The 57,671-nt window shown below is 37.2% G+C and carries 33 protein-coding genes, 3 pseudogenes and 1 riboswitch; of the genes and pseudogenes, 8 read left to right on the top strand and 28 right to left on the bottom strand.

Features of this window, described 5'->3' with window-relative positions; all coding sequences use genetic code 11:
* The first annotated feature begins 587 nt into the window (after positions 1-587).
* Both ACUN0F_RS08915 and ACUN0F_RS08910 read left to right on the top strand, forming a co-directional pair.
* Positions 588-1,622: a YdcF family protein gene (locus tag ACUN0F_RS08915; protein ID WP_445539389.1), complete on the top strand. Its 1,035-nt coding sequence runs from the start codon at positions 588-590 to the stop codon at positions 1,620-1,622.
* 188 nt (positions 1,623-1,810) lie between these two features.
* Positions 1,811-2,683, top strand: a complete 873-nt coding sequence (locus tag ACUN0F_RS08910) for a YitT family protein (protein WP_000411241.1) — start codon at positions 1,811-1,813, stop codon at positions 2,681-2,683.
* Between the two features lie 98 nt (positions 2,684-2,781).
* On the opposite strand, the gene ACUN0F_RS08905 is transcribed toward ACUN0F_RS08910, so the two are convergent.
* From ACUN0F_RS08905 to ACUN0F_RS08850, 12 genes and pseudogenes are all read right to left on the bottom strand, one after another.
* Positions 2,782-3,000: a hypothetical protein gene (locus ACUN0F_RS08905; RefSeq protein WP_080017659.1), complete on the bottom strand. Its 219-nt coding sequence runs from the start codon at positions 2,998-3,000 to the stop codon at positions 2,782-2,784.
* Positions 3,001-3,009: 9 nt separating this feature from the next.
* Positions 3,010-4,114 (bottom strand): annotated as a pseudogene (locus tag ACUN0F_RS08900) (IS4 family transposase).
* Between the two features lie 156 nt (positions 4,115-4,270).
* Complete coding sequence (locus tag ACUN0F_RS08895; protein ID WP_000335226.1) at positions 4,271-4,924, bottom strand: 4'-phosphopantetheinyl transferase family protein; 654 nt, start codon at positions 4,922-4,924, stop codon at positions 4,271-4,273.
* Positions 4,917-5,165: a phosphopantetheine-binding protein gene (locus ACUN0F_RS08890; RefSeq protein WP_434713103.1), complete on the bottom strand. Its 249-nt coding sequence runs from the start codon at positions 5,163-5,165 to the stop codon at positions 4,917-4,919. The genes ACUN0F_RS08895 and ACUN0F_RS08890 overlap by 8 nt, the downstream gene beginning before the upstream one ends.
* Before the next feature lie 102 nt (positions 5,166-5,267).
* Positions 5,268-5,453: pseudogene (locus tag ACUN0F_RS08885) on the bottom strand (transposase); the annotation flags it as partial.
* Between the two features lie 156 nt (positions 5,454-5,609).
* A complete protein-coding gene (locus ACUN0F_RS08880) occupies positions 5,610-6,383 on the bottom strand; it encodes a thioesterase II family protein (protein WP_042635520.1) in 774 nt (257 codons plus the stop codon).
* 50 nt (positions 6,384-6,433) lie between these two features.
* Positions 6,434-7,504: a DUF3810 domain-containing protein gene (locus tag ACUN0F_RS08875; protein ID WP_353938248.1), complete on the bottom strand. Its 1,071-nt coding sequence runs from the start codon at positions 7,502-7,504 to the stop codon at positions 6,434-6,436.
* A gap of 85 nt (positions 7,505-7,589) precedes the next feature.
* Positions 7,590-8,651, bottom strand: coding sequence for a saccharopine dehydrogenase NADP-binding domain-containing protein (locus ACUN0F_RS08870; RefSeq protein WP_445539388.1), 1,062 nt, complete (start codon positions 8,649-8,651; stop codon positions 7,590-7,592).
* A gap of 32 nt (positions 8,652-8,683) precedes the next feature.
* Entirely contained in the window at positions 8,684-10,426 is a 1,743-nt protein-coding gene (locus tag ACUN0F_RS08865; protein ID WP_098221768.1) for an ABC transporter ATP-binding protein, read from the bottom strand.
* Positions 10,427-10,595: 169 nt separating this feature from the next.
* Positions 10,596-21,995: an amino acid adenylation domain-containing protein gene (locus tag ACUN0F_RS08860; protein ID WP_445540813.1), complete on the bottom strand. Its 11,400-nt coding sequence runs from the start codon at positions 21,993-21,995 to the stop codon at positions 10,596-10,598.
* Between the two features lie 14 nt (positions 21,996-22,009).
* Positions 22,010-39,104: pseudogene (locus ACUN0F_RS08855) on the bottom strand (amino acid adenylation domain-containing protein); the annotation flags it as partial.
* A 504-nt stretch (positions 39,105-39,608) separates the two neighbouring features.
* Positions 39,609-40,304, bottom strand: coding sequence for an SDR family oxidoreductase (locus tag ACUN0F_RS08850; protein WP_029972812.1), 696 nt, complete (start codon positions 40,302-40,304; stop codon positions 39,609-39,611).
* A gap of 188 nt (positions 40,305-40,492) precedes the next feature.
* Between ACUN0F_RS08850 and ACUN0F_RS08845 the strand changes: the two genes are divergently transcribed.
* A complete protein-coding gene (locus tag ACUN0F_RS08845) occupies positions 40,493-41,545 on the top strand; it encodes an IS4 family transposase (RefSeq protein ID WP_445539387.1) in 1,053 nt (350 codons plus the stop codon).
* Positions 41,546-41,677: 132 nt separating this feature from the next.
* On the opposite strand, the gene ACUN0F_RS08840 is transcribed toward ACUN0F_RS08845, so the two are convergent.
* The 4 genes from ACUN0F_RS08840 to ACUN0F_RS08825 form a co-directional block, all read right to left on the bottom strand.
* Positions 41,678-42,493 (bottom strand): DUF4247 domain-containing protein, encoded by an 816-nt coding sequence (locus tag ACUN0F_RS08840; RefSeq protein WP_000071179.1) that lies wholly within the window; start codon positions 42,491-42,493, stop codon positions 41,678-41,680.
* 12 nt (positions 42,494-42,505) lie between these two features.
* Positions 42,506-43,012 (bottom strand): DUF4178 domain-containing protein, encoded by a 507-nt coding sequence (locus ACUN0F_RS08835; RefSeq protein ID WP_000051749.1) that lies wholly within the window; start codon positions 43,010-43,012, stop codon positions 42,506-42,508.
* Between the two features lie 21 nt (positions 43,013-43,033).
* Positions 43,034-43,438 (bottom strand): DUF350 domain-containing protein, encoded by a 405-nt coding sequence (locus tag ACUN0F_RS08830; RefSeq protein ID WP_000220323.1) that lies wholly within the window; start codon positions 43,436-43,438, stop codon positions 43,034-43,036.
* 79 nt (positions 43,439-43,517) lie between these two features.
* Positions 43,518-44,183 carry a PspA/IM30 family protein gene (locus tag ACUN0F_RS08825; protein ID WP_000110298.1) on the bottom strand — a complete coding sequence of 222 codons (666 nt, stop codon included), beginning with the start codon at positions 44,181-44,183 and terminating at the stop codon, positions 43,518-43,520.
* Between the two features lie 403 nt (positions 44,184-44,586).
* Here ACUN0F_RS08825 and ACUN0F_RS08820 point away from each other — a divergent pair, with 403 nt between their 5' ends.
* The gene (locus ACUN0F_RS08820) at positions 44,587-45,165 is read left to right on the top strand and encodes a lipoprotein BA_5634 family protein (protein ID WP_046956112.1); all 579 of its coding nucleotides are present in this window, start codon (positions 44,587-44,589) and stop codon (positions 45,163-45,165) included.
* A gap of 37 nt (positions 45,166-45,202) precedes the next feature.
* Here the strand turns inward: ACUN0F_RS08820 and ACUN0F_RS08815 are convergent, their stop codons facing one another.
* Genes ACUN0F_RS08815 through ACUN0F_RS08805 form a run of 3 tightly spaced genes read right to left on the bottom strand, consistent with a single transcriptional unit; the run spans position 45,203 to position 47,599 of the window.
* On the bottom strand, positions 45,203-45,370 hold the full coding sequence (locus ACUN0F_RS08815; RefSeq protein ID WP_000989597.1) for a FeoB-associated Cys-rich membrane protein: 168 nt from the start codon (positions 45,368-45,370) through the stop codon (positions 45,203-45,205).
* 16 nt (positions 45,371-45,386) lie between these two features.
* A complete protein-coding gene (feoB, locus tag ACUN0F_RS08810) occupies positions 45,387-47,375 on the bottom strand; it encodes a ferrous iron transport protein B (RefSeq protein ID WP_046956110.1) in 1,989 nt (662 codons plus the stop codon).
* Positions 47,372-47,599, bottom strand: a complete 228-nt coding sequence (locus ACUN0F_RS08805) for a FeoA family protein (protein WP_000060512.1) — start codon at positions 47,597-47,599, stop codon at positions 47,372-47,374. Before ACUN0F_RS08805 ends, feoB begins: the two co-directional genes overlap by 4 nt.
* A gap of 195 nt (positions 47,600-47,794) precedes the next feature.
* A riboswitch (TPP riboswitch) is annotated at positions 47,795-47,896 on the top strand.
* An 86-nt stretch (positions 47,897-47,982) separates the two neighbouring features.
* On the opposite strand from ACUN0F_RS08805, the gene ACUN0F_RS08800 reads away from it, so the two are divergent.
* Complete coding sequence (locus ACUN0F_RS08800; RefSeq protein ID WP_046956109.1) at positions 47,983-48,654, top strand: energy-coupled thiamine transporter ThiT; 672 nt, start codon at positions 47,983-47,985, stop codon at positions 48,652-48,654.
* Between the two features lie 220 nt (positions 48,655-48,874).
* Here the strand turns inward: ACUN0F_RS08800 and ACUN0F_RS08795 are convergent, their stop codons facing one another.
* The 6 genes from ACUN0F_RS08795 to ACUN0F_RS08770 form a co-directional block, all read right to left on the bottom strand.
* Positions 48,875-50,728, bottom strand: coding sequence for a sensor histidine kinase (locus ACUN0F_RS08795; RefSeq protein ID WP_445539386.1), 1,854 nt, complete (start codon positions 50,726-50,728; stop codon positions 48,875-48,877).
* A complete protein-coding gene (locus tag ACUN0F_RS08790) occupies positions 50,725-51,414 on the bottom strand; it encodes a response regulator transcription factor (protein ID WP_445539385.1) in 690 nt (229 codons plus the stop codon). The genes ACUN0F_RS08795 and ACUN0F_RS08790 overlap by 4 nt, the downstream gene beginning before the upstream one ends.
* A gap of 39 nt (positions 51,415-51,453) precedes the next feature.
* The gene (locus tag ACUN0F_RS08785) at positions 51,454-52,074 is read right to left on the bottom strand and encodes a class D sortase (protein WP_445539384.1); all 621 of its coding nucleotides are present in this window, start codon (positions 52,072-52,074) and stop codon (positions 51,454-51,456) included.
* 89 nt (positions 52,075-52,163) lie between these two features.
* Positions 52,164-52,652 carry an LPXTG cell wall anchor domain-containing protein gene (locus ACUN0F_RS08780; RefSeq protein ID WP_098057801.1) on the bottom strand — a complete coding sequence of 163 codons (489 nt, stop codon included), beginning with the start codon at positions 52,650-52,652 and terminating at the stop codon, positions 52,164-52,166.
* A 177-nt stretch (positions 52,653-52,829) separates the two neighbouring features.
* Positions 52,830-53,162: a hypothetical protein gene (locus tag ACUN0F_RS08775; protein WP_445539383.1), complete on the bottom strand. Its 333-nt coding sequence runs from the start codon at positions 53,160-53,162 to the stop codon at positions 52,830-52,832.
* Between the two features lie 183 nt (positions 53,163-53,345).
* A complete protein-coding gene (locus tag ACUN0F_RS08770; RefSeq protein ID WP_002096247.1) occupies positions 53,346-53,561 on the bottom strand; it encodes a hypothetical protein in 216 nt (71 codons plus the stop codon).
* A 161-nt stretch (positions 53,562-53,722) separates the two neighbouring features.
* Here ACUN0F_RS08770 and hpt point away from each other — a divergent pair, with 161 nt between their 5' ends.
* Both hpt and ACUN0F_RS08760 read left to right on the top strand, forming a co-directional pair.
* Positions 53,723-54,250, top strand: coding sequence for a hypoxanthine phosphoribosyltransferase (hpt, locus tag ACUN0F_RS08765; protein WP_264462731.1), 528 nt, complete (start codon positions 53,723-53,725; stop codon positions 54,248-54,250).
* 86 nt (positions 54,251-54,336) lie between these two features.
* A complete protein-coding gene (locus ACUN0F_RS08760) occupies positions 54,337-55,239 on the top strand; it encodes a diacylglycerol/lipid kinase family protein (protein ID WP_445539382.1) in 903 nt (300 codons plus the stop codon).
* Positions 55,240-55,308: 69 nt separating this feature from the next.
* On the opposite strand, the gene ACUN0F_RS08755 is transcribed toward ACUN0F_RS08760, so the two are convergent.
* Positions 55,309-55,989, bottom strand: a complete 681-nt coding sequence (locus tag ACUN0F_RS08755) for a DUF7003 family protein (RefSeq protein ID WP_445540812.1) — start codon at positions 55,987-55,989, stop codon at positions 55,309-55,311.
* Between the two features lie 183 nt (positions 55,990-56,172).
* Here ACUN0F_RS08755 and ACUN0F_RS08750 point away from each other — a divergent pair, with 183 nt between their 5' ends.
* Positions 56,173-57,180: an Rpn family recombination-promoting nuclease/putative transposase gene (locus ACUN0F_RS08750; RefSeq protein WP_445539381.1), complete on the top strand. Its 1,008-nt coding sequence runs from the start codon at positions 56,173-56,175 to the stop codon at positions 57,178-57,180.
* 37 nt (positions 57,181-57,217) lie between these two features.
* Here ACUN0F_RS08750 and ACUN0F_RS08745 read toward each other — a convergent pair whose 3' ends face one another.
* Together ACUN0F_RS08745 and ACUN0F_RS08740 are read right to left on the bottom strand one after the other, a co-directional pair.
* Positions 57,218-57,436: a hypothetical protein gene (locus tag ACUN0F_RS08745; RefSeq protein WP_445539380.1), complete on the bottom strand. Its 219-nt coding sequence runs from the start codon at positions 57,434-57,436 to the stop codon at positions 57,218-57,220.
* Between the two features lie 43 nt (positions 57,437-57,479).
* Positions 57,480-57,659, bottom strand: coding sequence for a hypothetical protein (locus tag ACUN0F_RS08740; protein WP_088059977.1), 180 nt, complete (start codon positions 57,657-57,659; stop codon positions 57,480-57,482).
* Between the last annotated feature and the right edge of the window lie 12 nt (positions 57,660-57,671).

The raw sequence follows: 57,671 nt of genomic DNA, 5'->3' as shown, positions 1-57,671 counted from the left end.
TGAATGGCAATTTTGGAGACAGTTAACTTCTTCAAAAATTTATTAGGGGTAATATTTTGAAAAAGAAAGCCTTTCATATGTAGGTTAACACCACTGGAATATATAGTAAATTGATAATATTTATACGGAAGATTGCTAATGTTTAGTATAGATACTTTCCACTATATTAACAGTGAAAAGTATCTACATGAAACAACAAAAAGGTGCCTTCAAAGAGGGCACCTTTCATAAACAGACGCTATAAAACAGAATTATTTATTGTTATACGATTGTTAGATACAAAAAGTAGAGGGAAATGTTTGTAAGAAATTCTGCTTTATATAGTCTGCCTACCACTTATATTTTAATCCTCTTCACTTGAAAATAAATATAATATGCATAATTACATGAAAAAAAGAAAAGACACTCCATAGAGTGCCTTTTCAACCATTTTACTTTTAATATATCGCCTTACATACATTTTAACATATGTATTCATATATTTTATTGAGAAAATTCAAAATCCTTTTTCTTTCATTTTCAATTATAAAATCATGTAATATAAAAGGTATGTCAAATTCTTATACAAATTGAGGTGTACTATATTTATGTCTTTTGGAATCATTCCTCTTATATTGTTTATTATTTTTCTTATCTCTTACTTAAAAGACCCACGAAAAATAATAAATGGCTTTTTATTTAATGCCTTTTTCTGTTCATTTCTATTATTTTGCGCTATAGCCTCATATGAGTCTGGTAGTAACTCTTTACATTTTATCGTTATTATTCCCATGTTAGCGCTAATTGTAATGATACCTTTTGCTATAGTCGCTTTAATGTTTGGACTATTTCTTAATGCAAAAATTTTAATGCAACGTGAAGGAAGACGCTTCACAAACTCTTTAACTTTAATTGCTGCTTTAGGGATTTTATTGTCTATACTATTCATCATCATAAGTCCAGCGAGTTTATTCTCAGAGCATTTTCAATTTATTTTTGCTGCTATATCTCTTATAACTATGTATTTCTTTGTGCATTTATCTAACTTCTTAAGCGCGTATTTTTTATATCAATTCAACAGACCAAGGCGTAATCAAGATTTCATCATCGTTCTTGGTAGCGGCTTAATTAATGATAAAGTACCGCCTTTACTGGCAAGTCGTATTCATAAAGCAATCGACTTTTATTGGAAACAAGCCGCTGTAAATACACCACCAACAATCATTTTCTCTGGCGGACAAGGTCCAGATGAAGGTCTTCCAGAAGCGGAAGCGATGCAAAAGTACGCTATTGAAAAAGGAATTCCGCTTGAACATACAGTGCAAGAAAATCGCTCTGTAAACACATATCAAAATATGTCGTTCTCTAAAGAAATTATGGATTCTTTAAAACCTGAAGGTAAGTATAGAAGTATTTTTACAACAAACAACTTCCATCTTTTCCGCGCTGGTATATATGCAAGACACGCGGGGCTTAATAGCCAAGGAATCGGATCAAAAACTGCATTTTATTACTGGCCTAACGCAATGATTCGTGAATATGTCGCAATTGTCGTTATGGGACGTAAGCGCCATATGAAAGTGTGCGGGACTATTTTAGGTTTCGCTTTATTCCTAACAGTAATTAGTTTTATTGTTTCTTAACATTCTCCCATCCTTTCATAAGGATGGGATTTCTTATACTCATTTCAAAAATATTTTAAAGATAATATGGTGATAATATTCCCTGCATACATCCATTAAAGGAGAAATTTTTCAAATTAAATGTTAAAATGAAATTTAAGTGTGAATTACGTAACAAATAAGAAACTAGTTTGAAACGAGGAAATTACATGGAGAAAATTATCAAAAACAAGCCCAATAAGCTAAAAATTGCTTCGAAAGCTTTGATGATTATTATTGGGGCATTTATCACAGCGTACGGATTAGAAGCAGTATTAATTCCAAATAACGTATCAGATGGTGGTGTGACTGGTTTAAGTATCGTTAGTTCAAGATTATTTGGATTGCCATTAGGAGCTCTAATCGCAGTTATTAACATTCCTTTCGTTTGGTTAGGATATAAGCAAATCGGTAAAAGCTTTGCGATTTATTCCATTATCGGGATTGCTTCATTAGCAATAGGTACCGTTGTCATGCACGGAATACCAGCTATTATTGAAGGCGATACATTATTAGTTACAGTTGTTGGTGGTATTATTATCGGTTTTGGTATGGGACTAGCATTACGTAACGGTGGGGCATTAGATGGAATCGATATGCTTGCTGTATTGCTTTCTCGTAAGTTACCATTTGGAACGAGTGACCTTATTTTATTCTTAAACATGTTCGTATTTATTTTCGTATCAACGGTATTCGGTCTTCAAGGAGCTATCCTTTCGGCAATTGCTTACTTTATTGCTTCGAAAGTGATTCATATCGTTGAAGTTGGTTTAAGTGGTTCGAAAGCATTTAAAATCATTACAAAAGAGCCTGAATTAATGGTAGAAACCATTCGCGATCGTTTAGGCCGAAGTGCAACATATAACGAAGTATACGGTGGTTATTCTAGAGAGAAATTCAAAGAAATTTCTTGCGTAATTAACCGTTTAGAAGAAAGTAAAATGAAAGAACTTATTAATGAAATCGATCCTAATGCCTTTATTACCGTTTATGATGTAGCAGAAGTAAAAGGCGGTAATTTCAAGAAACGCGATATTCATTAATCGTTATGAAAAAGAGGGTGTGCCAACAATTTGGCACACCCTCTTTTTATTATTAAGTTGCTATCGTTGTCAGTTTTTTTCAGTAAGTAGATATATTTTTACTCGCCCCACCGACTCCCACGTTTAATCCACGCTACATACTTTTGAAAAGCCGTCACTTCATGTTGAAAACGCAGCGGGATATACAACAATAAAGTGCATGTACACAGTATCCATAGAATACCTACTACAAAATGAAATTTCATTGCCGTGCTAATAAACAAACTGAGGAATAATACAAGGAACATAATTACACTAAATCTTTTATACGTAGTCACACGTGTTGATTAACCAAAATTATACAGTATTTATTTGGTTTATTTGCCGATGGAATGCTAGTATTTCTGTCAAATAAATTCTCCAATCAAACGGCAGAGTATCACAAAGAAACAGGCGTGTGAAACCTGCGAATGACAACGGTTTGATATGTTTTTTCTTACTACCTTTTACGTGAAGAAATTTTAGTAAAACGTAGGCAATCATAGCTGCGAACAACTGATTGAACACCACATTTGATGTTGTGCCAAATAGCACGGGAACGTTCAAATTCTGCTTAATCCAGCGGAAAAAGGACTCGATGGCCCAACGCGATTTGTACATGGCAGCGATTTCTTCAGCTGTCACGTTCATCAAACTGGTCACGACACGATGGCGTTTTTTCGTCTGTTTTTGTGGCGTACCGATTGTGCACGTGAAATCAGCTGTCACATTTGAATCCGTGGGACGTGTGCCTTTTAGTGATTTCTTGCGATTCAATTGAACATTGTCTTTTAATCGGATAACAAAATGTTGCTTTTCTTTTTCAGTCACGTAGCGATCCACTTTATCAATTGAAAAATACGCGCGATCACAAACGAGAATAAAGCGTTTATCCTCAAGGCTTACGCCGATGGGACCGTCATGTTTGAGCCCTGTTGTTTCAACGATTTGAAGAGGCATCACTGTTTCGTTTGTGAAGCTGACATGCAGTTTTATGCCCGAACGTTCGCCGTGATAAACGGCCCATGGTAAACGTGTTTTACCGACAGTAATAGTCGTCGAATCAATTGAAAGAAGCGTTCTCGGCATCTTTAGCGTTCGACGTGTAGCTCGATTTAACTTGCCAACAATAACTTCGAAAATACGTTTCATAATGGCGTAATCTAGCGCTTTCATGTGTTTTGACAAGGATGAATGATCGACGGAAATGAGTCCAACACTCGGACCAACATCGGCTGCGTGACGCAAGCTTTTCCATTCATTTGTCGCAGCACTAATCAAATAAGAAATAACAGTAGAAACCGTGCATTTTCGGGCTGTATCGGTGTGGTTGAACTCCATTAAAATCGCCTGGAGCTCTGCTTCTGAAAAAAAGTTTTGAATCAATGTGTGGGACGTGGTATTCTTGTTCATGAGAGATTCCTCTTGTACAATGTTGGTGTGGTAACTTACATTGTACAAGAGGAATCTCTCTTTTGCATTCATTTTTTGGTAGAATTTAGATAATCAACAGACGTGGCTTTACATAAAACTAAAGAAAAAATGATTGAGCCATTACAAACAAGCCTCTTATAATAAAACAGATAAAGACTGGTCTTCTATATCTCGCTCTGATAATTCAATTAATTCGATTTCTCGCATACCATTGCAAACAGAAATCACATATTCTGCTCGATTAACATTGTAAAAATAAGAGGGAATCTTATGATCTAATGAATTAAAAGAGTTTAAGTTCATTGATAATCCCTTTCCAATACACTTTATGTAGGCTTCCTTTTTGGTCCAAATTTCATAAAATCGCTTATCCTGATAAGAAGTGTTCTCAGTAATATATGAAATCTCATTATTGTTGAAAAATCTTTCTGCTATATTTAGCTCTGCATTTTTTATTAATTCTATATCTACTCCTATTGGATAGTCTGAAATAGCTACAGCAATAGCATTTCTCGTATGAGATATATTAAATTCAAATTTAGAAACACTTCTTAACATAGGTTTACCATAGTAAGTTATATCAAAAACAATATCTTTGTTCTCAATATCCATATTACGGCATATTATAGTTCTTGTAAGCAATTCGGCATATAGACTTAATTTTTTATCTATATCAAACCTATAACGTTTAATTTTTTCTTGTTTTTCATTAGACACAAACGTTTGCATTAATTCAAACTTTGGATTATCTATTCTATCTGTTACACTAGCAAAATATAATTTACACATTTTTAATCTGTACGTTTAAACTCTCAACTTTAGAGACTACATAATTTATTAATGACCCAATAATAGGGAATTCCGATAATAGCAACATAGCATCATCAAATTCAAAACCATATGTTTTTTCGATCGCTACAATAATTTTAATAAAAGTAATAGATTCTAAAATATCTGTTACTTCACTTTCAAATGTATTTTTTTTGTTTTTAACAATACTTTCAATTTGTCTTAATAATTGTTCTTCCATTACTATATCCTCCGTTATACTTATACTAAAAGTCAATTGTAAGCACTTCCGGCCATGAATTTCACTTGTCCCCACCCGTGTATCCCACCGGCGTTCGCGTTATGCATTACGCTGATTCACACGTTCTGTATTCTGCTCATAGCGTTCTGCCCCAATGTCTTGGACTACTTCCGCCTCCATCTGGGGTTGCACCAGCACTTGCATTGCTTCTCTTAAAAAATCGACATTGCCTTCATTTCCGCTCTTGCGTAACAGCTCCAAAAGTGAGATTCTATCTATAGAAGCCACGGTTTTGATCCTCCTTCTAAAGTTGAGTCGCGTCACTTTAGTAGAATCATACCGTGGCTTCCCTTGTCAAAAGGCACAGTTCTTTTTTACACCACTACTTGAGACTTTAACGTTTCTCTCATTTGAATTAATTCAAAATAGAATTAATGGGGGAGATTACCCCCGTATTTCCAGGCGATCCAGGTGGGTGGCCTGGTAAATATTTTGAGTCTCTGTATCTTTAACAATAGTATTTACAATATCATTAGGATACCGATTCAAAAAAAAATGTTCTCCTTTAAACTTATGAAATTTCACGTTTCCTTCAACAACTTCACTCCATTTATGCATTTCATTGATATGAGTCGAAAAATCGCTATCCGCATAAAAAACGCTTACTCCACAACTTATTTTTTCTGCTTTGGGCTGAAACTTATAATTGTCCAAAATTATAAAATCTGCTCGCAAAATCGGAAGAAACATATCCATAATCTCTTTTGTATAAAACTCCTCTGGTATTCCCCCATATTGTTCCACCTTTGTCAAGAAAGTTTCATTAGTCATATTTTCAATGTCTTCTCTCTTTTCAAAAATATGTGGAGCATCTCGCCCAGAAAAAAACAGATGCCTTGGTTCCTTAGTTCCCATTTGCTTAAGTTTATAATATATCTCATAAGTCAATAAGGCTCCCATGCTGTGTCCAAATATAACATATTCATCGTCATATTCTAATTGTTCACTTATTCTTTTGGCGATATCTTCACTTGCTTCACCAACAGACTGGTAACAAGGCTCTGTGAATCGAGTTCCTCTTCCAGCCAATTCACATATACACAATTCATATCTATCCGGCAGTAGTTTTTTCCATTCATAATATGCATTTACCGACGCTCCAGCATATGGAATAGGAAATACTTTTATTTTATTTATTTCACTCACTCCTATGTTCAACTTGGGCCCACTATCATTACTATATAAACCTATAAGTATTCAAGATACATTTAATTGTACTTCTCTATCTCTCGCTGCTCTGCCAGCAACAAATTCACCATATCACTATAGCTATTCAAACCGTCTGTCTGATTATTTGCCTTCAGATATACATCATTTACATTTCTTGAAATACTTGAAATAACACCCTCATACTTATCCCGGTACTGCTCATTTTGTTCTATATCATGCTGCACCGCCTTGGACAGACTCGACATTATATCAGACGCCTGATCTGGATCCACTTTCTTTAGCTCAGATATAGAATAATCAAATGCTAGAAAAAAACCACTGTAAAGTATCATTGGATCATCCTGCTGCTTACATGCCAGATATGCTATAAAATTTGCCTCATCCTCATGCATGAAACCACTCTGATGTGCCAATTCATGTGCCATAGTAACAGGCACCAAGAAAACGGGCACATTAACATTGATATTGGATTCATAAGTAAAAGGGACAAAGATACCATTTATCCCTGCATGCGACATTAGCTTTGACATCACAACTGGTTTTGGTGTTGAGTATAAAGAATGCTCCAAAATAGGATATTCCTTTGATAACATTTGCATCGAGAACACTGCGTGTTGTGCATAATAATCAAAAGCCTCTGGTACTTGAGCCAAAAGATCAGTGTCCGCTAACTTTTCCCTTGCCAATTCCATTTCAACGGCAAGCGACTTACTCAATTTGACCAGTTCCTCCTTGCTGTAGTTCTCTTCTTTATATTCGGTATAAGACAAAAAAGAATATCTGTGATAGTTTATTCCACCCAAAATAGTATAACAAAAATATATCACGCTACAGATCGTAACTATTCCTAGAGCACCACGATAAACTACCATCCTACGTACACCTTTACTCATGATAACCTTGCGCACATAATAAACGATATAAAATAGAAAAAGTAACACAACCAACACGACGAGCCATTCACTAACAGAAAACTTGACCCAAGAAGGTACAAATCCTACTATTTTTGACAATAACGGATATACAGACCTACTGTATTTTTCCGCCCAATCCTGATGGTTCTGCGCGTATTTTGTCAGTATGTAAGCTATAACTCCAAGTGAAATCAACGGTAATCTCTTAAGTAAAAGCTTTTTTATAATGTACTCCCCCTATCCAATAAATATCGGATGTACTCCATGTAACCTAGTCATATCATTTCTTTATTTCAACATACTTTTCCTCATAAAAATCATGCTTATTAGAAAAAACATATTGATTCATAAAATCTATAGGAAGTACTTCATAAGCCCAGTAGGTACCATTAGGTCTATTACTTGAAATAACTTGTCGGGCGATTTCAGCAGCCACTGTACCCGTTAACTCTGAACTCGTTTCCATTTGTAAATTCAATCTGCACCTAACATCCTTTCCATTTTTCACTCCTGTAGCATCAATGACTAAAGCTATCCATTCCTCTTTAGGTTGCTCCTCTAAACTAATGTCTAGTTTTTTCAGGGCTTCTTCAACCGAAGACTCAAGTTGCATTTGATAAAATTGCATTGCTAAACGAAAAATATTATCATTTGCTGCTATATTGTACCAGTGGAGTTCTTGTACCGAACTAACTTCCAGAATATCAATGATCTCTTGACTTAAATACGGTTTCTTATAGACAGGGACATCCACTTCAGGTACAAATTCTTTCTTCATCATATTTATATTTTCCGTTTTAACACAATGATCACTCCAATAAGAATCTGTTTTTCCAATTACACTATGGCCACTCATTAATATATCTGAGATAGAAGTTTTCGTATAATGTTCCGCACCACCAATATAACAATTCACATACTTCGTTTCGTCTAATAAATGATTTATTACTCGTTTTAATAGCAGACCTGTAATTCCAGGACAAAAACCAGCTCCTATGTAATTTACACCGTTAGCTTTAAGCTCTATTTGCTCCTGACTCAATAATAAAGCATTGGAAGCATCGACATATTTTGCTCCTACTTCCATAGCTGCCTGAGCAACTCTATCTTTAATTATAAATTCAGGCCCTGCACAATTAATGACAACCGTACAATCAGTACAGAACGCAATCAAGTTCTCCCAGTCAGAAACATCCAGGAATTGGTAGTCAAAATTATTAAGGTTCATTAATGCTGTAGGTTCACGCCGCTGTCCGCCCTTAACAATAAAGTCTTTACATAAGTTCTTACAGATGACTTCACCGATCATTCCGCCACACCCAACAACTGCGATTTGCTCCATCCGTACGACACCCCTTTCATCTTATACAAGATTTAAAATACAAGACTAGTTATACCTTTCTCTATTAAAAGATCATTATTATGTCTACTCAACATACTCAATGCATAAAATCTTTGTTTGGCTTCCATTAATTTATGATACGTGCCGTGTTCTTCAATTTTCCCATTATTCAATAAGACAATTTCATCATATCCACTAAGAATTGATTCATCCAGCCTATGAGTAATGGAAATTCTCGTAATGCCCTGCATTTCACTTAACATACACTCAAGGTCACTAGCTGTTTGATTGTCCAACGCTGAAGTCGCCTCGTCCATAAGTAATATAGGTGATTTTCTCAGGAGTGCTCTTGCTATAGAAATTCTCTGTTTTTCCCCACCTGAAAAATGGATTCCATTTTCTCCACATAATACATCAAAGCCGCCTCTGTCATGAATCAATTTCTGTAACATACTCTTCTTTATTACTTGCTCAAACTCATCTGTGTCACATTCACGAAACAATTTAATATTTTGTTCAATCGTATCATCAAAGATAAAACAGTCCTGATGAATAAAACTAACATTTTGGAAAATGGACTGATCACTTATTTTCTCAAGATCAACCCCGTCATACCTGATATTTCCTTCATACCCATCATAAAACCCAGTCAACATCTTTAATAAGGTTGTCTTTCCACTCCCACTTGTTCCTACAATGGCATAAGACTTTCCATATTCAAATTCAAAATTAATATCATCTAAAATTTTTTTCCCATCTACGCTTAACGAAAGCCCATTTAGAGAAATTTTATTACTGAATTTAGGGATATCAATTCTTTGAGTTTGATCCGTTTTTGCCTCTCCAATTTTATTGAAATTCATTAATAAAGCCCGACTGGCCTGCCTTTTGGTAAAACCGGTTATGAGTCTATTAATGGGAACTGTTACGCAATTTAACAATTGAATAAAAGCCATAATCTCTCCTACTGTAATTTCTCCTTTCATTAGCTGCTGAGTACCCACAATAAATATGACTACAGCAACAAGAAAAGTTGAAATATCAGTAAGTGACATAATGAGTGACAACAGATTTTCGTATACCATTTTTGCTTTTTCCTGCTTGTTCGCCTTTGCCTTTGCCCTTTCAAAAATCTCCTTTTCGATGTTAAAGCTCTTAACAACCTGATTTCCAGACAATATATCTTTAATGAAAGATACATAATTTTTATTTTGCTCAGCCACTTCACCTTGTGCTTTTTGCATACGATTATTAAATATACTCGAAACTGCAAGTGGAATGATACAAGTGAGTAATATACTCAATGCAAGGAATGAATTAATGATAAACATCGCAAGCACTCCACCTACAAGCATAGCTAGCTGAACAAATATTTCCACGGTCCCTTTTATATAATCGTTTTGAATTATCGTTATATCATTTGACAATCGTGATATGTAGGTTCCATTACTCTCCTTGTTGAAACTTCTCATATCTAACCGCAAAATATTTTCAACAAGGGTATTTTTCAGGTTTAACGTTGCCCTTTTTGTATATAAATTTTTAACAGCATACCCCACATACATTCCCACTGCACCTAAAGGCAATAAAATAACGGAAACAGTAGTCACCTTAATGATATTGTCAATATCTTTATTAATAGAATAATCAATAAACTTTTGTAGTATAATTGCCAATGCAATAAACAGAATAGATGTCATGATACCAAGTAAGCAGGACAAAATAAATAAGCCTATATTCTTTTTGTATATGCTTTTTGAAATTTTTTCATTCATACTATAAGCCCTCTTCTTGTTTCTAATTTCAATTAGAGCATGTTTAATTAACACTCCAATTGTTTATTGCTAGATCATGTGCTTATTGCTCTCGAATATATAGCGTACTTTCCCCTTTCAGATATTTTGGATGGGGTCGCCACGAGCATAAGCACATGATCCGGCATCATTAAATATTCTTCATGACATCCTTAAGGAGCTCTTCTTCAATTGTAATACCCGAAACACGGGCACTCAGAATATCGTTATGAGTGTAAAAGTGCATTCCAACTCCGAGGTCTTCACCATCTACAACCATTGTTTCTAAAGAAATCTCCTCTGATAATATGCTATCTTTACTTGCATATTTATGAAGTATTCCTTGATAGTTAATGATTGGAATTAGATTTATCATGTAATCAACACCATACTTTTGCGATATGAGCAACAGCTTCTCTGTAATTGCACGTTTATCAACACTATTTTTGCCTAATGCTAATAGAACTTGCGCTTGCGTTTTGGTATTAATATCAAATATAAAATAATCCAAATTTAAAGATAATCCCAACATTTTCTTGTTTAGATCGTTTCTGTTATGTTCCATAATGGCAAATGGTATTCTAGGTAATTTTTCAAATAAATCACTGTACATAAGCCCTGATAAGAATTCCATTGCTGTTTCATTGGGATATTCGTTAAATTTCTGGATTTGTAAATCATTTAGTTTTATATCAATTTTTGTAACTATTTTAGAATCTCTTCGAGAGTTCAACCTAGATGCCTTCTTAGCAACTTCAAGATATTTTTCAATCTCCATCTCTTGCTCCCCAGAGATTTCTAAACTCTTAACTTGATTTTGAATTATTTTGCAATAATTTATATAAGAATACTCTTTTTGCGTGTTAAATCTGTTCGTTAAAGCTTCATAAATCATAGTCTGTAACAAATCTTGCGAAAATCCGTCCCATACAAGATGATGAATCGCACTAAGTACCAAGCAATTATTCTCATCTATTTCACAAATCAAAAATCTAGATAATAGCTTGCCATCTGCCAGAAAATCTAATTCATTAACAATTTTTTGGAGATTTCCAACAGATAATAACCCTAAACTACCTTTCATAATTGGAATTTCCCAATCATCAGTATATTCGTATTCTTCTAAATAACGCATTTTCTGATTGAGCTTTGTTCTTAATGCACCATGCATGGAAATTATCTTCTTTATTGCTAAATAAACACTTCTCGCACTGCTTTCTATGCTTATTATGTTAGTGATAGCCTCAGTATCTTGACGTAAAAACACTTCCTGACCCGCTAGTAATTGGCAATTTGAAAAACAACGTGCTTTAAGATAATTGTTTCCATAATGATTCAATTCCTTCTGGATGGCGATCCTCAAATCACTGTCACGGTTATCCTCAAGCCAATTATTATCGGTATATGTTACATCCGCTGAAGTTCTTGCTACTTCCTTAATATTTTCACAGATCAGCCTTGCTGTCTGTTGATTCATTAAATCCGCAACAGAAAGTTCATAGCCTTGTTGCCGCAACTTTGAAACCACCCTAATTGCTTTGATTGAGTCTCCTCCCAGTTCAAAGAAGCTGTCTTCAATGCTGATGGGTGACACGCCCAGAATCTCTTCGTATACCTCGACTACTGCTTGCTCTTTTTTAGTTCTAGGTGCTATATATTCACGTCCCGCCAAAACATCCGGTTCAGGCAATGCTTTCCTGTTCAGCTTCCCGTTCTGGTTCAGTGGTATTGTCTCAATCTGCATCATGAATGCTGGTATCATATAATCCGGCAGTTCTTTTCTCAGCCCATCCCTGATTTTAGAAATGTCCAGTTGCTGAGTTCCGTCTGTCGCTACTAGGTATGCGCATAAGCTCTTGCCACCTCTCGCTTCCAACGCAATGACTGCCGCATTTGATATACCCGGCTGATTCCTTAGAACGCTCTCTATCTCGTACAACTCTATCCGATATCCTCGGATTTTAACCTGCTCATCTATTCTTCCCAGGTATTCTATATCCCCGTTAGGCAGCCATCTCGCCAAATCTCCGGAGCGGTATAACTTCCCCTCTCCATAGGGATTGTCGATAAACTTCTGCGCTGTTAATTCAGGCTGGTTTAGATATCCTTTGGCTACTCCGTCTCCTGCGATGCATAGCTCACCAGGAATCCCTACGCCACATAACTCCATCTCATTCAGTATATATAGCTGTATATTGGCAATGGGATGTCCGATTCCTACACTTAAACCCTTATCTTTTTCGCTGGAATAGACATAGTCACAGCATCCTACGGTAGTCTCTGTAGGGCCATATTCGTTATGAATCTTTACGCTGTCTCCCAATAGCTTCTGCGTTTTCCATGCAGTATCTGTTGTTAACTCTTCTCCACCGACAATCAGTGTTTCTAAATTCGGTACATCTACGCCGTCTGCATAGGTTTCCAGCATCTTTAAATGAGAAGGGGTAAGCTTCAGGAAGGTTACCCTGTTATCTTTTAATGCTGCACGCAGCCTTTCCTCCGCGTCTCCTCCCTTTAATAGAAGAGATCCACCACTAATCAGCGGTAAGAACAAGGACGTTACGGAAAGGTCGAAACTTAAGCTTGTAATTAATACCGTCGTACAAGCTTCCTTCTGGTATTCTTGATCTGCATACGACAAGTAATGATCCAGATTGCCTCGTGTCACCGCCACACCTTTGGGCTTTCCTGTCGTTCCTGATGTGTAAATCACATAGGCTATGTCACTTTTTTCAACAGCACACGCTGGATTTGTCTCCTTCTCACCCAGATCTTCAAGATTCATCGAGATGAATGGGACTTCCGTTTCCATAGTCTTCTCTCTTGTTAAAATGACCTTGGGTGCTGCATCGTTTAAGATATGCTCTATTCGTTCCTTCGGTGTTGCTGGATCAATCGGGACATAGGCGGCTCCACTCTTTAGCACGCCCAAAATGCCAATGATCGTTTCCGCTTCCAGGGTAGTCATGATGGCCACTCGATCATTGGGCTGAATACCTAACGAAATCAGTTCCCATGCCAATGCATTGGCCTTGCGGTTGACTTCTCCATAACGAAGTACTCCCGTTTCGTATTCGATTACCGTCTTCTCGGGTGTCTGTTCCGCATGTTTCTCGAATCGTTCCACTGCCGTATGATGCTGTGCATACTCCGTATGGGTATTATTGAAAACCGTTAGTATTCTTTGTTGTTCTTCCTCACTGACCATGTTTAAATCAGACAATTTCATTTCGGGGTTAGCTGCCATTATTTTAAGCAAAGTCGACATCCGAACAAGAAGGCATCTTACCTCGTCTAATGCATATTTCCCCGAATTATACATTACAGCAAGTTGTAAAGTTCCCTGTATAAACGCAGTCATGGATATATCATAATTGACCTCCTCCCTTTCACTCTCCAGTTCTATATTAAATCCAGATATTCCGTCATATGCCGATTTGTCAACATAATAATTCTCGAATACAAACAGCGTTTGTATCAAATTGTTTCCAATCCTACTACTGCTCTGCATTTCTGTCAGTGAACTGTACTCGTATTTCATGCTCTTGATTGCCTGTGCCTGCATCCCCTTGAGTAGTTCGCTCACTGTTTGCCCATCCTTACTCGTTATACGCGAAGGAATTGTATTAATGAACAACCCTACCGCTTGATCAATCCCTAGTAGATTAGCGTTCCTTCCCGAGACAACCTTACCAAAAACAACGTCTCTGCTTCCATTATATTTCTGTAACAACAGCCCCCATGCCGCCTCAACCACAGTACTTACCGTTACATTCAGTTGACTAGCCATTTTCTCTATCGCCTTTGTTGTTTCTCCCGACACCGCCAATTCCTCAAGTCGAGATTCAGCTTCTTGATTATTCTCGATTCCCAACGGTGGGACTGTTATCACGGAGTTGTAATCTTCCAGCAACCTGTTCCAATACATAAGAGCTTCTTTTTTGTTTTGTTTCTCAAACCATCTGATATACTCGCTGTATGGTAAAATTTGTTTCTTTTCTGCTTCCAACAGCTTTTCCATCTGTACCCTGCTGGCACCACCGTTTATCAGCTCGTAATACTTGATAAAGTCCCGAAACAGTAGTGACGTACACCATCCATCCATAATGATGTGATGTTTTGTCCACAAAAGCGTACATTGGTTTTCCCCCATACGCAAAACTGTAAGCCGCAGTAAGCTATCTTCTGTTAAATCAAACCCGCGTGCGATATCCGCCTTCTTTAACACTTCTTTTTCTTCCAGACTGTAAACATTGATTTCACGGAGTTCTATGGGCCGATCCCGTACGACTACCTGCAAAGGCCTTTCAGCCCTATCTGTCAATATTTTCGTCCGCAATACCTCATATTTTCCTGCTAGAATATCAAGACTTGTCCTCATATTTTCCATATTGAGATTTTTATGGATATTAAGTACTGTCTGCAGCACATAGCTTGTCGCACTTTTATCAACCAATTTATGGAATAAAATTCCTTCCTGTAGTGGCGTCATTCCGTATATTTTTTCAATTTCACCAGTCACCGCAAGTTCTTTCAATTCCCTATATGACATATCGGGTATTCCATAATCCGATGGTGTTTTTACCACACCTTGTTTTGATAAACTCGTCTCGACAACATCCGTAATCGCTCTTTCATAAGCCAACACAAATGCCTGAACGTCTTCTTCTGCATACAGTCCCATATCATATGTCAAATCAAATCTTAATCGCCCATTCAAAATAGCTCCATTCAGAGACAGTCCTGTTTTTTCTGAATTTTTTTCAGATATATTTCGGCCTAATGACATTTCCGACATTGATATACCTTCATAGCTATCAAGTTCGTTATCCAGTGCTCCGAGATAATTGAACATTATTTCCGCACTCATACTAAGTATTTCCTTGTTACCCAGATGTTTCAATACCCCATATCCAAGTCCGTGGTTTGGAACCTGACGCAAGGCTTCTTTTGTCTCAATGATTGTTTCTTCTACCGTTGCCCCTGTCTTCAAGACCACATAATATACACTCGTAAACCATCCAACCGTGCGGTCTATGGCTATCTCTTTATCTATTGCCTCTCTACCGTGCCCTTCCATTTCTATGGTTATCTGTTTTGTGTTTTTCCATCGATTTACCGCAACTGCCAGTGATGCCAATAGTAAGTCATTTATTTCTGTTCCGTATGTCTTCCCTGCTTCAAACAGCAACTTCCTCGTCGTTTCAGAATTAATTTCCACTACTTTGGTTTTGTATCGGCCACTCGCTGTTCCAATGCTCAGTGCCTCGGTGTTCTCCGATTTTTTTGCTATATTCCCCCAATATTCAGCCTCATCCAAGAGTGTTTCACTCTCAGCATATTGCGTCAGAGCCTCCGCCCAGTCTTTGAACGAAGCAGTTTTCTTTGGCAATGTGATTTTCCCCGTTTCCTGCATCTGCCGATATCCGGTAAACAAATCTGCCAGTATAATCCTCCATGACACTCCATCTATTACCAGATGGTGTACACAGATCAGTAAATGATCACTACTATCTGTATGGAACAACCCTATTTTCACCAGAGGGCCTTCCGCAAGATCTATGCTTGCCTGTATTTTGTTACTTGCACACTTTATCTCTTTCGCTACATCTTCTGTGTTGGTATAATCATTCTCGTACCAGTCGTACAACTTGCTTTTTTCTATCGGTAGCGTGATTTGACGCTGTCCGTGGTACACATTCCTCAGCACATCATGATGTTTAACGACCTCAGCAATTGCCTCTTTCAAGTAAGGTACATAAAACCTTTCCTTACTTTTTAACATTAACGCTTGATTGAAATGACCTGAAACCGCATGATTCTTGCTGAAAAATTCATGTTGTATCGGAATTAATGGAATTTCCCCATTGACTTCTCCTTGTTCATACACTTGACTTACTTTGCTCACCTTCATATTTTCACAGATCAGCCTTGCTGTCTGTTGATTCATTAAATCCGCAACAGAAAGTTCATAGCCTTGTTGCCGCAACTTTGAAACCACCCTAATTGCTTTGATTGAGTCTCCTCCCAGTTCAAAGAAGCTGTCTTCAATGCTGATGGGTGACACGCCCAGAATCTCTTCGTATACCTCGACTACTGCTTGCTCTTTTTTAGTTCTAGGTGCTATATATTCACGTCCCGCCAAAACATCCGGTTCAGGCAATGCTTTCCTGTCCAGCTTCCCGTTCTGGTTCAGTGGTATTGTCTCAATCTGCATCATGAATGCTGGTATCATATAATCCGGCAGTTCTTTTCTCAGCCCACCCCTGATTTTAGAAATGTCCAGTTGCTGAGTTCCGTCTGTCGCTACTAGGTATGCGCATAAGCTCTTGCCACCTCTCGTTTCCAACGCAATGACTGCCGCATTTGATATACCCGGCTGATTCCTTAGAACGCTCTCGATCTCGTACAACTCGATCCGATATCCTCGGATTTTAACCTGTTCATCTATTCTTCCCAGGTATTCCATCTCTCCGTTAGGCAGCCATCTCGCCAAATCTCCAGAGCGGTATAACTTCCCTTCGCCATATGGATTGTCGATAAACTTCTCCGCTGTTAATTCAGGCTGGTTTAGATAGCCTTTGGCTACTCCGTCTCCTGCGATGCATAGCTCACCAGGAACGCCTACACCACATAACTCCATCTCATTCAGTATATAGAGCTGCATATTGGCAATGGGATGTCCGATTCCTACACTTAAACCCTTATCTTTTTCGCTGGAATAGACATAGTCACAGCATCCTACGGTAGTCTCTGTAGGGCCATATTCGTTATGAATCTTGACCCTGTCTCCTAATAGCTTCTGCGTTTTCCACGCCGTATCTGTGGTGAACTCCTCTCCACCGACAATTAGCACTTCTAAATTTGGGACATCTACGCCGTCTGCATAGGTTTCCAGCATTTTTAGATGGGAAGGGGTAAGTTTAAGGAAGGTTACCCTGTTATCTTTTAATGCTGCACGCAGCCTTTCCTCCGCGTCTCCTCCCTTTAATAGAAGAGATCCACCACTAATCAGCGGTAAGAACAAGGACGTTACGGAAAGGTCGAAACTTAAGCTTGTAATTAATACCGTCGTACAAGCTTCCTTCTGGTATTCTTGATCTGCATACGACAAGTAATGATCCAGATTGCCTCGTGTCACCGCCACACCTTTGGGCTTTCCTGTCGTTCCTGATGTGTAAATCACATAGGCTATGTCACTTTTTTCAACAGCACACGCTGGATTTGTCTCCTTCTCACCCAGATCTTCAAGATTCATCGAGATGAATGGGACTTCCGTTTCCATAGTCTTCTCTCTTGTTAAAATGACCTTGGGTGCTGCATCGTTTAAGATATGCTCTATTCGTTCCTTCGGTGTTGCTGGATCAATCGGGACATAGGCGGCTCCACTCTTTAGCACGCCCAAAATGCCAATGATCGTTTCCGCTTCCAGGGTAGTCATGATGGCCACTCGATCATTGGGCTGAATACCTAACGAAATCAGTTCCCATGCCAATGCATTGGCCTTGCGGTTGACTTCTCCATAACGAAGTACTCCCGTTTCGTATTCGATTACCGTCTTCTCGGGTGTCTGTTCCGCATGTTTCTCGAATCGTTCCACTGCCGTATGATGCTGTGCATACTCCGTATGGGTATTATTGAAAACCGTTAGTATTCTTTGTTGCTCTACCTCACTGACCATGTGGAGTTCAGACAATTTCATTTCAGGGTTAGCAATCACCCTGTCCAGCAACACCTTAAAATGCTCCAGTATGACCTGTGCTGAAGTCTCGGTAAATAAATCACTGCAATATACCAGATCTAAAGCGTACCCCTCTTCATACGCTGTAGCTTGTAAATCCAAATCAAATTTGGCATCAATGAAAGGAATGCCCAGCATCTCTACCTGTGCTTCGCCCATCGTAAGATGGATTTCCTCGTTATTCTGCATGGTAAACATCACGTCAAACAGCGGATTGCGTGACAGATCACGGCGTACTTCTACTTCCTCTACCAATTCTTCAAACGGGTATTCTTGATTCTCATATGCATTCAATGCCAACTCTTTGATCTCGCTTAAAAATTCTAAGAACGTTTTTTCAGCCCTTGGATACCCTCTCATTGCCAGCGTATTGACAAACATGCCGGCTATTGTCTCGGTGTCCTGATGCACTCGGCCTGAGATGGGTGTTCCTACCACGATATCTTGTTGCCTGCTGTATTTATGCAGTTCTATCATAAATACAGCCAGTAAGGTCATGTAATCTGTCGTTCCCTGTTGTTTATTTATATTTTGAATGCCAGCTTTCTGCTCTTGGCTAAGCTGAACAGACACTTGGGCTCCTTTGTAACTTTGGATTTTGGGACGTGGATAGTCCGTCACCAAATCCAAAACCGGTGCCTCTTCTTTGAATACTTCTTTCCAATAGTTTCTCTGACTCTCCAGGTTTCTGCCACGCATCCATTCACTATAATCCTTGTATTGGATTTCAAGTGGTTGTAATTCTTCACCGTTATACAATCGTGAGAAATCTTCGATTAATATATTTAGCGTCTGATGATCGGAAATAATATGGTGCATATCAAATAGTAAAATATAGTTGTTCTGATTTCTTTCTTTGACTACTTTAAAACGCATGAGCGGTGCTGTTCCGATGTCAAACGGGCGTACAAATTGTTCCCTGTCAGCGTCACTGTAGCTGTCGGTCTCTTCATATTCCACTTGGTAGAATACCTCGTCTGCAATGACTTGATATGCTCCTTCTTCGGTCATTACAAAACTTGTTCGCAGCGACTCATGACGCTTAATCAGACGATCTATGGCTTGTTGTATTTTTTCTAAATCAAGGTTACCCGTTACTTCTAGCGCTGACGCCATGTTATATGCAGTACTGTTGCCTTCCATCTGATCCAGAATAAACAATCGTTTCTGTGTAGAGGATGCTGGATAAGCTTCTCTCTGTTCTGCTTGTGGTATTGGACTATATTCGCCTTCTCCCGCGGCCTCAATCTTTCTCGCCAACATGACAGGAGTTGGTGAACTAAATATATCTTTGACTGGCAAACGAATCCCTGTCTTCTTCTCGATGGCATTAATGGCTGCCGTCGCTTTTAACGAATGTCCTCCCAGTTCAAAGAAACTATCCTCTATGCCGACTGGAGATATTCCTAGAATTTCCCCAAATACATCTACGATTGCCTGCTCCGTCTTATTACTTGGTGGTACGTAGTTCAAACTTTCTAACATATCTGGCTCTGGCAGCCTAGTTTTATCCAGCTTCCCATTTATGGTTATTGGAAATTCATCGATCTGGATCATAAAGGCAGGAATCATATACTCTGTTACTTCTTCTCTTACCGCTTCTTTAATTTGGGGTATACTTAGTTCCTGCCCCTTTTCTGCAATGAGATATGCACAGAGAATGTCATCATTTCCAACTTCTTTTACAATAACGACAGCATCTGCAATATTACTCTGCTTTCTTAATACACTTTCAATTTCACCTAACTCTATCCTGTAACCACGGACTTTCACTTGTTCATCTATTCGACCTAAATACTCTATATTTCCATCTGGCTGCCAACGTGCTAAATCTCCTGTACGGTACAGTTTTCCTTCACCGAAGGGATTCTTAATAAACTTCTTATCTGTCAATTCTGGCTGATTTAAATAACCTCTTGCTAAACCATCTCCTGCAATACACAACTCACCAGGTATTCCAATCCCGCATAGCTCCATTTCATTTAGAAGATATACCTTTGTATTTGCAATCGGACGTCCAATGGAAATTGAAGTAGAGTCTGTATTCACTCTAAAACTAGTTGCATTTACAGTAGACTCCGTAGGCCCATATGTGTTAAGCACTTCTACTCTTTCCGCCCATTTTTTTAAGCTTTCTAGACTACCTGCCTCTCCACCTGACTCCAGCAAACGAAGCGTCGGTAATGCGTCAACACACAACCCGTCTATTAACTTAGGTGTCAATGAAGCTGTTGTAACATTATTTCGATCGATATATTTTTGTAGTTGCTCCATATCATAGGTTAAATGTTTTGGTACAATGCATAATGCCGCACCATTGCATAGTGCAGGGAAGATATCTCCCACCGCTTGGTCAAAAGATATATTTGCAAATTGCAGCACCGTATCCTTGTCGCTTAGTGCAAATGTCTCCTGATATGTGACCCACATATTGACCACATTTCGATGTTCAATTAAAACTCCTTTAGGATTTCCAGTTGTACCCGAGGTGTAGATACAATACACTAAATCATTAGACCTGTTAACGTGCAAAAGATTGTCCGTTTCATTAGCATAATTATTCTCATCTTCTAAATCTAATACTGGTATCTCTACCTTCCCTGGCAGCTTATTCTTATACGTCAATACAATCTTTGGACTACTGTCCTCCAGCATATAGTGAATTCTATTATCTGGATATTCAGGATTGATGGGTACATAAGCTCCCCCTGCCTTGATGATGGCTAATATCCCTACAATCATTTCCATGCTGCGTTCTGTCACTAGAGCCACTAGATCGTTTGGAGCCACTCCTAAATCCCGAAGAGTTCGCGCCAACTGATTTGCTCTTTCATTCAGCTCGGCATATGTCATCTTATTATCATCAAATTTAAGTGCAATATTTCCTGCTGTTTTCTCTACCTGATTCTCAAATAAGCTGACAGCTGTTTGTTCTCGAGAGTATTCTACATTCGTTGCATTGAAATCAACCAAGATCTTCTCTTGTTCTCTGAGATCAAGCATATGCAGATCTTTAAGTTTTTTGCCTGGATGTGTTATGGCTTCCTCAAGCAGCGTTACATAATGCCTTGCCATATATTCAATCGTTTCTTGTTTGAATAAATCTGTGCAATACTCAAAATCTATCTCATACCCTTCTGGCATACATTCAACCAGAACGGATAAGTCAAACTTTGAGACATTTCTTTTAATGAATGCACTTTTTCCGCCCAATAGGCCTTGCATTTCCGTCGGTTTTTTCTTTTCTTTTAATCCGAACATAAAATCAAAAATTGGATTTCTTGAGAGATCTCTTTTCTTCTCTACGGCTTCAACTAAATCTTCAAATTGGTATTCTTGGTTATCATAAGCCTGCAGACACTTCTCCTTCACAGCTAATATCAAATGCTCAAAGGTCTCATCCGGACTAACTTCTCCCTTGATCACCAGAGTATTGACAAACATCCCCAACATACCCTTAGTATCTGCATGAACTCGGCCTGACACGGTAGTTCCTACAATAATATCCTTTTGGCGACTATATTTAGCTAATAATAAAATGAACACAGATAGGGTAACCATAAATTCAGTAGCACCATGCTTTAGGGCTAGATTTTTAACCCCTGAGCTTAATGGCTCCTTTACCTTTGCTACAACATTGTCTCCCCTGAAAGACTGGATTTGAGGACGGAGGAAATCCGTCTTCAAATCCACCCTAGCAATTTCACCAGCGAATTCCCTCTTCCAATACTCTTCCTGTTTTGAGATGTCATAAAAATTCTGCCATACACTGAAATCTTTATATTGAACACGGTTAGAATTTTTATTCATAAGTTCTCCTCTTATTCATGATCAGTTCCATCATTTTCATAAAATTCGTTCACTTGTTGCAGTATAACTGGCAGGCTTTCTCCATCACATATAATGTGATGAATATCAACAAATAGATAGGAGGCCGTTGTTGTCTTCATTAATTTCACACGCATCAACGGTGCTTCGGATAAAACAAACGGTTGTATAAATTTATCGTATTCTGTTTGTATATCTATTTCGTCCACTTCGCTGTAGTCTATTAAAACCCTTGCGTCTGGAGAAATCGTTTGAATAGGCTCACCGTCCACAACATGGAAACTAGTTCGCAAGATTTCTTCTTGCTTTAACAGCTTATCCAAAGCCTTCTGTAATCTTTCTTTATCTAGCGGTTCTTCATAAGCATAAACGTCCGATACGTTGTAGTTAATATTAGGTCCGGTCATCTCGTCCAGAAGATAGAGTCGTTTCTGAGCTGAACTTGTAGGGTAGTATTCAGCTGCTGAAGCTTGTTCCATTGCCACAAACATCTCGCTCTCAATCGACTCGATATTTCCCGCTATCTGCTCGGGCGTACCAAAAGTAAAAACATCTCTAATTGACAATCTTACTCCTATGGCCTTCTCCAATTCATTGCACAAGAGCACTGCTTTCAGTGACGATCCCCCTAGATCAAAGAAGCTATCAGTTACACTGACTTTTTCAATATCTAGAATGTTCTCAAATGCCTGCACGATCAGAGTTTCATATTCATTTCGTGGTGCAATATATTCCTTTGACTTATACTGCGGCTGTGGTAATGAGGCTTTGTCAAGTTTCCCATTACTTGTAAGTGGAATCGCATCAACCGAAATAATATGTGCAGGCACCATGTAATCTGGTAATACTTTACTTAACTTGATCTTAACGTCCTTTTCTTCTATTTCTGTCTCAGTTATTACATAGGCACACAGGAATTTCTCATTCCTTTTGTCTTCTCGCACTATGACTACAGCTTCATTTATGCCTTCAAGCTCCAATAAACGGCTTTCTACTTCTCGTGGTTCAATACGATATCCTCTGATTTTTGCTTGGTCATCCATCCGTCCAATATATTCAATGTTTCCGTTAGGTAACCAACGTGCCAAATCACCTGTCCGATACATCTTTCCGGATCCAAATGGGTTGTGTACAAACTTCTCGTCTGTCAGGTCTTGTCGATTTAAATATCCTTGAGATACACCCTCACCTGTTATACATACCTCACCCGGAACTCCAATTCCACAAAGTTCATTTCCATTTAATATATAAATCTTTAATGTTGGAAGTGGCATTCCTATATCGCTAATTCCTCTCTCGATGGCTTCAGCATCAATATCGCGATAAGTAGCGTATACCGTGGTTTCTGTTGGCCCGTACATATTAACCAGACGACAATGTCTATTGTTCTCATGCCATTTCTTCAAATGTGCTGGATAAAGTGCCTCCCCTGCAAAAATAACATATCGTAAACTATTTATGGTTTGTCCTGTCGTTGCATCGATCAACGCATAGAATGGTGAAGGTACCTGGCATAAGATGGTTACCGCTTCTTTTTGGAGCAGCTCTCCGAAGGCATATCCATCTTTTACTGTATCCTCAGAAGGTATTACAAGCTTTGCTCCATTCAATAGACTTCCGAATATTTCCCAAACCGAAACATCAAAACAATAAGAATGGAATTGAACCCAAATATCATTTTCATATAAATCAAGCTTAAACTTGTCATTCTTGAGTAATCGCACTACATTTACATGCTGAACCATAACACCTTTTGGCCGGCCCGTCGTACCTGAGGTATAAATAACATACATCAAATCACTTGAGTGATTTACATGAACAAGGTTACTGCATTCCATTTGATAATTTGCCTCATCATGAAGATGCATGACAGGAATGTCAACTTCAGGTTCTTTTGTACTGCATAATACGACCTTTGGTTTACAGTCATTAATGATATAATTAATTCTTTCCTCTGGATAAGATGGATCAACCGGTACGTAAGCTGCTCCAGCCTTTAAAATAGCGTATATACCCACCACCATCTCCAAACACTTCTCTGTTGAGATCACCACAAAGTCATTGGGTTGAATGTTATAGTCCTCTCGAAGCTTTCTTGCCAGAGCATTCGCCCGTTCATTTAATTGTGCATAGGTCATCTGTTGTCCATTAAATGTGATGGCTATACTATTAGGTATTCTGGCGGCCTGCTCTTCAAGTAACTGCACAATCGTCATATTTTGAGGGAATTCTGCATCCGTCATATTGAACTCATCCAATATTTTTGCTTCTTCGTACAGATCTACCATGGCAATCTCCTGCAGCTTCTTTTCCGGAGACATTAAAACTCCTTCAATTAATGTTAAGAAGTGTTTTGCCATGTACTCGATCGTTTCTGGTTTGAATAAGTCTGTAGAATATTCAAAATCAATCTTATAGCCTTCTGAATCACTTATCATGGTTAAGGTAAGATCAAATTTAGAAATACTACCTTCAACGGATTCCCTTGTTCCAATATGAATACGATCCGAATAACTCTCTCTCTCATCGTCCTGCAATACAAACATCACATCAAATACTGGGTTTCTTGAGAAATCTCTCTTTACTCCCACTGCTTCAACTAAATCCTCGAACTGATAATCCTTGTTATCGTATGCCTGTAAACATTTCTCTTTTGTACGTAATAATACATCCTCAAATGTATCATCAGCGCACACATTCCCTTTGATTGCCAGAGTGTTTACAAACATGCCCAACATATTTTGGGTATCCGTATGGTTTCGGCCCGATATTGGCGTTCCTACTATAATTTCTTCCTGTCGACTGTATTTTCCTAACATAGAGAAAAAGGTGGATAACAACACCATAAACTCCGTTGCACCATACTTCTTCGCTAACTCTTTTACTTTAATACTCGTTTTTTCTTCTACCTGTGTTCGGAAATTAGCACCTCTAAAGCTTTGTTTATGAGGGCGTGGATAATCCATGATTAAATCCAGGACTGGTATATCACCGGAGAATTCTTTCTTCCAGTACGCTGCCTGTTCTGTGATATCTCTAGCATTTTGCCAAGCAGAAAAGTCTTTATACTGTACTCGTGGTGTTAACAATTCTCTTCCTTCATATAACTCTTGTATTTTGTAAAGCATAACTGGCATGCTTCCTGCATCACATAAAATATGGTGAATATCCAGGAATAAATATGAATCACTTGGAGTATTCAGTATTTTTGCACGCATTAGTGGTGATTTTGACAGGTCAAATGGTTGGACGAAAGTATTATATTCATCTTGGATATACTGTGAATCTGCTGTCTTTACTTCACTGTGCTCCAGCACAATTCTTGCATCTGAAGAAATTTTTTGAATTGGTTCACCATTCACGATATGGAAACTTGTCCTTAAAATTTCCTCATGCTCTACTAATTGATCCAATGCCCTCTGAAGTCGCTCATTGTCTGGTTTAACTTTAAGCTTGATTACTAAAGGAATATTATAAGTTATACCAGGGCCTGTTAGTTGGTCCAAAAGATAAAGTCTCTTTTGAGCTGAACTTATAGAATAGCTTTCTGCTTCTGCTATTTCTGGTATTTCTTCAAACGTATTCTCCTTTGAGTTTTTTATTTGTTCTGCAATATTTTTTGGTGTAACTAAATCAAAAATTTCTCTAAGTGGTAACCTTACCCCTGTGCTCTTCTCTAATTCATTACACAGCCGGATTACATTAAGCGAGTATCCACCCAAATCAAAGAAATTGTCATTTACACTTACTCTTTCCATACCAAGTACATGTTCAAATGCCTCTACTACCAATTTTTCCGTCTGGGTCTTTGGTGCCTCATAACCCCTTATCATCTTAGTTTCTTCAATAAACTGTTCCGGGTTCGGCAATAATTTACGATCTACTTTACCATTTGCAGATAGTGGAATCTCATCTACCTGTATGAATTGTGCCGGGATCATATAATCAGGCAGATGTTTGGCTAACTCTCTTTTTATTTCTGCCAATTCTACGGTCTCATCTGCAACAATATACCCACACAATTGCTTCTCTCCATGTGAATCACTGTAATCAGCGACGACGGACTGGTGAATATGTGGCAAATGATTGATACAGTGTTCTATTTCTCCTAGTTCGACACGATGTCCACGTATCTTAACTTGACTATCTTTTCTTCCCAGGAAGTCTACATATCCTTCCGGACGCATGACACCATAATCACCTGTTTTGTACAGATAACCTAATCTATGGTTGATAAAGGCGGCCTTCGTCTTCTCTTCTTCATTGAGATAACCTACGGCGACTCCTTTTCCACCAATATGCAGTTCTCCTGGTACGCCTACTGGGCATTCTTCCCCACATTCATCCAGTACGTAAATTTGTTGATTTTTCAGCGGATAGCCGTAAGGGATACTTTTCCACTCTGGCTTCACTTCTGTGATTGGGAAATATATGGACCATATAGAGCCTTCCGTTGCTCCACCTAACCCGATGACTTGTGCTTTTGGCATTCTTGTTTTGATTTTCGCTGGCAAACCAAGAGAAATCCAGTCTCCACTTAGCATCACCATACGTAAGCGCTCTGCTGAAGTGCTATGCACCGTGTCTTGCTTTGTGCTTTCTAGATATATATCCATAATTGCCGGAACCGAATTCCATATCGTGATTTCTTCTTCGATCATGATCTGATGAATACTGGCCATATCTAAAAGATCTGGAATTAATACTAACTGAGCTCCGCTAATGAGTGCTCCAAAAATATCATAGACGGATAAATCAAAGCTCATCGATGATAGGGCAATGATTTTATCTTCGCTATTTACTTGGAATTTCTCATTAATATCTAATAATGTATTCACTACTGCTTCATGGGTGATCACAACACCCTTAGGATGTCCAGTGCTTCCTGACGTATAGATAGCATAGGCTCTATCCTGCTGGCAGCCTTCTAACAGTTCTAAGGCGCCATCGTTATAGGTGGAAAGGTTCTCTGTTTCATATAAATCCGGATGAATCATGAGCTTGATATCACTATGTTCCACGATATATTTTATTCTTTCCTCAGGATGTTCCGGATTAACAGGAATATAAGCATGGCCGGCTTTTAAAATAGCTACCATATTTACAATGGTCTCAATTCGTCTCTCTGCCCAAACTCCAATATAAGAATTGAGCGCATAGTTTTGTTCTGCTAAATAACGAGCGACCTGATTGGATTTTCTCGCCAACTCGCCATAGGTCAATGTATCCTGTCCTAATTTGACTGCAATAGCATCGGGAGTCTTCTGGCATTGCTGGTCTATTAATCTTTGCAGTAAATCCCCTTCATAATCTCCTTGTGTACGATTGTAATCAAGCAGTAGTTGATACTGTGTTACAGGCAGCGGCATAGATGAAAGTTTATTGTCTATAACTTGCTGTAATCGAAGTTGATACGTTTCAAACATGGCACTGATCATGTCTTCATCAAACAAATCTTTTGCATAATCCCAAGTCACAATTAATTGTCCGTCGCTTTCCGCAACTTGGAAGTCCAAAAACACTTCAGGGGTCTGATTTATTCCGTATTTCAATTCTCCCCTACTACCTATATTGGCATTGAAAAAATCTACTTCGTCACGAAGCATACTCGTAAATACAATTGGCATTATAGCTTGACCTTCTTGACCACGGTGTTCAGCCAGATCACGCAGGAAATCAACCCCACTGTAAAATCTGTGGTCTAACGCTTCAAATAACCGATTCTGAATCTCAGTAGTTCTTTCCCAAAATGGTCTATGAGATGATAAATCGATATCTAACAACAATTTCGATACGAAATCCCCCATCAGAGACATTCCATCTTGATGAAAAGGCTGATTACTAAACAGATTTAAGCTAAGTGCCATATTGGATTGATTGCTCCATTTAAATAGAACTTCCGCATATATTGTGCACAATAACACAGATGGTGCAATTTTGTTATCCAAAGCCTTGTTTCTCACAATCGCCCAGTCTGTCGCAGCAATTCTCGTTTCTAAACGTTTTACTGTTGCGTTGTTTACAGCATTCCCATTTGGAAGAAGTGGTAACTGAGGTGCATGCGGGAAATTGTCTACTTTTGCCTTCCAATAAGCTTGATCTCTTTGCTGCAATGCCCGCATCAAATCTGAAACTTGCTGTGCCAGATGATTGGCACGATGATCAAGCTCTGCTTGGGTCGAATCTTTCTCCTCTTTCTTAACATCCTCTTTCTTAAGTAGCTCTTGCAAACGCTCTTCTGGATGTTTTATAACTTCTGATAGTAATAAAACATAATCATCCAGCATTTGCTTTATCGTTTCCTGTTTAAATAAATCTGTAGAATACTCTAAGTTGACCACATAACCCTCTGATGTGTGTATTACCATTAAATTCAGATCAAACTTAGCTACTTTTCCTTCCATTGGTACCCATGTTCCACTCACAATGCTCTTTGAACCAGACATAATTTCACTCTCTGGCATCATGAACATTACATCAAATAATGGATTTCTTGATAAATCTCTCTTTACATCTACTGCCTCAACCAAGTCTTCATATTGAAAGTCCTGATTATCGTACGCACGAAGACATTTTTCTTTTACTCCAAGCAATACTTGTTCAAAACTCTCCTCTTGTTTCACTTTTCCTTTGATAGCCAAGGAGTTTACAAACATCCCCAGCATTTCTTGTGTATCAACGTGGGTTCTACCTGATACAGGAGTTCCGACTACAATTTCTTCCTGTTGACTGTATTTGCTCAATAGAATCATAAAGGTTGATAACATAGTCATGAATTCCGTAGCACCATGCTTCTTCGCTAATTCTTTTATTTCCATAAAAACTGGTTCTTCAATCTTAGTTTTTACGTCGGCACCATTGAAGCTCTTTTTCTTAGGACGTTGGAAATCTGTATTCAAATTAAGTATTGGAATTTCGCCTAAGAACTCGTTTTTCCAATATGCCGCCTGCTTCGTAATATCCTGAGTCATTTGCCAAGCAGAGAAATCTTTATAATGAAGCCTTGGGATTGGTAAAGTATTTCCTTCATATAACTCGCTTATCCAGTTCATCATAATAGGCAGACTTTCTCCATCAGAAACAATATGATGAATATCCAGCATCAAGTATGAAGCTTGTGGTGTCTGTAATAACTTAACCCGCATCAAAGGTGCTTTGAATAAATTAAATGGGCAAACAAAACGATCATATTCATCTTGAATATCTAGTGTATCTGCTTCTTTGTATTCCAATACTACTCTCGCATCTGGTTGAATCACTTGAACTGGCTCTCCATTAATAAGATGGAAGCTGGTTCTTAATACTTCTTCTCTCTCTAAGAGCTTATCTAATGCTCCCTGTAACTGCTCTTTATCCAGAGTGTTTTCGTATTTTATGACATTCGAAATGTTATAGGAAGTACTAGGACCTACTATCTCATTGAGAAGATAAAGTCGCTTTTGAACAGAACTCATAGGATAGAACTCTGCTTCAGCTATTTTCGGTATTTCCGAAAAACGATCCTGTTGTAAGCTTCCAATTCTTTCTGCAATACGTTTTGGTGTAGATAAAGCAAATATTTCACTAAGCTGCAGTCTTATACCGATTGTCTTTTCTAATTCATTACACAATAATGTAACTTTCAGTGAATGACCACCCAAGTCAAAAAAGCTATCATTGACACTAATTCCTGTTATTCCAAGGACTTTCTCAAATGCTTCAACTATTAACTTCTCTTCTCTATTTATTGGTGCTACATATTCCTTAGGCTTGTATTCTGGTTCTGGTAGTGCCGCTTTGTCCAGCTTTCCATTATGACTTAATGGAATTTGGTCAATTCGAATAATATACACAGGAACCATATAGTCTGGTAACTTCTTGCGTAATTCACTCTTGATTGTATCTTCGTCTAATTCTTCTATTTCTGTATGAACGACTACATAAGCACACAGATATTTTTCTCCTTGCTTGTCTTGTCGTACTACAACGGCTGCTCCACTAACTCCTTCGAGCTCCATCAAAGTACTTTCAATTTCTCCTGGTTCGATTCTGAAACCTCTTATCTTAACTTGATCATCTATACGGCCAAGGTACTCGATATTTCCATCCGGTATCCACCGTGCCAGATCACCTGTTTTATACATCATTCCTGAACCAAAAGGATTTTTAATAAATTTCTGAGCTGTTAATTCTTCACGATTTAAGTATCCACGCGACACACTTTCTCCTGCAATACATAATTCCCCTGGTACACCTATTCCGGCTATTTTTTCATTTGATAATATATAAATTTGTGTATTACTAATAGGCTTACCAATTAATATTTTATCTACATCTAAGCATGTTGGGCAATGATATCCACTGGAATTAACTGTAGTTTCTGCTGGACCATAGAGATTCAGTAGTTCTGCTCTTACTTGTCCTTTTTCCCTTAATTGATTATAATGTCTCACACTTTCCGCATTCAGTTTCTCACCAATATTAATGATATAACGCAGAGTATTTATTTTTTCTTTGCTCATATCTAATTCTTCTAGAAACATATTGAACATGGAAGGAACGAACTGGATTGCATTGACTTTATAATCCTGAATTACCTTGATGATCTTATCACTTTGACTTTCTTCTCCTTGTTGCAAAATAACAAGTTTACCACCCGCTAACATCCACCAAAATACTTCCCAGGCAAAAACATCAAATGCACAAGTGGTCTTCATTAAAAGAGATTCTCCCTCGTGTAATGGGTATTCTCTTTGTGTCCACATCTGCTGATTGACTATATTCTGATGCTACCATAACCCCTTTTGGTTTTCCTGTTGTACCCGATGTATAAACCAGATAAATAAGATCACGAGGAGTATTTACATGTTCTAGATTCCCTGCACCTTCTCCATAATTGCTTTCACTATATAAGTTAACAACCTTTTCAGGAGAAATATTATACTTTCCATGACCAATTAAAACCGCTTTAGGCTGGCTATCTTCCAATATATACTCGATACGTTCTTCTGGATACAATGGGTCAATGGGTACATATGCTGCACCCGACTTTAGGATGGCATATAACCCGATCACCATCTCCAAACTTCTTTCTGCTATAATCGCAACAAAATCATCAGGCTGGACATGGTATTCCCGTCGTAACTTTAATGCAAGCTGATTGGCACGAGCATTTAATTCAGCGTAACTCAATTGCTCATTCCCGCATACAACTGCTGTATTATGGGGGGTTCTTGCTACTTGTTCTTCAAATAATTGTACAATTGTCTTGTCTCTTGGATAGTCGCTGTCCGTTGCGTTAAACTGTACTAATTCTTTCATTTCTTCTGCTTCACTGGTCATGCCTAATTCGATTAATTTCGTCTGTGGTGCTGCAATTGCTTGTTCCATAAGCCTTTGCAGATGGGAACCAATAATGTTTATTTGTTCCTTGTTATATAGCTTTGTACTGAAAAGAATTCTAAAATGGATACGATCACTCTTAAATGCTGTCATTCCCAAGTCATACCCAATTTGTTCGCGGTAATATTCGGATTCCACATTTAATTTGCCATCAATATTTATACTTGTTCCTTGATAGCCTTCAAAGAAGAATAATGTTCCAATTAGATCTCTTCCTAATAAAGTATGATTCTGTATTTCTGCTAAGGGAAGAAAATCGTGTTCATTTGCAATAATTGCCTGGCTCTGTAATGATTTCAACAAATCGGCAAAGGTGTCTTCGTTTGTTGTCGATATACGTACGGGTATTGTATTGATAAATAAACCAACGATTTCTTCAATACCTTCAATCTCTGCATTTCTACCAGATACAACTTTTCCAAATACAACATCATTTGTTGAGTTGTATTTTTCCAATAAAACGCCCCAACAAGCTTCTACTAGCGTGTTCAATGTTACATCATATTGGGCACATATCGCTTCTGCTTGTTCAGTTACCTCTATGCTTAACTTAAACTCTTGGCTCTGACTCTCTTCTTCTGTTTCATCTGGACGACCTAAAGGTAGAATATCAGCCCTTGTCTCATATCCTTGAAGAAGGTCTTCCCAATATTTAAGGCTCGTCTCTTTATCTTTTTCATTTATATAATGGACAAACTTTTCATAGCTACCCATTTTATTAGAAGCAGCCTGATTAGGTGTTTTTAATTGTTCTTCATCTGTTGCCATATACGCACTAAATAATTCTTTACGCAAAATTGGCAAACACCAACCATCTAAAATAATATGATGGTTTGTCATGATCAATCGATAACCACTGTTGTTTATTTTTATCAGATTCATACGAAGTAGTGTATCTTCTTCTAAATCAAATCCTCGTTTTACATCTTGTTCCTTTAAATCAAGATAATCCGATTCATTATCTACTTCCATATAATTAAATTCCGGCATTCTTTCTTTCAATACAACTTGTCTTGGTACACTTACTCCCCGATAACAGATTTTTGTACGTAAAATATCATGCTGTGTTGCTAAATACTTAAAAGCTTTGTGCATCTTCTCTACATCTACATCTGCCAATCGCAACGTCTGCTGAACAACATATTTTGTAGATGATTCATCCATAAGCTTCTCATAGAGCATTCCCTCTTGCACAGGAGCCAATGGATAGATACGTTGAATTTCCTGGCCGCGGATTTCGACAGCTTCCTGTACATAACAAAATTCGCTATCTTTCCATACGCTCTCACCAAAATCACTTGCCGTTGACTCACTCTTCTGTGCGTGGGAGCAATGTTCTGCGACTGCTATCAGTTCTTCTTCATATGCTTTTCCTATTTGCTCAATTCTCTCAGCCAAATAACGACTGCTGTTGCAGGTTACTGTCATAGATAAACTACCTTTTTGCACATGACCTATGACGTTAATGGATGGTCCAAATTGATTACGAGGATTCGTATCCTGTCCATAACCTAATTGTGAAAACTCGAAATATAGATCGCCAGATTCTTTCTTTGTTCCTAGTTCTCCAAGATAATTAAATGATATATCTGGTGCCACTTCTACATCCATTTCTTCTGGATTACCCATGGCTGCATTCTTTATGATGCCATAATCAATTCCATGTCCTGGTACGCGTCGTAGTGTCTCTTTCGTATTTCGAATATCCTGTGCAATATTAGTGCCTAACTCATCTAAAACTACGGGATATATACTAGTGAACCATCCTATTGTCCTACCTAAATCAAAAGAGCCTACTGTTTCTTCACGACCATGTCCTTCCATCTGTATAGCAAGCGTTCTCTGACCTGTTACTTTGTTTACCGCACGTCCTAGTGCTGCTATAAGCAAGTCATTAATCTCTGTATTATAAGCATGTGCACTTTCTTTTAATAACTTTTCTGTGATAGCGGCATTAAGACATGCCACGGCTGTCTTTGGTTCGAATTTATCATCAATTCCATCTTCTTTTAACTTACCATCAACCAATTTATTTTCTATTTCTGACCAGTAAGCTAACCTTCTCTTTAACTTTTCACTCTGGCTGTAATAAGCTAATCCTTCGCTCCATACTTTAAAGGAAACGGTTTTAGCTGGTAATGTTATCTCTTTTTGATTCAAAGCTTGAGAGTAGCCCTTCTCCAAATCCTCAGTTAAAATCCGCCAGGAAATCACATCCATTATCATATGATGAGCTAGCAACATCATATAATCTTGCTCCGGCGTACTAAATAAAACAGCCTGCAATAATGGTCCTTCCGCCAAATCCATCTTTACTTTCGTTGTCTTAATTTTTTCCTGAATCTCTTCAGATTCACATGCTATTTTTGTAAAGCCGTACCATTTCTTATCTTCTACTTTCCCTATAACCTGTTTCTTATCTTTGTACGTAGCTCTCAACATATCATGATGCTGCACTAACGCAGATAAAGCTTTTTGTAGTGCCAGATCATTTAGTTTTTCACGAACCTTAAACACTTGGCATACATTAAAATGTTCAGGATCTATCATATTTTGTGCGAAGAAGTAGTTTTGAATTGGTGTCAGTGAAATTTCACCAGTTATTTCTCCTTGCTCCGCAGGCATAATTTCTTTTTTTGTGGATAAATTCATGGCTATTAGCTTTGGTGTTCTCTCCATCAAAAGATTTCGCATAGAGCTATCGTATCCAGCTTCTCTTATCTTGTTTAGAATATGGATAGCCTTAATCGAATCTCCACCCAAATCAAAGAAATTGTCATTTACACTTACTCTTTCCATACCAAGTACATGTTCAAATGCCTCTACTACCAATTTTTCCGTCTGGGTCTTTGGTGCCTCATAACCCCTTATCATCTTAGTTTCTTCAATAAACTGTTCCGGGTTCGGCAATAATTTACGATCTACTTTACCATTTGCAGATAGTGGAATCTCATCTACCTGTATGAATTGTGCCGGGATCATATAATCAGGCAGATGTTTGGCTAACTCTCTTTTTATTTCTGCCAATTCTACGGTCTCATCTGCAACAATATACCCACACAATTGCTTCTCTCCATGTGAATCACTGTAATCAGCGACGACGGACTGGTGAATATGTGGCAAATGATTGATACAGTGTTCTATTTCTCCTAGTTCGACACGATGTCCACGTATCTTAACTTGACTATCTTTTCTTCCCAGGAAGTCTACATATCCTTCCGGACGCATGACACCATAATCACCTGTTTTGTACAGATAACCTAATCTATGGTTGATAAAGGCGGCCTTCGTCTTCTCTTCTTCATTGAGATAACCTACGGCGACTCCTTTTCCACCAATATGCAGTTCTCCTGGTACGCCTACTGGGCATTCTTCCCCACATTCATCCAGTACGTAAATTTGTTGATTTTTCAGCGGATAGCCGTAAGGGATACTTTTCCACTCTGGCTTCACTTCTGTGATTGGGAAATATATGGACCATATAGAGCCTTCCGTTGCTCCACCTAACCCGATGACTTGTGCTTTTGGCATTCTTGTTTTGATTTTCGCTGGCAAACCAAGAGAAATCCAGTCTCCACTTAGCATCACCATACGTAAGCGCTCTGCTGAAGTGCTATGCACCGTGTCTTGCTTTGTGCTTTCTAGATATATATCCATAATTGCCGGAACCGAATTCCATATCGTGATTTCTTCTTCGATCATGATCTGATGAATACTGGCCATATCTAAAAGATCTGGAATTAATACTAACTGAGCTCCGCTAATGAGTGCTCCAAAAATATCATAGACGGATAAATCAAAGCTCATCGATGATAGGGCAATGATTTTATCTTCGCTATTTACTTGGAATTTCTCATTAATATCTAATAATGTATTCACTACTGCTTCATGGGTGATCACAACACCCTTAGGATGTCCAGTGCTTCCTGACGTATAGATAGCATAGGCTCTATCCTGCTGGCAGCCTTCTAACAGTTCTAAGGCGCCATCGTTATAGGTGGAAAGGTTCTCTGTTTCATATAAATCCGGATGAATCATGAGCTTGATATCACTATGTTCCACGATATATTTTATTCTTTCCTCAGGATGTTCCGGATTAACAGGAATATAAGCATGGCCGGCTTTTAAAATAGCTACCATATTTACAATGGTCTCAATTCGTCTCTCTGCCCAAACTCCAATATAAGAATTGAGCGCATAGTTTTGTTCTGCTAAATAACGAGCGACCTGATTGGATTTTCTCGCCAACTCGCCATAGGTCAATGTATCCTGTCCTAATTTGACTGCAATAGCATCGGGAGTCTTCTGGCATTGCTGGTCTATTAATCTTTGCAGTAAATCCCCTTCATAATCTCCTTGTGTACGATTGTAATCAAGCAGTAGTTGATACTGTGTTACAGGCAGCGGCATAGATGAAAGTTTATTGTCTATAACTTGCTGCAATCGAAGTTGATACGTTTCAAACATGGCACTGATCATGTCTTCATCAAACAAATCTTTTGCATAATCCCAAGTCATAATTAATTGTCCGTCTCTTTCCGTGACTTGGAAATCTAAAAATACTTGAGGGGTCTGGCTTATTCCGTATTTAATTTTCCCTAATTTCGTCAACGTATCTGCAAATTCCGATTTATCGAATAACATACTAGTAAATACAATTGGCATAATCGCTTTACTAGTCATTTCTCTCTTACTTGCAATATTTCGTATAACATCAACACCACTATAAAAACGATGGTCTACTGCTTCAAATAATATATCTTGAACCATAGATGCTTTCTCCCAAAAAGCACGATGAACAGATAAATCAATATCTAACAATAAAACTGATGTAAAATCTCCAATCAACTTCATTACGTCTGGATGAAAGGACTGTCGATTAAATAATGTTAAATTAAGTGCCATTCTGGATTGATTGCTCCATTTGCACAAAACTTCCGCATAAATTGTACATAAGAATACAGATGGTGTTACACCGTACTGAGTTGCCAGGCCCTTCACAATATTCCATTGATCAGTTGTCAGACTTTTCTCCATTCGCTGAAATATTGGTTTCTCTATGAATTCTGGCTCACAAACTAATGGTAGCTGAGGTGCATAGGGAAAATCCTCTATTTTGGCTTGCCAATAGTCTTGAGCTTTTTGATAGGCGGAAGATTCACGAAAGCTCTCCAATGCCCTTACATAATCTGAGAATTGGAATGTTAAAGGTTTAATCTCCATATTCGGTTTCTCATAATAATCCATTATCTCTTGTATTAAAATTAATAAACTGCCTCCATCAGCAATTAATAAGTCAATATCCAGGAAGAGATAATTTTTCTTCTCACCAAGAATAAATGCAGTCAACTCAAATAATGGCCAATGATCTTGTTGGAAAACAAAATGTGACCTGCTATTTCTTTTTTCCAATATACGTTTTTGTTGATCCTCTAAAGACAAGTCTTGTAAATCTTCAATACAAATCTCATAAGAAGAATTAGAACGCCGAACTTTTTGCATTCCTGTATCATCAAAAATAGTACGCAGCATAAGCTGACGCTCTAAAACATGATTCAATGCATCGTTTAAGCGTTTAATATCTAATTCTGTTTCAAACTCATAATAGGCATGTGTGGAGACATTACCCATTTCCATAATATTTTGTCTTCCAACTAAATAGGCTCCTTGTATTTCTGTTACCTGGAACGGCTCATACCACATGTCTTTATTCCCTGTTAATTCGGATGCATTGACATCCTCTGCCTTTAGTTGTTCCTCAACCATCTTAATTATTTGTTCCAGGGTAGACATTTTGAAAAGGCTTACAATAGGGATTTCGACTTGAAATCGTTGATTTATTTCATCCTGGAAACGAATCAACGTTAACGAACTAACTCCCATCCGAGAAATCGTATCGTCTACTTTCAAAGAAGGGATAGAGAATACTTCTTTTGCAATTTCAACGATTTGATTTTCAATCTCCGTTTTGTTCCATGCTGACTTCTTTGCAGATTCCTTGATACTCTGATAAGAATATGGAGCTATTGCGATAACTTCATCAAACTCATGATTCTCAAATCGCTCTATTAAAAGAAAACGTTGCACCTTTCCACTTGTTGTTTTCGGTATCGTTTTTATTGGAATTACATAATCTGCAGCTATTCCAACCCGTTCTAATACCATATCCTGCACTTGATGGGCAAGTGGTAAAAATGCCTTGGCATCTTTTCGATTATGTACAAATACTATAATTTCATCCCTGATCGATGACGGATTGCGAACACCACACACAACGACTTGAGACAACTCTGGGATCGCCAATGTTAACATATTTTCTATATCGCTAGCATAATAATTCTGACCATTTACAAACAGAATATCCTTCTTTCTGCCCATTACAATGAGTTCTCCATTGCGTAAAAGTCCTAAATCTCCTGTACAAAAGAAGCCCTGTTCATTAAAAGGGGAACTATCATGATTCATATATCCCTCAAATACATTTTTCCCCTTGATCACTATATTGCCTATGTAATTTTCCCCTAAGATGTGGTCTTCATCATCTACAATCAATATTTCTAATTCATATAATGGTTCTCCTACTATGGCAAACTCTGCTGCATTTGGCTCCTTCGTTTCTATATACTCCACTTCTTGACCAATACGAGCTTTATGACGGTTAATACATACACTTCTATTATGTCCTTCTTCAGGAATAGTAACAGCCAGACTAGCTTCTGCCATACCATAGACTTGATGGATCGTATTTTCACGCAAGCCAGAAGACGAGAATTTTTCATAAAATCGTCTAATGGTATCCATTGATATTGGTTCTGCACCACACATTATGTTTCGCACACTAGATAAATCAATATTTTCTAAATGTGAATCCTTTACAGTCTTTATCATCCAGTCTAATCCAAAATTCGGACTTACAAGCACCGTTGCTTTTAATTGCGCACATTTTTGAAGATATAGCCAAGATTTCTTTAAAAATGTACCCGAATTTAGAAGGGAATGAGATATACCCGCAAATATCGGAGTTAAATGATAACCGATCAAGCCCATATCATGTGTCAATGGTAACCAACTAGCCATGACATCATTTGTGTCTAGTTTCAAACGATCTACTATCTGTGCCAAATTATAAACTAGATTTTCATGTGTTAATTTTACTCCTTTAGGGTTACCTGTGCTGCCAGACGAATATTGTATATACGCTAAGTCCTGACAATCTACTGTAACGCATTGCCCCTCTTCCATATTACATGCTAAGGTTTCATACTCTAAGTATTTCAAATTATTGGCTTCATAACTTTCTCTAAACGTATTTAAATTTCTTTCATCAGTAATTATCCACGCATTCGGCAACTGCTCACTTACTTTCACTAACTTCTTGAAAGCTTCAGTGTCAGGCGATGCAATTAGCGGTACAGACAGAGGAACGGGGATCATGCCTCCTAAAATACAACCCCAAAACAACCTTATAAAGGATAGATTATTGTTTGTCTGAAAGATAATATAAGAGCCCTTCTGAAATCCCTGCTTTTGTAGTGCCCCTAAGATGGATTTGGCATTAAAATAAAGACTTTCATAAGACTCAAACAATTCAGAGCCATCGGATTGAGTAAAGTAAACTCCCCTTGATTTCTCGTTAGCATAAATTCCAAGTAATTGATCTAGTGTTATATTAACTCCATCCTCTAATACTGATTTTGTATAAGGTTTCATATTGCAACTCCTAAAAAGTTATTGTTTTTATGCTGCGATATTATCTTTGTTACAATTGATGCAACGTCTTGATCTTGCCTCTTTAATATTAAAATTTATGTTGAGAATTATTTATGTATATTGGCTTCTATAATTCTATTATATTCTATTTAAGGATAATATCAACAAAATTTTTAAAATTTTTCCAGCTCAAAGGGCGTGGTTTAAACCCACCGCCCTTAGCCTTCGGGTTGGGTAGTAATAATCAGAATCACTTAAAAAAACACTCAATAATGCCCCCGTTGTCAAGACACGATTTTTTGAGGAAAAAGTTATGTCCTTCTTATCATGTCATGTAGCATTTCAGGATGCGATCTGTTCTTAATATATCATTTTTTTACATTTTCCAATTTAGTAGCGTTCAGAAAGGCAAACAGCCTCTGCACGCTTGTGTATAAATCTTAAATTTCAACTTATATCTTATCATACAACAGTCATTTTCTTGATCATCCAGACGGTGCCACATCAAATGCTCATCGGTTTCCCTTGATAGTCAACGAAAACAAATTCACTATCGATACGAACTTGTCGATTAATGAGATTATAAATATCTTCTGCTGTTTCTTTTGGATGTGTCGGGGCTATCATTCCTCCCATATCCGTCCTTACCCACCCTGGATGGACGGAAAGGACTTGAATGCCTTCATTCTTTAATGCTACATGGAGCTTCTCGGACAACATATTTAAGGCAGCTTTCGACAATCCATAAGGATAATCACCACTATATGCATTTGTTAGACTACCACCTTCTGACGAGATGTTGATAATGGATTGATTCTCACCCTTTTTCAGCAAAGGTAGAAAATGTTTAATCACACGGGCTGGTCCTAACGTGTTGACATCAAATGCTAGTTTGATAGCCTCTATATCAAGATCCTCAATAGACGTACCCCTTCCATTAAGAATGGCAGCATTATTGATAATCACATCAAGACTTTCACCTACATTACGAGCTGCTTCACGAACAGATTCCTCGTCTGTGACATCTAAATGAAGAATTTCTAACTGGTTGCTATTTTTCTCTTTTAATTTGGTTAATTGAGTCCTTTTTTGTTCATTCGCATCTCTGACTCCAGCAAAAACTCGGTACCCTTTTTCTAATCCAACTTCGACAAATCCAAGCCCTAAGCCCCTATTTGCCCCAGTAATTAATATATCCACCATAATCCTCCCAGATTTTTTTAATAGTTATTTTACGGATGCATGTGATAGCAATAGGTAAGACTTTGATGTAATCGCCATCTTTTCCCCTGCTCCACACCCAACGTGCGACTTTCACCGCATTGGGCGTTCCATCTTATTCTTTTATGCTAAAGCACGTCTGTTGATTATCTAAATTCTACCAAAAAATGAATGCAAAAGAGAGATTCCTCTTGTACAATGTAAGTTACCACACCGATACAGCCCGAAAATGCACGGTTTCTACTGTTATTTCTTATTTGATTAGTGCTGCGACAAATGAATGGAAAAGATTGCGTCACGCAGCCGATGTTGGTCCGAGTGTTGGACTCATTTCCGTCGATCATTCATCCTTGTCAAAACACATGAAAGCGCTAGATTACGCCATTATGAAACGTATTTTCGAAGTTATTGTTGGCAAGTTAAATCGAGCTACACGTCGAACGCTAAAGATGCCGAGAACGCTTCTTTCAATTGATTCGACGACTATTACTGTCGGTAAAACACGTTTACCATGGGCCGTTTATCACGGCGAACGTTCGGGCATAAAACTGCATGTCAGCTTCACAAACGAAACAGTGATGCCTCTTCAAATCGTTGAAACAACAGGGCTCAAACATGACGGTCCCATCGGCGTAAGCCTTGAGGATAAACGCTTTATTCTCGTTTGTGATCGCGCGTATTTTTCAATTGATAAAGTGGATCGCTACGTGACTGAAAAAGAAAAGCAACATTTTGTTATCCGATTAAAAGACAATGTTCAATTGAATCGCAAGAAATCACTAAAAGGCACACGTCCCACGGATTCAAATGTGACAGCTGATTTCACGTGCACAATCGGTACGCCACAAAAACAGACGAAAAAACGCCATCGTGTCGTGACCAGTTTGATAAACGTGACGGCTGAAGAAATCGCCGCCATGTACAAATCGCGTTGGGCCATCGAGTCCTTTTTCCGCTGGATTAAGCAGAATTTGAACGTTCCCGTGCTATTTGGCACAACATCAAATGCGGTGTTCAATCAGTTGTTCGCAGCTATGATTGCCTACGTTTTACTAAAATTTCTTCACGTAAAAGGTAGTAAGAAAAAACATATCAAACCGTTGTCATTCGCAGGTTTCACACGCCTGTTTCTTTGTGATACTCTGCCGTTTGATTGGAGAATTTATTTGACAGAAATACTAGCATTCCATCGGCAAATAAACCAAATAAATACTGTATAATTTTGGTTAATCAACACGTGTGATACATAGTCATACTATCCCCTCCTTATACTTCAATTGTACCAGTTACAAGGAATTAATTCCCATAACGAAGAAAGACCAAAAAGCAATTTACACTTTTCGGTCTCTACACTATCTTCTCTTCGTAATTTTCCCTGAACCACCGACCCTCGTTTTCGGAGGAGATGTATTCCTTGGCGGCGTTTTAATAGATGATTTCGGCTTCACATCTGATCCGCTCGAGCCACCTGGTGTTTTTGTAATTTTTCCTTTGCTTCCAGTAGAAGGCGGAGGCGTACTACTTCCTTTTTTCGTAATACTTCCTGTATCTCCTACGGAAGGTTTCGAATCTACATTATCGCCTCGCTTAATGATAGATCCTTTCCCTTCCTTCGTAATTGGAGGCGGGGTTTTCTTTTCTTCTTTCGTCGGTGGTCTCTCTGGAATAACCGGTTTATGATTTTGTCTGTCATTATATCCGCGATAATCACCGTATGATGATTTTCGTGAACCGAATATATCGTTTAAAATACTTCCCATAATATATCCTTGCAGGAAGGACGGTTGGTAATTTTGACGGACAAATTCTTTATTACTTATTTCAATTAACGTATCAGAAGGTTTCTCTTTATCCTTTTGCAGGTTATAAATCTTATCAGAATAAACGAGGAACATTTGATTTTCGTCTTCTTTAGATGCTTGCTTCGGTTCTCTTTCATTAATGAGTTCCTTTGCGACTTCAGGAACTGACCGATTGGCGGCCCTATACACGTAAGATTCTTGTTTACCTTCCTTTGCGACAGATTCAAGTGGATAACGGTCTTGAATCGACTTTGTCTGCCCGCCCTGACAACCTGATAAGGCATATCCAGCAACAACAAGTAATAGAACGATAGCAAATATAGGGATCACGAACGATTTAATCATGGTAAACAATCGGTTTGACATGATTACGCCCCCTTACGTTGCTCTTATAATTTGTACATCAGCAGGAATAATTGCTTCTCCCTCATACATCATTGTGCGACCATTTTGCCATTCAATACGCAATAATTTTCGGTTATCTGATTGGAATTCCCATACATGCTGTTCCTCTGAAGCAGAGAATGGTGTTTTCCCCATCACAACAACACGTCCGTTATATTGCTCTTCCATATGGTACTCCGTATCATCCATTTCAATTGTTGTCGGAATTTCATCAATCGAATCTAACCGACCATCAATCGGTGTATATAATTTGTAATACGTATTTTCACGATCTTCAATTTTCAAATAGCGAATATCTTTCCCGTCTTGCAGTGTTAAAACAATTTCTTTACGAGAATGCATACTCGTTTTCCCAGTTAATTCGTACATGACTAATGAAACTTCAATCATATCGCCAGGAGCTAACGTTAACAAACTTTTCTCTGGTTTCGGCGGCTCTGGGCTCTTCATTATATTTTTAATTCGTTTAAATAAACTCATGATTTACCCCTCCTTCTCTCTTTATAAACAAGCACCTAAAATAAGTGCACCAACGATATGTAATGATCCGGCCAACATCGCATGCGCAACACTGCCTTCTTTCGTGCCCTCTTCTAAATCTAAACCAGACATTTTCTTTAACACAAATTCGATAAACATTTCTACCACTAATAAAATAACGAAAGAAACTGCTGATGCAAGTAGCGCTTGCCATAAGTCATTTGCTTTCGTTATCGATTGAGATAAAATGTACCCTTGCGCGAATAATTTCATAACGAAACGCGTTGTTACAGCTGTATTTCCATTCTTTATTTCTTTTAAATCATTGTATTTAGTAAAAATTGAATCAACCCACATAATTGCAAATAAAAGTACTGCACTCGCTCCAGTCCATACAAGCATGGCTAACACATTTGTCCATGTCATTGCAAAACCTCCTCTAAAAAGTAATAGAAAACCGACATGAATTCTCTTCAGACATGTCGGTTTCTTTGTCTATTCTATATTATTTCTCATACTGCTTCATAATACGAGCTAATTCATCGTCAACAGCAGAATTTTTGTTTAAGCTTGCGAATTCATCATCTAATGACTTTTCTTTTTTATAAACTTCCCCACTTGCTTCTGCTTCAGCCTCTAATTGAAGAGCTTTCTCTTCCATACGGCTTAAACCAGCTTTTGCTGAGTTTGAATCAAATCCAGACATCGCCTGATTAATATTCTTTTGTGCTTTCGCCGCATTTACACGTGCTACAAGTGTTTCACGTTTATTTTTCAGTTCTGTTAATTGCTTACGCATTTCTTCTAACTTCAGGCGAAGATTATCAGCAGCAGCTTTGTTTTGCTCATAGCTTGCTTTATATTCATTCATCTTTTGCTCTGCATTTTGTTTTTCTTCAAGAGCACGACGCGCAAGGTCAAGATTGCTTGCTTGAACAGCCATATGAGCTTGCTCTTCACGTTTTTTCACAAGTGCTTCTTGCTCTTCAAATAATATTTTGAATTTCTTCTCAAGTGCAATTTGAGCTGCTACACTTTTCTCAGCTTCTTGTACATCCGCTTGCATATCGCGTAAATATTGATCCGTCATCTTAACTGGATCTTCCGCTTTTTCAATCATTGAATACACATTCGACATTGTTAAATCTCTTAATCGTTTAAATACAGACATCCAAATTCCTCCTATGATATACCTCATATTTCAAATTCACTACTTGGAAAACTGAAAAATCTCCCTTTACAGTAAAGAATATTCATTTTTACAGCCTATGTGTTTATTATAACAAAACTAATATGTCCTTACATGTTATTTCCAAAATACAGCCAATATAATATGACATTCCAGATAAAACATTGTATTCCTAATATATTCTCATTAACCCTCTTCAGAATTGACTTATTTTTATGCAATTTCACTAAATTACACTATTGTAATGTTACTGTAAGCTAACTCGATAGTTACGTTTCCATATTTCTTATACACTAATACCAGAAGCGACAAACAAGCTTCTCATCATTTCAGAACTAATACAAAAAATGTATTTACTATAAAACAGATAAAAGGAGAAATCATCATGAAAAAATTAGTAGGAATCGGATTAGCAGCAGCAATTTCATTCGGAGCATTATCAGGTTGTTCTTTATTAGGAGAGAAAGCAAACGGTTTTGTACTGTATGGAACAGAAGATCAAGTAACACAAATTGCAGATAAAAATAAAAAAGAAGTGAAAGAAAAAGACTTCTATAAAATGAAAATGACAACATTAGAAGGGAAAAAAGTTCTTGTCATGGATAAAAAAACTGGTGAAGAACTAGTAAAGAAAGAGTTACTTAGCAAAGTGGATGAAAAAGACGACACGAAACCACTTGATAAATTACCAGCTGTAACAGCAGAGCAAGGTGTATTATTTGCTAAAGAAAAAGTAGAAAATGCTACACTTGATGGGGCAAAATTAAAATACGAAGGCAATACAATTATCGGAAGTGGCCGTGCATATGCCGACATGTTCGCGATTGTTGATGATGCAACTTACGTAAATGTAAAAGGCGATGAAAAATCTGTTGGGGTATTAAAATTCGATAAAGACCCTAGTAAAGAATTCCCTGGAAAAAATGGTGTAGAATCATCACAACTTGTAAAAATTAAAAAGTAAAACAAAAAAGCTTTGCGAAATTCGCAAAGCTTTTTTGCTATTTGTGAGCGATTTGCTCCATATCCGGACTACAAGTTTGCGACTGACACGATTTATTTAAAGAACATGCTGCGCATTTTCCCTTTTTACTTCTCTTTACAAAATTAACTAACGTGTATGCTGCATAACCAAAAATGATAGCTCCAATTATAATATTGACCATCATCACAATACATCTCCTTCTAGAATCCGAGTAAGGATCCAACTTGGTATATAATGAGCGTTAATACATAAGCAACTACGAGTGGATACACGACTGAGAAAATCGTCCATTTCGCTGATCCTGTTTCACGTTTAATAACAGCTACTGTCGCTAAACACGGAACATATAATAAGATAAAGAACATAAATGCATAAGCTGATAATGCTGTATAATGTGCTCCCATTACGTTTCCAAGCACATCTTCTTTCACCGCATAAATAATTGCCATTGTAGAAACGACAACTTCTTTTGCTAAAAATCCTGTTAAAAGGGATGCTGCAGCTTGCCACGTTCCAAAGCCGAGCGGTGCAAATAGTGGTGCGATAAATCCACCAATCATCGCTAAGTAACTATCTCCCATATCAACACCAAATCCTGATGGACCTGCATAGTTTAATAACCAAATGACAACAGAACCACCGAAGATGAATGTACCTGCTTTACGAACAAATCCCTTACCTTTCTCCCACGTGCTTAGCCATAACGTTTTCGCTTGTGGCACGCGGTAAGGAGGTAGTTCAATTACGAAAATAGATTTTTCCGCTTTTAAAATAGTAAGAGACATAATTTTTGTAACGAGTAATGCTAGAACAATACCTGCGACATATAAAGAAAATACAACCGTCGCCTGACTATGCGGGAAGAATACGCCCGCAAATAATGCATATACAGGTAAACGTGCTGAACAAGACATAAATGGTGTTACTAAAATGGTAAGTAAACGTTCTTTCTCCTGTTCAATCGTTCTCGCTGCCATAATACCTGGAACATTACATCCAAAACCGATAATCATCGGAATAAACGCTTTTCCGTTTAAACCGAAGAACTCCATAATTCTATCCATAACAACTGCAATTCGCGCCATATATCCTGAGTCTTCTAATAATGAAATGAAAAAGAATAGTGCAAAGATTTGTGGAACGAATACTAATACCGCACCAACACCAGCAATAATACCTTCTGTAACGAGTGCTTGAATAAAATCAGAAGCTCCAACACTTGTGAGCCCAGCCGTTACCCAATCCGTAAGCTGTCCGCCAAAAAATCCATCTAACATATCAGATAAAGGTGTACCAATCCACGTAAACGTAACCTGAAAAATAAAAAACATAACTGCTAAAAAGATTGGAAGTCCTAAAATTTTATGTGTAATTAGTCTATCAATTTTTTCTGAAAAAGGAATTTTCCCTTCTTTCTCATGCTTCATAACATTTGTTTTTAACTTTTCAATATACGCTTCACGAGTTTTGTAAATATGCTCTTCCAACGTACAATCAAGTTTTCCTTCTAAGCGAGATCGAATGGCTACAAGTTCCTTATAAATTGGTAATGCTTTCATTTCTTTTTCTACTACTTCGTTATTACTTAAAAATTGAAGAGCTAACCATCTCGGATGCTCGTAATTCGCTTTCTCTAAAAGAGAAATTACCTCTCCAATTCCTTCATCCATTTGTAAACCATATGAAATAATGAATGGCTTTTTCTCACTTTTGTCATTTTCTTTAAGAGTAGCAAGTAGTTCTTCACAGCCTTTTCCACTTCTTGCAACGACAGGAACGACTGTTACACCTAATAGCTCTGATAATCGTTTTACATCAATTACAATGCCTCGTTGCTTTGCCACATCGACCATATTTAAACCAATTGAAACTGGCTTACCAAATTCAAGTAACTGCAACGTTAAATGCATATTTCGTTCAAATTGCGAAGAATCCACAATATTTAACATATGATGAAATTCGTCTGTTAGTAGAAAATTCGTAACGACACCTTCATCACGCGAAACTGGATTTAAATCATAAACACCTGGTAAATCAATTAATGTTCCTTGCTTATCTTTTAATTTACCAACCTTCTTTTCTACTGTTACACCGCTCCAGTTTCCTACATATTCATAAGAACCAGTAAGTGCATTAAATAATGATGTCTTCCCTGTATTCGGATTCCCTAGCAAAGCTACCTTATTCACGCTAATTCCACCTTTATCATTTTCGCGTCACAATGACGAATACTAATTAACTGTCCACGACACTCCAATGTACAAGGACCTTTAAACATCGCTTTCTGTTTCAGGCGAAGTTCGCTTCCTTCAGCAAGACCGAAAGCAGCTAGTCTACGCTTTAATAGCTGATCTAAAGACTGAATACTTTTTACTAACACTTTCTCTCCAATTTTAATATCTACTAAGCTCATAACCTTCCCCCTCAGAAGAGAATGATAATTATTTTCAAAAAAATTATACCACACCCAATTTCTCTTGTACTATACCCTTTTGCTTCATATTTATTAACATTTCGCTACAATTCTATTTCAATTATTGTCATACTGTATTCGTTTGCCATTCTCATCCATTTCGCTTACAATAAAACAGTAGCAAATAAAGAATCTCGTTATCACTGGGGGAGCCATGCCGCTGAGAGGGAACACTTCGTTCCGACCCTTCGAACCTGTTAGTTAATGCTAACGCAGGGATTGTGCAAACGTCCGAAATACATACCTCATTTTTATTTACGTATTTCGTATCCTCCTATGATATCTATTCTTTTTTGTACAACTTGGATTTAGGGGGAGACAACATGCGTAACACCAATTTACAAGCGATGATCGAATCTGCAATTCTTGCAGCCTTCGCCTTGGTCATCGACATTTTACCACTTTCAATCAAAATATCAGCAACAGGTGGTTCCATTTCATTTGCTATGATTCCCATTTTTATTATCGCATACCGCTGGGGCTTCAAAATGGCTTTCTTAGGAGGCTTAATTTGGGGATTATTACAAATTGTCGTAGGCGATGCCATTATCGTCACACCAATTCAAGTACTAATTGAATACTTTGTTGCTTTCGCATTCATTGGATTTGCTGGGTTATTCTATCGTCCAATTCAAAAAGCACTTTTAACTTCCAATGATAATAGCGAAGAGCAATCAAATTTAGGTAGCCGTAAAGACAAACCTTCATCAAAACCAAACCAAGGAAAGAAAGTAATTGGATACATTATCGTCGCTACTTTTATCGGTAGTCTAGCTCGTTACTTCTGTCACTTTATCGCTGGTATCATTTTCTGGGGACAATATGCACCAAAAGGCCAATCGGCTTTCCTATATTCTTTAATATTTAACGGTAGTACAATGATTGGTTCCTATATTCTATGTACCGTTTTACTTATATTTTTATTTATCACTTCACCACGTTTATTCAAGAGCATTAGTGCTTATCAAATGAATTCACAAAAAAAAGGCGCTTAACTAGCGCCTTTTTTTATATCAAAATTCTCAGTGAGTAATATCAATAATAAATACAATAAATGCACAAAGAAAAATAAATACCATCAAACCTAGTAAATTGCTATTCACGGCTAATCTACTCCTTACATAACCTCATTTTCTAATCAGATTATATCGCTTAAAAATAAAGATTAGGTAAAGATAATATGAAAATAAATTAAAAAAGCGTAGATTACATTGTCTACGCTTTTTTCGGTAAATAGAAGTAAAATAATACACCATCTTCTGTATTTTCTGCCCCATATTCAGCATCGTGCAGTTCTAAAATATTTTTAGAAATAGCAAGCCCAAGCCCCGTCCCGCCTTGTGAACGATGACGTGCTGCATCCACGCGATAAAAACGGTCCCAAATTTTATCTAATTGCTCTTCTTCAATGTGAGTACCTTTATTTTCAATACACACTTTTATACGATCCTTCTCATCTATTGTAGAAATAATAATATCCTCTGTATTCGGTGTATAACGTATGGCATTCGTAATGAAGTTCACGATTACTTGTTCAATCCGACTTTGATTTGCGACTACTTCAAATGAACATATATTTTTATGCACATGAAGTTCTTTTTTCTCTATGTCCACATAAAGGTGTTCACATATATCTTCAATTACTGTATCAATATAAAATACATCCTTTTTCATTTTATATGTACCTGACTCAAATTTAGCTAACTCCAGCATATCCAAAATTAAAGTATCCATTTTATCTACTTCTCGTTCCATTGCCTGAAAATAGTATTCTTTTTTATGCTCAGCTACTCCATCTTTTAAAATAGAAATACAGCTTTTCATAATACTCAGTGGCGTTTTTAATTCATGCGAAACACCAGAAATGAATTCTTTCCTCGTATTTTCTAACTTTCTTTCTTTTTCAATGTCTTGTTCTAGCTGTCCAATATGCGAATGGAGCTTATTAGATAATACATTAATATTTTTCGATAAATCACCAATTTCATCTTTTGAAGTAATCGGTATTTGTTCTGTGAAATCTAAATGTGCTATTTTCTTCGTTGTATCATTTATTTTTAATAACGGCTTTGCAATTTGTTTAGAGTAATAGAACGAAGCTAGAAAAATGAGAACGACTACAAACGCAATGATGTAAATGTAGTAATCTTGCACCATTTGTACAGCTTCATCTACAGGCTGTAAAGAAGCCATCGCATATATATAAGTTACTGATCCATCTTTTTCTTTTGTTGGCTTGATTAATAATTTATATTTAATATCATTTTTTTCATAGTCCATTGTTTGTATTGCATATTTTATGTGCTTGCTCTCTTTTAATAATAAATTAGTTTGAAATTCTTTTATGTTATCTAAGAAGATGCTATTTTTATAAATTGGATTTATAGGACCTGTTACATCAGGAAGCTGAACTTTCGTAACACGCCCACTTATGTAAGCATCTAATTCTTGAGCAGATTCTTCCTGGACAGCTGGTTTCTTTTCCTTAGCAAGTTGTTCCCCGGCTGCTTTCTTTTTCTCTTGATCTAATTTACTCATCTTCTCCTTAAATGCTTTTTCTAACGGTTTATTCGATCCATTTAAATTCTCCTTAGATAGAGAGAAAGAAAATGGAATAAAACGATCTTCTTTTTTCACTCCAGAAAAATAAATTTCTTGGCCTAAAAACTGATTTGATGGTTTATTATCAATCTCCTCTATATTGACGAGATTGTATAAAGGAATTTTGAATATTTGTTGTCCAAAGCTCTTTTGTTGCCTACGATCTATCGTTACTTCAAAATAAAAATCATCCGCATGTTTTAAATTCCCATTCTGATCTAACGTTGTAATCCACGTATTATTTTCTCTTAAAAAGTCTTGCTCCAGCTTCTGAATTCCTTCTGCACTTCCTGCATAATTCAAATAATTCTTCTCAAAGGAATTTAAATTCACTTTAATATCTTCTACTTTTCGATTCGCATAATATTGTTTAAAAAATATCGTTTGTCCAATAAATATCGTCGCTAAAATTAACATACATAATGCTGTTGTGAGGGCAAATAATTTTAGTACAATCCCCTTTCTCATACATTCCCCTCAAATTTATAACCGGTTCGCACTACAGTTGTAATGTACTTTGCTTTCTCTCCTAATTTACTTCGCAAGTTACGAATATGACTATTCACTGTGCGATCGTCACCAGCAAATTCATATCCCCAAATTCTTGAAATGAGTTGCTCTCGCGTTAAAACAATCCCTTGATTTTTCATGAAATAAGCTAATATTTCAAATTCAGTATGTGTTAAATTAATGTCTGTCCTATCTACCGTAACAGTGCGCGATGGGAAGTGGACGTGAATACCGTGGATGGATAATGTATCATCTTCATTCTCTAGAAGTTGCTTCGTTACTTTTCTACTTTCTAACAGCCTTTTCGCTCTTGCTAATAAAATTGGTGGGCTATACGGCTTCGTCACATAGTCATCTGCCCCAAGTTCAAATCCAAGTAACGTATCATCTTCATCTACACGTGCCGTCAGCATAATAATAGGAACCTCAGATGTTTTACGAATTCTTCGGCAGACAGACCATCCATCAAGTTCCGGCAACATAATATCTAAAATAACTAAATCAACCTCTTCTTCCTCAAATACAACTAAAGCTTCTTTCCCATCTCTTGCTTCAAACACCACATATTGCTCGCTCAAAAAATAATCTTTTAATATTTCACGCAAAATATCTTCATCTTCCACAATTAAAATGTTTTTTGACATGACTTATGTATCCCCCTTCCGCTTTCAGAAACTATCACTTCATTTTGAATAACTAGCCGTTAACTTCGCCTCGATAATATATCTATCTGGTGCATCCCCTATATAATCAAATGGATAGCAAGTCGTTAGTGTTAATATCGGTTCTTCTTTTTTTATAATAACAGTACGATCATCTGCATGGGTAATCCATATCTTTTGAATTTCGTATGTGTAAGTTTTATTATCATACTCTAAAACGAGAGTGTCTTTTTCTTTTAACTCTCCTAAATCTGTAAATACAGTATCCCGGTGTCCACTCAGTACAGTATGTCCCCCTCCAGATGGCGTTGTCGTTAAATCACTAACGAACATTCCAACTCCTTTCTTCAACGTTGCATCATCCGCTCCCCAGTATATAGAAAACTTCTTCTTTATTTTCGGTATATTTAACAGTGCAACCTTTTCTCCTTCTTTATGTTCTGTTTGAGAAGAAGGTACTTGGGAAGTTACAGGTGTTTCGTAAGAAAGTTGATTATGTTGTATATTGTTAAGGCTCTTTATTTCTTCTTTCGTTAATTGCCCGGCAGAACTTTTTCCTTTATACCATTCCATAGCGTAATATGATCCCATGAATAGTCCTATGGCCATCAATATGATACCGATATAATTGAGTAACTTCATGTTTCATCCCTCCATGCCAAAAATGGTAGGAATAACCTACCATTTTTAATATATGAAATTATTCCATTCTTTATAGGACAATATTTTATTTACGCCTTAACTTTATTGCGACGATTCAAACCAAATAATGTACCTATCGCTACAAGACATGCGCTTAGTGCCATCATTGCTACATTATTGGATGCTGTGTTTGGTAATTTTTCACCTTGTACAGCTGGCTTCGCTACTTCTTTTTTTACCGCACCATTTTTTTGTTGTACTTGTGCTGCTTCTTTTTTTGCCATATCATTTTTCAACTGTTCTTGTGCTGCTATCTTTTTCTCTTCTTCACTCTTTTGCGTGGCTTTTATCGCTTCCTCTTTTTTAGCCATATCACTTTTTTCTTGTACTTGTGCCGCTTGCTTTTTCTCTATATCATTTTTTTGCTGTTCCTTAATTGCTTCTTCTTTTTTAACTTTATCTTGCTGCAATTGCGCTGCTTCTTCCTTTGTTAATGTTCCAGTAGATGCACTCGCTACTGAAGAATATCCTACTGTTAAAAGTGCCATTGCACAAATTGGTAATAGTTTCTTTTTCATTTTATTTCTCTCCTTTTATACGTTTTACATCACTTCGCATCGGATGTATCACTAGAATAAACAAGAGATATAAATATAAAATGCAGATGAAATATATTTCATTTAAAGATTTCATTGTAGAAAAATTAAAAAACATCGCAATATATACGATGTTTTTTCGGGTGTGTGTCTCAATATTTACATGTTACTTTCGCGTGATTTAGAAGTAGAACGGGCCGGAGCGATAACTAATTGTCTCGGCTCAGTTTTCTTTAAGTGATTTTTGACGTTACACTTACGACGTTGAACAACCCACGCTTTAATAGGGTTTGTCAAAATAATCTTTTGCTCTTCGTTAGGGGCCTCTTCTTCAAACCTACAACTTTCGCTCCATTTATTCCATTTCATTATAAATTTAGAAGAAGAATGATCGTCTTCTCGATCAAACAAGTGCAAAAAATCCATTTCGCCAGCTAGCATTACGGTGTTGCTAGTTGCTAAAAAAGAAAAGGTCGTCCAACGTTTCTCCATGCCCTCCTACTCCTTTTTCACATATAGAGTGCCTAAAACTTAATTTACCTAAAATATGTTTGCCTTTTACCTTACACTTATAGTTTATCCAAAACACTACTATGCAACTATCGATTTGCCTTACAACTACCTTACATTTTTGTAAGAAACAAAAAACCTTCACTCTCTATACGTGAAGGTTTCTCAGTTCTCATCTATATGATCTTTCATATGATCGACTCCAGCTTCTTGCAGCTGTGACATCATACCGTGGGAAATTGCGCCTAATACTAAAGTCATTCCAATTAGTGAAATCCGAATCGCTGGTACATCAATTATGTAAGCTAAACTGCCAAGAACAATTGTTAAAAACAATGCTTTTATAAATGTTGCACTTGTATACTCTTTCTTTCTCATCATAACCACCCTTTTTGGAAGCGTTTTCTTGATATAATCAGTATATCATATCATCTGACTATTTTGTGGGGATTTCTGTAAAAAACTTATATCTTCTTTGACTTTTCCCTTTCTTTCCTTTACAGTCGAAATGTTCACAAGTTTTACACTGTAGGAGGACTCCAATGAATCTTGAAATAAAAGATACTTTAATTTCTGAAGAACAATTACAAGAAAAAGTAAAAGAACTAGCACTTCAAATCGAACGTGACTTTGAAGGAGAAGAAATCGTAGTAATCGCTGTATTAAAAGGATCTTTCGTATTCGCTGCCGATTTAATTCGTCACATTAAAAACGATGTAACAATCGACTTTATTTCTGCATCTAGCTACGGAAATCAAACAGAAACAACTGGAAAAGTAAAACTATTAAAAGATATCGATGTAAACATTACTGGAAAAAACGTAATTGTTGTAGAAGATATTATCGATTCTGGTTTAACACTTCACTTCTTAAAAGATCACTTCTTTATGCATAAACCGAAAGCATTGAAATTCTGTACGTTACTTGATAAACCTGAGCGTCGTAAAGTGGACTTAAAAGCTGAATATGTTGGCTTCCGAATTCCAGACGAATTTATCGTTGGCTACGGTATCGACTGCGCAGAAAAATATCGTAACTTACCATTTATCGCTTCAGTTGTAACGGAATAATATAATAAAATAAACTTCCACCATCAATTACTGGTGGAAGTTTATTTTCTATCACGATTCGTAAAAGACAAAGGGAGAGAATAAAAATGACAAAGACAAAATTTGAAAAAGTACTCCTCATCGTAAATCCAAAAGCAGGGCAAGGCGATTTACATACGAACTTAACGAAAATCGTACCACCTCTTGCAGCAGCCTTTCCTGACTTACATATCCTTCATACGAAAAAGCAAGGTGATGCAACAAAATATTGTCAGGAGTTTGCTAGTAAAGTAGATTTAATTATCGTCTTTGGTGGTGACGGCACTGTATTCGAATGTACAAATGGCTTAGCACCTCTTGAAACTAGACCTACACTTGCAATCATTCCAGGCGGAACTTGCAATGACTTCTCTCGTACGCTAGGCGTTCCGCAAAACATCGCAGAAGCGGCAAAACTCATTACACAAGGACATGTAAAACCAGTTGACGTCGCAAAAGCAAATGACCTACACTTCTTAAACTTCTGGGGCATTGGACTTGTCTCTGAAGTATCAAACAATATCGATGCGGAAGAGAAAGCAAAGCTTGGAAAAATCGGTTACTATTTAAGCACCATTCGAACTGTCAAAAATGCTGAAACATTCCCCGTAAAAATTACGTACGATGGACAAGTATATGAAGACGAATCCGTCCTTGTTATGGTTGGAAACGGTGAATACCTTGGCGGTATCCCGTCCTTTATTCCAAACGTAAAGTGCGACGACGGAACACTTGATATTTTCGTCGTAAAATCAACAGGCATTCAAGCGTTTAAAGACTATATCGGAAAGAAACTATTTGAAGACTCAAATGAAAATGACATCTTCCACGTAAAAGCGAAATCCATTCATATTGAAACAGAAGAAGAAAAAGAAGTAGATACAGATGGAGAAAGCTCACTTCATACACCTTGTCATATTGAACTATTACAAGGACACTTTACGATGATTTATAATCCTGCGGTTGTGTAATGAAAAAAGACGAGCTAAAATGTTAGCTCGTCTTTTTTCTTAGAAAGGTTTTAGTCTACTCTTTCATTTTTAATATGAGTTTTCGTAATCAAACTCCACCCAATTTTTCCAGTGCGTATTAGAATCCTTATTCACAATAATGCTTGGATCTTTCTTCTCTATTGCAGCGGCTACTGATTGGAAGAATTCATTTTCACTTACTTTCTCGTCTTCAACATGTTGCCATTCTTCCGTTTCATATGCTACTTCCCAATCACCTTCTAAGTCGATCTCTTCTAAAATTTCTTCTTTTTCCCACCATACTAATTTTCTAGCTTCGTCATTAGTCGCAAGCATACGCATGAAATATGTTGGATAGGACTCTGTCGTTTGTAATTCTATCCCATGATTCGTATAATCTTCTTCTGTAAATTCATATTCAAAACGATGATTACGAATTTTCACACTGCCTTTATGAATATCCAGTACGAATTCACCTTCATCATCAAATAATTCATAATCTCCATCATTTAATTGCAAAATACCATCATCACCAATTGAATGATTCATTCTATCACCATATACTTGAATATCATTACATCCCCCTAATGAACCTACACCAACAATTTGAAACACCATTAACCAATCCTTATTATCTTTAAAGAAAAGAGAGAATTTCACTTGTGAAATATCCATATATTCATTATCAAAGGTAGGGAATTCATAGTTACTTTGCTTTTTATCTAATAGTTTCAAAATATCTTTTTGCATCTGTATCATCTTCACCTCTATATAAGTTTTTTCAATTTCACTAGAGTATAACATAGACATATTTGTTTGCGACATTCTAATAATATTGCTAAAAAAATAGCAAAGTTTCCTGTTTGCATGCCCTAGTTCTTTTTAGATACAATGAAGGAAAGAAGCAACTTAATACAAGGGAGAGGACAAACTTTGTTCAACCAACAGTTAGTTAATTTACGCATTGATTTTGCATTTAAACAATTGTTTGGTACAAATGGTAGTGAAGATATTCTAATTGCATTTTTAAACGCTATGTTACAAAAGTCTTTAGAATCACCCATTGCTTCTCTACAACTAGAAGATCCACATTTACATCGGGAATATGAAGAGGATAAGTTATCTATTTTAGATATTTCAGCGACATTAAACACAGGAACAAAAGTAAATGTAGAAATACAGCTCAATAATAATCACGATATGATGAAACGTAGTTTATATTATTGGGGAAAATTATACACATCTCAATTACAAAAAGGTATGCCTTACAGTTCGCTTCATAAAACCATCACCATTAATTTATTGAACTTTATAATGTTCTCAGACCACAAAGAATTTCATACAACGGGCACATTATGGAATTCACAGCAACAAAAACTCTTGAGTGATGACATAGAAATTCACATTGTAGAAATTCCAAAGTTAACAAAACAATGGCATGAAGAAAAAGTAAATCCGTGGAAAGATCCATTTGTTCGTTGGCTTTTATTGCTTTCAGCAAATGAGGATGAACACTTAACTAAAACATTGGAGGATATTGCTATGAACCGAGATCCTATTTTACAAAAAGCAATAAACAAGTGGGAACGTATGAGTCAAGATTCCTCTTTCCGACAAGCCTATGACGCAAGGGAGAAAGTTTTAATGGATGAAGCAGCAAAATTCGCCCACGCAGAGACAGAAGGTATGAAAAGAGGTATGAAAAGAGGTATGGAAAAGGGCTTGGAAAAGGGCTTAGAAAAAGGCTTAGCAAAGGGCTTAGAACAAGGTATAGAAAAAGGTATAGAAAAAGGTATAGAAAAAGGGCGAAAAGAAGGGGTTCAACAAGGGAAAATTCAAATGATTAAAAGTATGCATGATCTTGGTATACCACTTGAAACAATTGCTAAAGCAAGTAAATTGAGTGTACATGAGGTTGAACATATTTTAGGACATAAATAGTAATAAAAAAGGCTTGAATTATTTCAAGCCTTTTTTATCACCTTTCCTCAATATCATCCAATTGAGTCTTATAACATTCATCACACTCCAGCATAGTAGGAAGAATCCCTCTTTCATCAGGTAATAAAACCCTCAAAACGTCTCGATCCATCTCTACGAAATACTTCATAATAATCGGATATTCTTCAATAATATTCGTATACTCAATTCCTTGTTCAAACTTTTTTCCGCTCTTTATTTCTTCTATTTTTAACATAAAAAATCCAAAACCATACAAGATGATTTCGGATTTCCTATAGTTAAAATATTAAATTACATTTCGAACAAAAAGGAGCAGAATTGCCTCTCCTAATTTTCGCATTACATTTTGGGCAATATACATATCTCTCTTCTATCTTTTCTCGTTCTATCATATGTAAGGATACTATTCTCATACTACACATAAATCCAATTAAAATAAGACTAACAATAAGTAGCATCACTCTCGCCTC

The organism is Bacillus sp. 1A (genome assembly GCF_052682215.1).
The sequence above is the reverse complement of the archived record's forward strand: the minus strand, read 5'-3'. Positions and strand labels throughout refer to the sequence as shown.

Bases quoted from the DNA above. Each gene is read 5' to 3' on its own strand.
- ACUN0F_RS08835 (WP_000051749.1), bottom strand. From the start codon at position 43,012: ATGAGTTTATTTAAACGAATTAAAAATATAATGAAGAGCCCAGAGCCG.
- ACUN0F_RS08790 (WP_445539385.1), bottom strand. From the start codon at position 51,414: ATGTCAAAAAACATTTTAATTGTGGAAGATGAAGATATTTTGCGTGAA.
- ACUN0F_RS08870 (WP_445539388.1), bottom strand. From the start codon at position 8,651: ATGGAGCAAATCGCAGTTGTTGGGTGTGGCGGAATGATCGGTGAAGTC.
- ACUN0F_RS08795 (WP_445539386.1), bottom strand. From the start codon at position 50,728: ATGAGAAAGGGGATTGTACTAAAATTATTTGCCCTCACAACAGCATTA.
- ACUN0F_RS08740 (WP_088059977.1), bottom strand. From the start codon at position 57,659: ATGCTACTTATTGTTAGTCTTATTTTAATTGGATTTATGTGTAGTATG.
- ACUN0F_RS08775 (WP_445539383.1), bottom strand. From the start codon at position 53,162: ATGGAGAAACGTTGGACGACCTTTTCTTTTTTAGCAACTAGCAACACC.
- ACUN0F_RS08860 (WP_445540813.1), bottom strand. From the start codon at position 21,995: ATGAATAAAAATTCTAACCGTGTTCAATATAAAGATTTCAGTGTATGG.
- ACUN0F_RS08815 (WP_000989597.1), bottom strand. From the start codon at position 45,370: ATGATGGTCAATATTATAATTGGAGCTATCATTTTTGGTTATGCAGCA.
- ACUN0F_RS08830 (WP_000220323.1), bottom strand. From the start codon at position 43,438: ATGACATGGACAAATGTGTTAGCCATGCTTGTATGGACTGGAGCGAGT.
- ACUN0F_RS08805 (WP_000060512.1), bottom strand. From the start codon at position 47,599: ATGAGCTTAGTAGATATTAAAATTGGAGAGAAAGTGTTAGTAAAAAGT.
- ACUN0F_RS08910 (WP_000411241.1), top strand. From the start codon at position 1,811: ATGGAGAAAATTATCAAAAACAAGCCCAATAAGCTAAAAATTGCTTCG.
- ACUN0F_RS08745 (WP_445539380.1), bottom strand. From the start codon at position 57,436: ATGTTAAAAATAGAAGAAATAAAGAGCGGAAAAAAGTTTGAACAAGGA.
- ACUN0F_RS08770 (WP_002096247.1), bottom strand. From the start codon at position 53,561: ATGATGAGAAAGAAAGAGTATACAAGTGCAACATTTATAAAAGCATTG.
- ACUN0F_RS08915 (WP_445539389.1), top strand. From the start codon at position 588: ATGTCTTTTGGAATCATTCCTCTTATATTGTTTATTATTTTTCTTATC.
- ACUN0F_RS08785 (WP_445539384.1), bottom strand. From the start codon at position 52,074: ATGAAGTTACTCAATTATATCGGTATCATATTGATGGCCATAGGACTA.
- ACUN0F_RS08825 (WP_000110298.1), bottom strand. From the start codon at position 44,183: ATGTCTGTATTTAAACGATTAAGAGATTTAACAATGTCGAATGTGTAT.
- ACUN0F_RS08820 (WP_046956112.1), top strand. From the start codon at position 44,587: ATGAAAAAATTAGTAGGAATCGGATTAGCAGCAGCAATTTCATTCGGA.
- ACUN0F_RS08800 (WP_046956109.1), top strand. From the start codon at position 47,983: ATGCGTAACACCAATTTACAAGCGATGATCGAATCTGCAATTCTTGCA.
- ACUN0F_RS08780 (WP_098057801.1), bottom strand. From the start codon at position 52,652: ATGAAAAAGAAACTATTACCAATTTGTGCAATGGCACTTTTAACAGTA.
- ACUN0F_RS08845 (WP_445539387.1), top strand. From the start codon at position 40,493: ATGAATGCAAAAGAGAGATTCCTCTTGTACAATGTAAGTTACCACACC.
- ACUN0F_RS08840 (WP_000071179.1), bottom strand. From the start codon at position 42,493: ATGTCAAACCGATTGTTTACCATGATTAAATCGTTCGTGATCCCTATA.
- ACUN0F_RS08895 (WP_000335226.1), bottom strand. From the start codon at position 4,924: ATGTGTAAATTATATTTTGCTAGTGTAACAGATAGAATAGATAATCCA.
- ACUN0F_RS08755 (WP_445540812.1), bottom strand. From the start codon at position 55,989: ATGCAAAAAGATATTTTGAAACTATTAGATAAAAAGCAAAGTAACTAT.
- ACUN0F_RS08890 (WP_434713103.1), bottom strand. From the start codon at position 5,165: ATGGAAGAACAATTATTAAGACAAATTGAAAGTATTGTTAAAAACAAA.
- ACUN0F_RS08760 (WP_445539382.1), top strand. From the start codon at position 54,337: ATGACAAAGACAAAATTTGAAAAAGTACTCCTCATCGTAAATCCAAAA.
- hpt (WP_264462731.1), top strand. From the start codon at position 53,723: ATGAATCTTGAAATAAAAGATACTTTAATTTCTGAAGAACAATTACAA.
- ACUN0F_RS08865 (WP_098221768.1), bottom strand. From the start codon at position 10,426: ATGAATGAAAAAATTTCAAAAAGCATATACAAAAAGAATATAGGCTTA.